At 42.2% G+C, this 57,671-nt stretch carries 55 protein-coding genes, 1 pseudogene and 1 other annotated feature (2 of these 57 cut by a window edge); of the genes and pseudogenes, 7 read left to right on the forward strand and 49 right to left on the reverse strand.

What is annotated here, in order from left to right; all coding sequences use genetic code 11:
* The 4 genes from OCV47_RS07330 to OCV47_RS07345 form a co-directional block, all read right to left on the reverse strand.
* On the reverse strand, positions 1-450 hold the 5' portion of the coding sequence (locus OCV47_RS07330; protein WP_262654531.1) for a zinc-dependent alcohol dehydrogenase family protein. The gene continues 573 nt to the left of window position 1, outside the view; only the first 450 of its 1,023 coding nucleotides appear in the window; it begins with the start codon at positions 448-450; the stop codon falls past the left edge of the window.
* Positions 451-481: 31 nt separating this feature from the next.
* Positions 482-1,420, reverse strand: a complete 939-nt coding sequence (locus OCV47_RS07335; RefSeq protein ID WP_117448173.1) for an ABC transporter permease — start codon at positions 1,418-1,420, stop codon at positions 482-484.
* A gap of 4 nt (positions 1,421-1,424) precedes the next feature.
* Positions 1,425-2,921 carry a sugar ABC transporter ATP-binding protein gene (locus OCV47_RS07340; protein ID WP_262654532.1) on the reverse strand — a complete coding sequence of 499 codons (1,497 nt, stop codon included), beginning with the start codon at positions 2,919-2,921 and terminating at the stop codon, positions 1,425-1,427.
* A gap of 127 nt (positions 2,922-3,048) precedes the next feature.
* Positions 3,049-4,110: a substrate-binding domain-containing protein gene (locus tag OCV47_RS07345; RefSeq protein WP_262654533.1), complete on the reverse strand. Its 1,062-nt coding sequence runs from the start codon at positions 4,108-4,110 to the stop codon at positions 3,049-3,051.
* Positions 4,111-4,799: 689 nt separating this feature from the next.
* Here OCV47_RS07345 and OCV47_RS07350 point away from each other — a divergent pair.
* Complete coding sequence (locus OCV47_RS07350) at positions 4,800-5,597, forward strand: DeoR/GlpR family DNA-binding transcription regulator (protein WP_262654534.1); 798 nt, start codon at positions 4,800-4,802, stop codon at positions 5,595-5,597.
* 99 nt (positions 5,598-5,696) lie between these two features.
* On the opposite strand, the gene OCV47_RS07355 is transcribed toward OCV47_RS07350, so the two are convergent.
* From OCV47_RS07355 to OCV47_RS07385, 7 genes are all read right to left on the reverse strand, one after another.
* A complete protein-coding gene (locus OCV47_RS07355; RefSeq protein WP_262654535.1) occupies positions 5,697-6,422 on the reverse strand; it encodes a nitroreductase family protein in 726 nt (241 codons plus the stop codon).
* Between the two features lie 13 nt (positions 6,423-6,435).
* Positions 6,436-7,581, reverse strand: a complete 1,146-nt coding sequence (locus OCV47_RS07360) for an aldo/keto reductase (RefSeq protein ID WP_262654536.1) — start codon at positions 7,579-7,581, stop codon at positions 6,436-6,438.
* A gap of 156 nt (positions 7,582-7,737) precedes the next feature.
* Positions 7,738-8,628: a PfkB family carbohydrate kinase gene (locus OCV47_RS07365; protein WP_262654537.1), complete on the reverse strand. Its 891-nt coding sequence runs from the start codon at positions 8,626-8,628 to the stop codon at positions 7,738-7,740.
* 3 nt (positions 8,629-8,631) lie between these two features.
* The gene (locus tag OCV47_RS07370; RefSeq protein WP_262654538.1) at positions 8,632-9,192 is read right to left on the reverse strand and encodes a transcription repressor NadR; all 561 of its coding nucleotides are present in this window, start codon (positions 9,190-9,192) and stop codon (positions 8,632-8,634) included.
* On the reverse strand, positions 9,189-10,844 hold the full coding sequence (locus tag OCV47_RS07375; RefSeq protein ID WP_262654539.1) for an ABC transporter ATP-binding protein: 1,656 nt from the start codon (positions 10,842-10,844) through the stop codon (positions 9,189-9,191). Before OCV47_RS07375 ends, OCV47_RS07370 begins: the two co-directional genes overlap by 4 nt.
* Positions 10,844-11,608, reverse strand: coding sequence for an energy-coupling factor transporter transmembrane component T family protein (locus OCV47_RS07380; RefSeq protein ID WP_262654540.1), 765 nt, complete (start codon positions 11,606-11,608; stop codon positions 10,844-10,846). Before OCV47_RS07380 ends, OCV47_RS07375 begins: the two co-directional genes overlap by 1 nt.
* Positions 11,608-12,210, reverse strand: a complete 603-nt coding sequence (locus OCV47_RS07385) for an ECF transporter S component (RefSeq protein WP_117448163.1) — start codon at positions 12,208-12,210, stop codon at positions 11,608-11,610. The genes OCV47_RS07380 and OCV47_RS07385 overlap by 1 nt, the downstream gene beginning before the upstream one ends.
* Positions 12,211-12,440: 230 nt before the next feature.
* Between OCV47_RS07385 and OCV47_RS07390 the strand changes: the two genes are divergently transcribed.
* Positions 12,441-13,802 carry an MATE family efflux transporter gene (locus OCV47_RS07390; RefSeq protein WP_262654541.1) on the forward strand — a complete coding sequence of 454 codons (1,362 nt, stop codon included), beginning with the start codon at positions 12,441-12,443 and terminating at the stop codon, positions 13,800-13,802.
* A gap of 48 nt (positions 13,803-13,850) precedes the next feature.
* Here the strand turns inward: OCV47_RS07390 and OCV47_RS07395 are convergent, their stop codons facing one another.
* The 4 genes from OCV47_RS07395 to OCV47_RS07410 form a co-directional block, all read right to left on the reverse strand.
* Positions 13,851-14,225, reverse strand: coding sequence for a nitroreductase family protein (locus tag OCV47_RS07395; protein ID WP_262654542.1), 375 nt, complete (start codon positions 14,223-14,225; stop codon positions 13,851-13,853).
* 36 nt (positions 14,226-14,261) lie between these two features.
* The gene (locus OCV47_RS07400) at positions 14,262-14,717 is read right to left on the reverse strand and encodes a GNAT family N-acetyltransferase (protein WP_262654543.1); all 456 of its coding nucleotides are present in this window, start codon (positions 14,715-14,717) and stop codon (positions 14,262-14,264) included.
* Positions 14,718-15,026: 309 nt separating this feature from the next.
* A complete protein-coding gene (locus OCV47_RS07405) occupies positions 15,027-15,539 on the reverse strand; it encodes a nitroreductase family protein (protein WP_262654544.1) in 513 nt (170 codons plus the stop codon).
* A 22-nt stretch (positions 15,540-15,561) separates the two neighbouring features.
* A complete protein-coding gene (locus OCV47_RS07410; protein WP_331481268.1) occupies positions 15,562-16,473 on the reverse strand; it encodes a hypothetical protein in 912 nt (303 codons plus the stop codon).
* Positions 16,474-16,565: 92 nt separating this feature from the next.
* Between OCV47_RS07410 and OCV47_RS07415 the strand changes: the two genes are divergently transcribed.
* Positions 16,566-18,041: a GGDEF domain-containing protein gene (locus OCV47_RS07415; protein WP_262654545.1), complete on the forward strand. Its 1,476-nt coding sequence runs from the start codon at positions 16,566-16,568 to the stop codon at positions 18,039-18,041.
* Between the two features lie 101 nt (positions 18,042-18,142).
* Here OCV47_RS07415 and OCV47_RS07420 read toward each other — a convergent pair whose 3' ends face one another.
* From OCV47_RS07420 to yedE, 3 genes are read right to left on the reverse strand one after another with little or no spacing between them, the layout of a single operon-like run.
* Positions 18,143-18,385: a putative Se/S carrier protein gene (locus tag OCV47_RS07420; RefSeq protein ID WP_262654546.1), complete on the reverse strand. Its 243-nt coding sequence runs from the start codon at positions 18,383-18,385 to the stop codon at positions 18,143-18,145.
* Positions 18,385-18,591 (reverse strand): sulfurtransferase TusA family protein, encoded by a 207-nt coding sequence (locus tag OCV47_RS07425; RefSeq protein ID WP_117448154.1) that lies wholly within the window; start codon positions 18,589-18,591, stop codon positions 18,385-18,387. Before OCV47_RS07425 ends, OCV47_RS07420 begins: the two co-directional genes overlap by 1 nt.
* A gap of 21 nt (positions 18,592-18,612) precedes the next feature.
* Positions 18,613-19,692, reverse strand: coding sequence for a YedE family putative selenium transporter (gene yedE, locus OCV47_RS07430; RefSeq protein ID WP_262654547.1), 1,080 nt, complete (start codon positions 19,690-19,692; stop codon positions 18,613-18,615).
* A 160-nt stretch (positions 19,693-19,852) separates the two neighbouring features.
* Here yedE and OCV47_RS07435 point away from each other — a divergent pair, with 160 nt between their 5' ends.
* Positions 19,853-21,034, forward strand: a complete 1,182-nt coding sequence (locus OCV47_RS07435) for an aminotransferase class V-fold PLP-dependent enzyme (protein WP_262654548.1) — start codon at positions 19,853-19,855, stop codon at positions 21,032-21,034.
* 10 nt (positions 21,035-21,044) lie between these two features.
* On the opposite strand, the pseudogene OCV47_RS16040 reads toward OCV47_RS07435, so the two are convergent.
* The 8 genes and pseudogenes from OCV47_RS16040 to pyrH form a co-directional block, all read right to left on the reverse strand.
* Positions 21,045-21,539 (reverse strand): annotated as a pseudogene (locus OCV47_RS16040) (methylated-DNA--[protein]-cysteine S-methyltransferase); the annotation flags it as partial.
* Positions 21,540-21,602: 63 nt separating this feature from the next.
* Complete coding sequence (cyaB, locus tag OCV47_RS07445; protein WP_262654549.1) at positions 21,603-22,220, reverse strand: class IV adenylate cyclase; 618 nt, start codon at positions 22,218-22,220, stop codon at positions 21,603-21,605.
* Between the two features lie 70 nt (positions 22,221-22,290).
* Positions 22,291-23,319, reverse strand: a complete 1,029-nt coding sequence (gene rseP / locus OCV47_RS07450; RefSeq protein WP_262654550.1) for an RIP metalloprotease RseP — start codon at positions 23,317-23,319, stop codon at positions 22,291-22,293.
* Position 23,320: 1 nt separating this feature from the next.
* Entirely contained in the window at positions 23,321-24,463 is a 1,143-nt protein-coding gene (locus tag OCV47_RS07455) for a 1-deoxy-D-xylulose-5-phosphate reductoisomerase (RefSeq protein ID WP_262654551.1), read from the reverse strand.
* A gap of 36 nt (positions 24,464-24,499) precedes the next feature.
* A complete protein-coding gene (locus OCV47_RS07460; RefSeq protein WP_117448149.1) occupies positions 24,500-25,309 on the reverse strand; it encodes a phosphatidate cytidylyltransferase in 810 nt (269 codons plus the stop codon).
* Between the two features lies 1 nt (position 25,310).
* Complete coding sequence (locus tag OCV47_RS07465; RefSeq protein ID WP_117448225.1) at positions 25,311-26,042, reverse strand: isoprenyl transferase; 732 nt, start codon at positions 26,040-26,042, stop codon at positions 25,311-25,313.
* Positions 26,043-26,143: 101 nt separating this feature from the next.
* The gene (gene frr / locus OCV47_RS07470; protein WP_256300679.1) at positions 26,144-26,695 is read right to left on the reverse strand and encodes a ribosome recycling factor; all 552 of its coding nucleotides are present in this window, start codon (positions 26,693-26,695) and stop codon (positions 26,144-26,146) included.
* A 24-nt stretch (positions 26,696-26,719) separates the two neighbouring features.
* Positions 26,720-27,415: a UMP kinase gene (pyrH, locus tag OCV47_RS07475; protein WP_117448147.1), complete on the reverse strand. Its 696-nt coding sequence runs from the start codon at positions 27,413-27,415 to the stop codon at positions 26,720-26,722.
* 146 nt (positions 27,416-27,561) lie between these two features.
* On the opposite strand from pyrH, the gene OCV47_RS07480 reads away from it, so the two are divergent.
* Positions 27,562-28,332, forward strand: a complete 771-nt coding sequence (locus OCV47_RS07480; RefSeq protein WP_262654552.1) for a hypothetical protein — start codon at positions 27,562-27,564, stop codon at positions 28,330-28,332.
* Here OCV47_RS07480 and OCV47_RS07485 read toward each other — a convergent pair.
* Complete coding sequence (locus OCV47_RS07485) at positions 28,277-29,176, reverse strand: DMT family transporter (protein WP_262654569.1); 900 nt, start codon at positions 29,174-29,176, stop codon at positions 28,277-28,279. The genes OCV47_RS07480 and OCV47_RS07485 overlap by 56 nt on opposite strands.
* 160 nt (positions 29,177-29,336) lie before the next feature.
* Between OCV47_RS07485 and OCV47_RS07490 the strand changes: the two genes are divergently transcribed.
* Positions 29,337-29,702 (forward strand): metal-dependent transcriptional regulator, encoded by a 366-nt coding sequence (locus OCV47_RS07490; protein ID WP_117448144.1) that lies wholly within the window; start codon positions 29,337-29,339, stop codon positions 29,700-29,702.
* A 62-nt stretch (positions 29,703-29,764) separates the two neighbouring features.
* Here the strand turns inward: OCV47_RS07490 and OCV47_RS07495 are convergent, their stop codons facing one another.
* The 12 genes from OCV47_RS07495 to ftsH all read right to left on the reverse strand — a co-directional run bounded on the left by OCV47_RS07495 (position 29,765) and on the right by ftsH (position 43,960).
* Positions 29,765-30,952, reverse strand: coding sequence for an Ig-like domain-containing protein (locus OCV47_RS07495; protein WP_262654553.1), 1,188 nt, complete (start codon positions 30,950-30,952; stop codon positions 29,765-29,767).
* Positions 30,953-31,131: 179 nt separating this feature from the next.
* Positions 31,132-32,307 carry an ATP-grasp domain-containing protein gene (locus OCV47_RS07500; protein WP_262654554.1) on the reverse strand — a complete coding sequence of 392 codons (1,176 nt, stop codon included), beginning with the start codon at positions 32,305-32,307 and terminating at the stop codon, positions 31,132-31,134.
* Positions 32,307-33,263, reverse strand: coding sequence for a glycosyltransferase (locus OCV47_RS07505; RefSeq protein ID WP_256300689.1), 957 nt, complete (start codon positions 33,261-33,263; stop codon positions 32,307-32,309). Before OCV47_RS07505 ends, OCV47_RS07500 begins: the two co-directional genes overlap by 1 nt.
* A gap of 39 nt (positions 33,264-33,302) precedes the next feature.
* Positions 33,303-34,616, reverse strand: coding sequence for a phenylacetate--CoA ligase family protein (locus OCV47_RS07510; protein WP_262654555.1), 1,314 nt, complete (start codon positions 34,614-34,616; stop codon positions 33,303-33,305).
* 24 nt (positions 34,617-34,640) lie between these two features.
* Positions 34,641-35,222, reverse strand: coding sequence for a xanthine phosphoribosyltransferase (locus tag OCV47_RS07515; protein WP_256300693.1), 582 nt, complete (start codon positions 35,220-35,222; stop codon positions 34,641-34,643).
* Positions 35,223-35,311: 89 nt separating this feature from the next.
* A complete protein-coding gene (locus tag OCV47_RS07520) occupies positions 35,312-36,754 on the reverse strand; it encodes a lipopolysaccharide biosynthesis protein (protein ID WP_262654556.1) in 1,443 nt (480 codons plus the stop codon).
* 113 nt (positions 36,755-36,867) lie between these two features.
* A complete protein-coding gene (locus tag OCV47_RS07525; RefSeq protein WP_117448136.1) occupies positions 36,868-37,017 on the reverse strand; it encodes a FeoB-associated Cys-rich membrane protein in 150 nt (49 codons plus the stop codon).
* A gap of 94 nt (positions 37,018-37,111) precedes the next feature.
* On the reverse strand, positions 37,112-39,262 hold the full coding sequence (gene feoB / locus OCV47_RS07530; protein ID WP_256300699.1) for a ferrous iron transport protein B: 2,151 nt from the start codon (positions 39,260-39,262) through the stop codon (positions 37,112-37,114).
* A 110-nt stretch (positions 39,263-39,372) separates the two neighbouring features.
* Positions 39,373-39,594, reverse strand: a complete 222-nt coding sequence (locus OCV47_RS07535) for a FeoA family protein (RefSeq protein ID WP_256300701.1) — start codon at positions 39,592-39,594, stop codon at positions 39,373-39,375.
* A 15-nt stretch (positions 39,595-39,609) separates the two neighbouring features.
* Positions 39,610-39,819: a FeoA family protein gene (locus OCV47_RS07540; protein ID WP_256300758.1), complete on the reverse strand. Its 210-nt coding sequence runs from the start codon at positions 39,817-39,819 to the stop codon at positions 39,610-39,612.
* Positions 39,820-40,034: 215 nt separating this feature from the next.
* Positions 40,035-42,110: an efflux RND transporter permease subunit gene (locus tag OCV47_RS07545; protein ID WP_117448132.1), complete on the reverse strand. Its 2,076-nt coding sequence runs from the start codon at positions 42,108-42,110 to the stop codon at positions 40,035-40,037.
* A 38-nt stretch (positions 42,111-42,148) separates the two neighbouring features.
* Positions 42,149-43,960: an ATP-dependent zinc metalloprotease FtsH gene (gene ftsH, locus OCV47_RS07550; RefSeq protein WP_256300704.1), complete on the reverse strand. Its 1,812-nt coding sequence runs from the start codon at positions 43,958-43,960 to the stop codon at positions 42,149-42,151.
* A gap of 238 nt (positions 43,961-44,198) precedes the next feature.
* Here ftsH and OCV47_RS07555 point away from each other — a divergent pair, with 238 nt between their 5' ends.
* Positions 44,199-44,723, forward strand: coding sequence for a TetR/AcrR family transcriptional regulator (locus tag OCV47_RS07555; RefSeq protein ID WP_262654557.1), 525 nt, complete (start codon positions 44,199-44,201; stop codon positions 44,721-44,723).
* On the opposite strand, the gene ilvC is transcribed toward OCV47_RS07555, so the two are convergent.
* The 10 genes from ilvC to OCV47_RS07605 all read right to left on the reverse strand — a co-directional run.
* Positions 44,720-45,778, reverse strand: coding sequence for a ketol-acid reductoisomerase (ilvC, locus tag OCV47_RS07560; protein WP_262654570.1), 1,059 nt, complete (start codon positions 45,776-45,778; stop codon positions 44,720-44,722). The two genes, OCV47_RS07555 and ilvC, sit on opposite strands and share 4 nt — an antisense overlap.
* 38 nt (positions 45,779-45,816) lie before the next feature.
* Complete coding sequence (locus OCV47_RS07565) at positions 45,817-46,842, reverse strand: bile acid:sodium symporter family protein (protein WP_117448128.1); 1,026 nt, start codon at positions 46,840-46,842, stop codon at positions 45,817-45,819.
* Between the two features lie 136 nt (positions 46,843-46,978).
* Positions 46,979-47,222: a binding site (T-box leader), on the reverse strand.
* A gap of 190 nt (positions 47,223-47,412) precedes the next feature.
* Positions 47,413-48,291, reverse strand: a complete 879-nt coding sequence (locus OCV47_RS07570) for a YARHG domain-containing protein (RefSeq protein WP_262654558.1) — start codon at positions 48,289-48,291, stop codon at positions 47,413-47,415.
* Positions 48,292-48,381: 90 nt separating this feature from the next.
* Positions 48,382-48,657 (reverse strand): AAA family ATPase, encoded by a 276-nt coding sequence (locus OCV47_RS07575; protein ID WP_331481270.1) that lies wholly within the window; start codon positions 48,655-48,657, stop codon positions 48,382-48,384.
* 144 nt (positions 48,658-48,801) lie between these two features.
* Complete coding sequence (locus OCV47_RS07580) at positions 48,802-49,458, reverse strand: HD domain-containing protein (protein WP_262654559.1); 657 nt, start codon at positions 49,456-49,458, stop codon at positions 48,802-48,804.
* A gap of 38 nt (positions 49,459-49,496) precedes the next feature.
* Entirely contained in the window at positions 49,497-51,575 is a 2,079-nt protein-coding gene (ppk1, locus tag OCV47_RS07585) for a polyphosphate kinase 1 (RefSeq protein ID WP_262654560.1), read from the reverse strand.
* A gap of 377 nt (positions 51,576-51,952) precedes the next feature.
* A complete protein-coding gene (gene tsf / locus OCV47_RS07590; protein ID WP_117448124.1) occupies positions 51,953-52,891 on the reverse strand; it encodes a translation elongation factor Ts in 939 nt (312 codons plus the stop codon).
* 4 nt (positions 52,892-52,895) lie between these two features.
* Positions 52,896-53,651 carry a 30S ribosomal protein S2 gene (gene rpsB, locus OCV47_RS07595; RefSeq protein WP_117448123.1) on the reverse strand — a complete coding sequence of 252 codons (756 nt, stop codon included), beginning with the start codon at positions 53,649-53,651 and terminating at the stop codon, positions 52,896-52,898.
* 187 nt (positions 53,652-53,838) lie between these two features.
* Positions 53,839-55,104: an ABC transporter permease gene (locus OCV47_RS07600; protein ID WP_262654561.1), complete on the reverse strand. Its 1,266-nt coding sequence runs from the start codon at positions 55,102-55,104 to the stop codon at positions 53,839-53,841.
* Positions 55,105-55,135: 31 nt separating this feature from the next.
* On the reverse strand, positions 55,136-57,671 hold the 3' portion of the coding sequence (locus tag OCV47_RS07605) for a hypothetical protein (protein WP_262654562.1). It continues 701 nt past the right edge of the window; 2,536 of the gene's 3,237 nt are visible here — the last part of the coding sequence; its start codon lies off the right edge, out of view — the gene reads right to left on this strand; its stop codon occupies positions 55,136-55,138.

Here is a 57,671-nt window from a genome sequence, read left to right on the forward strand (position 1 = left end):
ACATGAAATTGGTTCTGTCATTGCCGCCTCTTCATAACTAACATTTTCCGCAATAGGATATACGCTCTCTTCCGGTACAGTGATATATTCTGCAAATGCACCATCTACCGCAGTCCCAAGTCCCTTCATATCTGTGCACAGATGTTTCTTTCCATTTGCACAGAAGTAACATTTTCCGCAATATGTATTTGGATCTACTGATACACGATCTCCTGGTTTTATTCCTGATACTTTACTTCCCACCTTTTCTACATCCCCTGATAATTCATGTCCTAAAATCACAGGAGGATTCACCTTTGCAGACCCTTTTTCTCCATTAAATATATGTACATCCGTCCCACAAACACCACAATATCGTATTTTAATCAGCACCTCATACTCTTCAGGTTCTTTAACACTAATCTCATCGATAACAATTTTTCCTCTTTCATAGAATCTTGCCGCTTTCATATCTCTACCATTTCCTTTCATCTTCTTATTTTTATTCTTTATCTGTTAATACCTGTAATAATACAGCTGCGATAATAATAAAACCTTTAATAATTCTCTGTGGATATGCTGGTACTGCCAAAAGATTCATAATATTACCAATCAATGCCAACGTCAAAGCTCCTACAACCGCTTTGGTTACTGAACCTTTTCCACCAGCGAGACTTGCGCCTCCAATTACACAAGCTGCTATTGCATCTAATTCCTGGCCTTCCCCGATAGTTGAATTACCCACGTTTGATCTGGCTGCTACAAAAATTCCTGCTAAGGTTGATAAACATGCACTTAACATATATACAGACATTAAATATCTTTTTACACGAATTCCAGATAATTTTACAGCTTCACTATTACTTCCAATTGCTATAACAAGTCTTCCATATGCTGTATATTTCTCAATAACTACAAAAATAATTACAACAATAAGCATAATCCAGATAATTGGATACCCTAATGATTTCGATGTCAACGTATTCAATGTTTCTGACGGTAAATTAACCGGAGTTGCATTAGTAATTGTATAAGCAACTCCTCTTGCTATCGTCATAACTGCCAATGAAGCAACAAATCCCTGAAAATTCAAGTATGCTACTAAAATACCTGTAAAGGTTCCCATAAGTAGTCCAAATATCAAAGCAACCATAATTGCAGCTCCCCATGGAATCTGAAATTTAGTGCATAAAATTGCAGTCAAAGAAGAACCTACCGCCATCACGGACCCTACAGATAGATCAATTCCTCCTGTTAAAATAACCATCAGCATACCTACTGCCACTAATATAGATGCTGACTGCTGTAATACAATATTTCTTAAATTTAAAACTGAAAAAAACTTATCAGAAATGACACAGCAAATAAAAAACAGTGCCAAAAATATTACATAAGTATTATTATCTAAGATAAATTTACCAATTTTGTTTTTATTGTTCATAATTCTATCCTTCCTTCATTGCCATTTTTATAATGGCCGCTTCATTTAATTCTTCTTTTCCAAGTTCACCTGTCACTCTTCCCTGAGCCATAATCATTGTCCGATCGCATATTCCAATAATCTCTGTCATTTCTGATGAAACAATTATAACTGCAACACCCTGTTCTGCCAGTTTATTAATAATCTCATATATTTCCACTTTTGCTCCGACATCCACTCCTCTGGTCGGTTCATCAAAAATAATACATTGGCAGTCCGCTGATATCCATTTTGCAAAACTTATTTTTTGCTGATTTCCACCACTTAAACTATTGACATTATCCTCAATTGATCCATATTTTGTTGAAATTTTCGCCAAAAGATCTGTTACATATTTTTTTTCTTTTTTATGATTCAGAAAACCTCTCTTTGTATTTTTTTTCATCGACGCAATTGTCGTATTAACTCGTATGCTCTGATTTACTAACAATCCCAATGTTTTTCGATTCTCAGATAAGTATCCTATGCCTGCATCTACAGCTTCTTTGGGTTCTCTAAAATGTACCTCTTTTCCCATAAAAAATATATTTCCGCTTTCCATTTTATCAGCGCCCATGATTGCACGCATGGTTTCTGTTCTCCCTGAACCTACTAGCCCTGAAAATCCCAATACTTCCCCTGCTCTTACCATGAAACTAACATTTTTCACTTTGTTTCCAGCGTTAAGATTTTTTACTTCCAGTACACAATCTCCAATCTCTGCTTTTCTTTGCGGAAACATTTGTGTCAATTCCCGACCAATCATCATCTGAATCAGCTGGGTATTTGTAACCTCTTTTACCACTCCACTATTTACATATTGTCCATCTTTTAGCACTGTGAAAGTATCACACAATTCAAATATTTCATTCATGTGATGTGAAACAAAAATGATACTTACATTTTTCTCTTTTAACAAACGAATCAGTTTGAAAAATCGTTGTATTTCTGCGACTGTCAACACAGCTGTTGGTTCATCCAGCACCAAGATTTGAGCGTTTCGATTTAAACATTTACATATCTCGACAATCTGCTGATGTGCTACACTCAGCTTTCCTACTTTATCTTCAGGATTAATATTATCAAAGCCTAATTCTTTTAATATATGTTCAGCGTCACTGCGCATTTTTTTCCAATTAATAAATCTTCCATTTTCTGCCAGTCTATCAATAAATATATTTTCCGCCACGCTCAGATCTGGTGCCAGCATAAATTCCTGATATATAACTGCTACCCCAAGTTTTTTTGCAGCCAACGGCGTTGTTATATCGACTGGATCTCCATTAATAAAAATTTCTCCTTCGTCTTTTATATATGCCCCTGATAATATTTTAATCAATGTTGATTTTCCTGCCCCATTTTCCCCAATCAATGCATGGATTTCTCCTGGTTTCACTTTTATGCTTACGTTATTTAATGCACAGGTTCCACCAAATCTCTTACTTATTCCTTGCATCTCCAAACGATATGATCTTTTCTCCATCTAACCACCCCTTTGATTCACTAAAACACTAAAAATTATGGCAAGTTTTGACATCACCCATATTTTATGACACCAAAACTTGCCTTCTTTATCACAATCTCATTACAGATTGCTTATTCCTTTATACTTAGAAGCCATATTCGTAATGTTCTTCTACATTTTCTTTCGTAACTGCTGCTGCCGGTGTCATCGTAATATCCTCATAGCTTTCCGGATCTGTTCCATCAACGAGAATATCCTGTGCAATTTCCATTCCCAACTCAGCAATTTTAGCCGGGCTGTTTTCTCCAATTGCCATAATTTTTCCTTCTTTAATAGCATCGTATCCATCTTTGCTTCCATCTGCTGCGCTAATTAATTTTACAGTTCCTTCTTCTCCATATGTAATACCAGCATTATCTAATGCTGTCAAAGCACCAATCAGCATAGGATCGTTCTCAGCTAATACAAGATTAACATCTGGATTTGCCGTTATCAAATCTTCAGCAGCAACCAGCCCCTCATCAATTGTCCAGTTACCCCAACCCTGTCCTGTAATTGTAAATTTTGCATCTTCATTTTCTGCCTTACCTGAACTTACAATAGAGTTTTCCATCTCTTCTGCCGCTGCCCAGGCCTCTTCTTCAGTACATCCTGTACGCTGCATAATAATACCTGCCATCAGACCATCTCTTCTTTGTTTTCCAGCAATAGAACCAGTATTTCCACTTAACAGAATAGCGCTTATTTCATAATCAGGATCTAATGTTTCTGCATAATATTTTCCGACAACCAGACCATTCTGTTCATTGTCTGAATAAACAGTCGTAACCTGCATACTCATATCATCTACACCTGAGTCAAGATTAATTACCGGGATACCTGCATCATATGCTGCCCTCTGACTGGCTGTAGCCGCGCTTGGATCTACGCAATCAAGAAAGATCAAATCAACACCTGACGCTACTAAAGTTTCCATATTTTCCAATTCCTTTGTTGTATCATTATTAGCATCAAGTACCGTACATTCCCATCCCAGTTCATCGCAAGTAGATTTTACAATATCTCCGATAGATGCATAATAAGAACCATTTGCTGTTCTAAGAGCAAAACCAATCGACTTTGCATCTTCCGCCTGAACAGATACTCCGCCAAGCATTCCTGCAACTAATAACCCTGTTCCCATAATTAACATAACCTTCTTGTTCATTTTTTGTTCCTCCTTTTCCTATTCCCCAATTACACGAAAGATGGTTGATTGTTTTTGATTGTTTGTTGTTTTTTCTTTCGTTAAATGTATATTAACATATGTTTTTTGTTTTTTCAACACATTTTTATTCTTTTTTGAGTATTTTTAATCACATTTTCGATCATTTTCAATCATTTATATTGACATTTTAAAGATTATTACATATAATCATCTTATAAACACAATATCAGAAGATTTTTATGACACATTCTGAATTTTATCTAACATAGATCACACTCTTCTGGCACAAATTTCTACATGGGAACAAATTCACTCACTTATCGATGCTGTTCTCATTTATCATAACTGCATCGATATACATTCCGTCTTGTTATGTAAGACACGCTAAAGATTATCTGGGTGATCGTCTGGAAATCTGTATTGTATTGGGTAATTGGTTTTCTGAACAGAAATAATCTTAGTGCAACTAAAATTTTTGAAACAAAAGATGTTATTGAAGATGATTCAGATGAAATTGACATGGTACTCAACATTGGCACTTTATAAGCCCTAAGCTATAACTATGTACTGAAATAAAAGCACTCAAACAAGTTTCACGCTTCAGCACTAGCGGACTTGTTAAAATCGAAAAGTCTTCTCAATATTCAATATAATTAATGAATAAAACATAGAAATGAGGATAACCGTATATGTTAGCAATAGAACGAGAACAAAAAATATTAGATTATCTTACTGAACATCATGTAGCTTCAACACAGTATTTATGTGATCTCACTAATTCTTCCCTGGCAACAGTAAGAAGAGATTTGAAATCTTTAGCGGACCGAAAACTGCTTATAAGGACACACGGCGGTGCGCAGGGAATAGAGCTTTCTGATGTGACAAATGAATCTTACAATCAAAGTACCATATTTTCCTGTTACGCTAAGGATCCACAGTATATGTATAAAAACTCAATTGCACAAAAGGCTGTTGAATTTATACAATCTAATGATACTATATTTATTGGTGCAGGTGTTACCTGCAATCTTCTCTGTCAACATTTAAGTAATAGCAATCTTGAAAACGTTATGGTAGTTACCACTAATGTCACTGCTGTTTCTGAACTTGTCAGATCGCCTCATATTACAACTTTCCTGCTCGGCGGAACGGTGCATTTAGGTACGAATCACATAGAAACACTAGACGATTACACCATACAAAGTCTAAATAAACTATTTTTTGATAAAGCTTTTTTTACTGTCGATGGAATTGATTTAAATAATGGTTATTCCATTATCAATCATGCACAACTTCCTCTTTATAATTATTTACTTTCTAATACAAAAGAAATATATTTATTAGCAAATCAGGGAAAATATGATAAACGTACTTTTACTCACCTTTGCTCTCTTGACACAATTTCAAATGTTATTACAAATTCTGATTGTAACTCTAATTATATGAAGTATTATCAAGAACATCACGTAACTGTCTACACTGCTTAATGTGTTACAGAATTGCTAATTTATCGGTAATCCATATATTTTTCACAATCATTTATGCATCAAGATCACCACTTTAATTGGTGATCTTGATGCATATTTTTACTCAAACTGTTTCAGATATTCTCTTACTGATCTTGTCATTTCTTTTGAAAACTCGGAATTGTATTTTCTGTTACAAAATGCCTGGCACCACTCTCCAAAAGAATGATTCTGATATTTATGTGCGAACATCTGGCGCACTTCTTCACCTTTCATACTGTGATATGCATTTTCATGAACAATGTAGTTCATTTCGCAGCGTTCCGGTTTCTTCCTTTCTTTCTGCTGTGGCGTCGGCCAGCCAAATACCAGCATGGCAGCTGGAAATACATATTTCGGTAACTTAAGAATTTTCCTTTGTTCTTCGCAGTTCTCCATAATATCTCCAATATAGCAGGAGCCAAGTCCCAGACTTTCTGCCGCTACCACTGCATTCTGCGCCGCAATCACCGCATCCGTCACCGCCAGCATCAGATCTCCTGCTCCCGGCAATCTTGGCTCGCAGTCTGCTTCCAGATAAGTATCATACCATTTCTTGCAATCTGCACAAAATACCAGTACCATCGGTGCCTTTGCGATAAATGGCTGATGATCGCAAGTCTCTGCCAGTGCATCTTTCAGATTCTGATCCGTAATATCTAAAATTGTATACAATTGCTGACATCCTGCTGACGGAGCCTGCATGGCTGCATCTAAAATCTCATTTTTAAGTTCATCAGACACAGGTCTATCCTCATAGACTCTCACAGATTTTCTATGATATAAACTTTCCATAATTGAATTCATATTATCTCCCCTATCAGCATCCAAATAATTTTGCCGTCTTCTCCATTCGTTCTGCAATCGGCACACCAAATGGACAGCGTGTTTCACAGGACTGGCATACGATACATTCAGATGCTTTATGTTCCAGTGCTTCATAATGTGCCTGAATCGTTGCCGGCACTTCCGGCTGCATGGTTGCCAGATCATAGAATTTATTAATCATGGCTATATCCAGATTTTCCACACACGGCTTGCAGTGTCCACAGTAGGTACACTCACCTCTGCAGGAATGAAGCGGTGCACTGGTCAGTACAGATGCATAATCTTTCTCTGCTTCTGATGCTCTCTCATAGGCCACTGCCGCATCTACCTGCTCTTTCGTGTCATATCCGCACATAATGGAACAGACTGCAGGGGTAGTCAATGCATAATGAATACATTGTACCGGAGTCAGGCTAACTCCAAATGGGGATCTCTTTTCATCAAATAATCTTCCTCCGGCAAATCCCTTCATCACGGTAATTCCCACCTGATTTTCTTCACAGGTGCGGTATAGTAACGCACGATCCGCATCGATTCCCTTCAGTCCGCTGTCAAACTCATCTGCAAACATGATATCAATATTTTCACTGGCCGGAAGCATATCAAATGCCGGATTGATACTGAATAGAATCATCTCTACGTAGCCGGATTCTGCCGCCTTTTTTGCCACCTTGGGATTATGAGAGCTCATGCCGATGTGATGAATGATTCCTTTTTCTTTTAACTCCATCACATAGTCCAGATACTCAGAATGCTGAATCTGTTCCCACTCTTCCTCAGAATCCACATAATGAATCATGCCAAGATCTATGTAATCTGTCTGCATTCTTTTTAACAGATCTTCGAATGCCGGACGTACATACTCCATCTCTCTTGTCCGGTAATACTGTCCATCCTTCCATGTAGAACCAATGTGCCCCTGAATAAACCACTGACTGCGGTTATCTTTGATCCCTTTTCCAATAATATCTCTGGATTTCGGATCCGGCATCCAACAGTCCAGAATGTTGATTCCTTTTGATGATGCATAGTGAATCAGTTCTACTCCTTCCTCTTCTGGATGACGTTCCAGCCATTCACCACCGAAGCCAATTTCACTTACCTCCAGTCCTGTTTTTCCTAATGTACGATACTTCATTAACCGTCCCTCCTATACCCATATTGTCTATTATAACATCCATTGAAAATCGCCTACGGCGATGGGATTTTGCCTTGCCTGTCTCGGGATTTTGGCATTTTCATGCCAAAACGCCTCGCGGGACAATTGGTTCTGAATAGTTACATCACTTCTTTTTTACTCGTTCTGAATTCCGACCATTTCTTTTACCTGGTCTGCTTCCACATCGTATCCAACGCCGATGCTTCCTTCCACCTGGATCACGGATGCTGCATGCTCCACGGCCTGTTTTAATGCATAGGAGATGCGTTCTTCTTCTGTCCATTCATCGTACTGCAGATAGTTCACCAGAAAGGCGCCGATAAAAGAATCTCCTGCTCCCAGAGCATCTTTTACTTCTTCCACCTTACAGGCTTCCTGTTCATAGTACCGTTTTCCGTCATAGGCGAAGACAGACAGAGGTCCTCTGGTTCCTATGGCAATTCCCGCTCCCTGTTCTACCGCAACCTTCAGATTATGTCGGATTTCTTCTTCTGTCAGATGACTGCAGGAAAAGAATGCATAGCGAAGGAATGGTGCAATCTCTCTGATATCTTCTTCGGTATAGATTTCATGGAAATCATAGCACACATTAATTCCATGCTCTTTCATTTTTCGAATCTTTTCCACTGCCACCGAAGCACATCTTCCCACGCTGACTGCCTGATAACTTTGAATATAATCTAATTCCTCTTTGGTAAATTCAATCGGATAACGTTCTGTCACCCCGTCCTGATTCCAGTCCAGAAAGACGCGATCCCCATCTTCCTTCAGTTCCACCAGACTGTATCCGCTGGATCCTTCTTCATGGCGGCACATGGTAAGACAGATATTCCTTTCTTTCAACGTCTGCTCCAGAAGCTCACCTGCCGGATTCTTTGCAAAAACACCAAGGAATCCTGCTTCAGCACCCAGGCTTGCAGCATTACACGCTACATTATATTCATTTCCGCCCGGATACATCCGCCCCTGATTGACATAAATATCCAGTGTAGCCACACCGATTCCTAAAATACTTACTTTTTTCATTCGTTATCCTTTTCCCTTTGTCTCTTTCTCCCAGAAGTTGATCGGCTCATAGTCTTTTAATTCTGCCAGAAATCCTCTTTCCTCCAGGCGCTCCTGAATCAGATCCAGAAGTTTTTCAGACGGCGCATTTACCGTATGATAATGATAGTCCGACGTAATATTTTTTAATAATGCAGAGTGCCCCTTCTGAATATCTGCCAAAAATTCTCTGATGTCATTTCGACTTGCAATATGAAGATCTGCCCGAACAATCCCATAAATCTTGTGGTACACAAACACATCTTCTACATGTCCACCATAATCTACAATAAGATTCAGTTCCTCTTCTACTTCTTTGTCACTGTGAACGACTTTGAATACCCGGCTGATCTTTTTCTCACCTGTAAGCAAATATCCCTGATTGGTCGAAAGAATTTCATGATCCTGTGCCCGCAAAAGTGCAATATCCTGTACAATTATCTGTCTGCTTACATCTAATATTCCTGCCAGTTCTTTTCCAGAAAGCGCCTCACTGCTCTCCGACAGCATCTGAATGATTTTATTTCTTCTTTCTCGTCCATTCATTTTCCGATAAACCTCTCCATTAACTGTGTCATATATGGTTTCTGTAATCTGGCTTCTTTCAGTATTGCATCCTGAGCGAATACTTCCTTAGAAGTTCCGTCTGCCAAGATCGTTCCATGTGCCATAACAATCACCCGTTCAAAGTTCTCCGCTACAAAATCCATATCATGAAGAATCGCAATCACCAGTTTTCCATTTTCAGCCAGGCTGGCAATCATATCTCCGATTCTCTTTTTTCCCGAATAGTCCTGTGCGATCGTCGGCTCGTCCAGAATCACCACATCAGTATCCATGGCCACTACCGATGCAATGGCTACCATTTTTCGCTCATACATCTCCAGATCATAAGGATTCTCTTTTTCTTTTCCGTACAGTCCCATCATCTCCAGAGCTTTCTCGGCCTTCTCTTTCGCCTCTTCCTGCGACATTCCAATATTCAGAGGGCCAAACATGACTTCATCCAGCACATTGTATTTGAAGATCTGATCATCCGGATTCTGGAATACATATCCCACTTTTCCTGCCAGCATAGCTACTGTCTTTTTCGAAATATCTTTTCCCCCAAAATACACGGTTCCGGAAACCGGCTTCAGCAAACCTTTTAATAATCGGACTAATGTGGTTTTTCCTGCACCGTTTTGTCCGATGATAGCTGTCGTTCTCTGATCGAAAGACAGGTTCAAATGCTCCAGCACCGGGACATGCTTCTGATAGGAAAAAGAAATATCTTCCATCTGGAACAACTCTTTTGAACTTTGTGTTCGGACTGTCTGTTTCACTTCAGGCTTTAACTTTTGTGTCAGATTTTCCTTATCGCTTTTCTGCTCAAATAATACGATCGTTGACTCAAGAGTAACCGGATAGGTACCATCCTGATTAGATAAGCCACATTGTTTGCTGATACGTACAAAGGCCGGCGGCTGAATCCCCATCTCGTTTAAGTCGTCCCTTGCAAAGATCCTTTCCGGTGTATCAAAATCCACTACTTTTCCATCCTGCATCAAAATCAATCTGTCACAGTATTTTGCCATCTTTTCCAGCTTCTGTTCCACCATAATGATCGTCTTTCCAGTCCTGGAAAGATGATCTACCACACGAAATACCTCTTCCGTTCCTTCCGGATCCAGCTGGGAAGTTGGTTCATCTAAGATCATGACATCAGGCTGCATCACAAGAATACTGGCAATTGCCACTCTCTGCATCTGTCCTCCAGACAAGTCAAAAGGATTGCGGTCACGATACTGCCAGATATCCAACTGCTTTAACACTCTTTCGATACGGCTCTTCATCTCTTCCCGTTCGATTCCCAGATTCTGAAGTCCATATGCCACTTCTCCATAGACCGTATCTCTTGCACCGGAGAGCTGGTTAAATGGATTCTGAAAGATCAGTCCTACATCTTCACACAATTCCTGTACTGGTACCTGCTCTGCCAGCCGTTCCTTTACCCTCACAGCACCGCCGTAAGCTCCATGGTAAAACTGTGGAACCAGCCCTACCATTGCCTGACACAGTGTACTTTTCCCGGCGCCATTCTGTCCGATAATTCCAATAAACTCTCCCTTTTCAATGGAAAGACTGATCCCATCAAGTGCCAGTCGGTCTGTGCCTGGATATTTATATTTCAGATTTTTAATCGTTATCATCGCCATTACAGTACCCTCCAGACAATGGTGATTATCATAAGCCCTATAAGAATCACTCGGGCCACCGGATCCCATTTGCATTTTGGCCGGTCATACAGCCAGGTCTTCTTCTGCTTTCTTCCAAATCCCCGCACATCCAGTGCAATGGCACGTTCTCTTGTATTGATCAGCGAGCTCATCACTACCGGAGAAATCAGTGGCAGAAATGCCTTCATCCTGGCCAGAAGATTGCCTTCCGTCTCCAACCCACGGCTTCTCTGAGCATCTGTGATCGTATCTTTTGTTGCCATCATTTGCGGCAGAATTTGAAAAACAGAATCGATCACATATCCAAATTTCGGCGAAAATCCACTTTTTTCCATTTCATCCACCAGATCCTGTGGAGAAGTGGTCAGGACAAACACGCTGAAAGCCAAAAGCATATTCAGAATATTGCAGCCGATTCTGGTTGCAAAAAGCGTTCCCTCTTTATAAAAAGTGATCCATCCGATGGAAAATAAAACTGTTTCATTGTTATGATTAAAAAGTCCCTGAATCAAAAATATGACAACAATTAAGGTAAAAGAGAACCCTACCAGCGGCAGTGCTCTCTTTATAATTCTTCCATTGAGCAGTAAGATCAAACTGCTTACAATCATAACAGGGAAAAGCCAAAGCTTTCCCCCTGTCAATGGAATCATAATTGCTGTCAGAATATATAATAACTTGGTATACGGATGCAGCTTATTTAGCCATGACCCTTTCTCTACATATAAACTGATACTCTTCATTAATCTAATCTCTCTGTCTCTGCATTTACATCATATAACGCTGTCAGTTTCTTCGGCAGTCCCTTTACAATAAGGTATACAATAATAATGGTAATGATCTTATCCGGCACATCTACCACGATCTCATCTAAGAAAGATCCAAGTCCTACTGCCATTCCAGATGCCTGTGTTGCTGCAAATAAAGCATCTCCCCATACATTACCGGTTGTGCCACCCCAGAACAGAATGTTCAGTGGTGTGGAGATACATACGGCTGCCAGACCACCGCCCAGTGCACATATAAAGGACTTCGGAAATGTCTTCATAAATCCCATTCTTGCAAGAATACCTACCACCAGACCAATGCCTAAGCTGGTAATCGCATAGATTAATGTAATGTTATCCCCTGTGGTCAGTCCATAGATCAGGTTATTGGCTGCTCCACAAATAGCCCCGATCACCGGTCCTCCAAGACATGCTCCGATACAGGTTCCGATACTGTCCAGCCAGAGTGGCAGCTTTAAGAGGGATGCAAATAACTTTCCCAGATAGTTAATTCCGATACATGCCGGAATTAAGACGATAGTAGCTGTCGTCAGTTTTGTTTTAAAAATTTTTCCCATGTTACTTTCCCTTTCCGTTTGTACAACTTGCACTTTCACACGGTCTTTATTTATTTGGCATCTGTCATTTTGGTTGACAAGACACCAGACCTAACAGGTACTTTACACCTGATTGTAAGAAAAGTCAACTATTATTCCTTTTATTGAATCACTGTATATAATCAGTAATTTACATCTAGCATAACACTTGCTATACTAACAGCGCAAGAAAAGAAAAAGGAATGATTTATATGAAACGAATTGATTTTGAAAATGGAACCATAACTGGAAATATTTTGGGGGCTGGTCTTCCCATGCTGGTGGCCCAGCTTTTAAATCTCTTGTATAACGTGGTGGATCGTATCTACATTGCACGTATCCCTGGCGAGGGAACGGCTGCCCTTGGTGCTGTCGGTCTGTGTTTTCCACTGATCGTCATTATCACCGCCTTTGCCAATCTGTTTGGAAGCGGCGGTGCTCCATTGTTTTCTATTTACAGAGGAAAAAAGAAAGAACCGGAAGCAGTCTGCATTATGAATACTTCCTTCACCATGTTGTCTGCCAGTGCTCTGATCCTGATGCTGACTGGTCTGTGTTTTGCCCGCCCGCTTTTGATCTTGTTCGGTGCATCTTCAGAAGCCCTGACTTATGCTCTGCCATATCTGATGGTTTACCTGATCGGCACACTTCCATCCATGTTGTCCGTAGGTATGAATCCTTTTATTAATGCGCAGGGCTATTCTGTCATCGGTATGATCTCTGTGGCTATCGGTGCCGTAGCAAATCTGCTTCTGGACCCGCTGTTTATTTTCGTTCTGGGATTTGGCATTCGCGGTGCGGCTATTGCTACTGTGATCTCGCAGGTTCTGTCCGCCGTCTTTGTCCTTTATTTCCTTACGAAAAAATCAGAACTTAAAGTACGGTTGCTTCACAAGGATGAGATTCCCAAGTGTATCAACTATGCTAAAAATATCACCAGTCTGGGAACTGCCGGATTTATCATGCAGATTACCAACAGCCTGGTAACGATCTGCTGTAATAACGTGCTTTCCGTTACCGGTGGTGATATCTACATTTCTGTCATGACAATTGTATCCAGTGTACGCCAGCTGGTCGAGACACCAATCTATGCTATGAATGAAGGAACTTCCCCTATCTTAAGTTACAACTACGGTGCTGTCCGTCCAGCCCGGGTGCGGAAGGCCATCTTGGTTCTCGGCATGATGATCCTTGCTTATACAGCTGTGATGTGGAGTCTGATCATCCTGGTTCCGGGTACTCTGATTCGCATCTTTACTTCAGATACTTCTCTGGTTCAGGACACTATTCCAGCACTGAATCAGTATTTTGCAGCCTTTATTTTTATGGATCTGCAGTATATCGGCCAGACTGTATTCAAATCTCTGAACAAAAAAAAGCAGGCGATCTTCTTCTCCCTGCTTCGTAAAGTCTTTATTGTGGTACCGCTCACCTATCTGATGCCATATGCACTGCACATGGGAACCAGAGGTGTATTCCTGGCTGAACCAGTATCCAACGTCATCGGAGGAAGCCTCTGCTTTATCACCATGCTGTGCACTGTACTGCCGGAACTGAAACGTATGGAGAAGTAATCTTCTCCATACGGCCAGCCAGTGTTCGACTACTGATATCGTTTTCGATTAACAAAATTCCACCACTTCTGTGAAATCTTTTCTTGATCTCTGCATCGGTGCTTCAGCCGCGGCTCCAAGAGAAATTGCTCCCACCAGCTGCCCTTTCATCCCGGTAAGCTCAACCAGTTCATTGTATGCAAAGCAGGTATTGGCAATCCAAAGAGTACCATAGCCCAGTTCTGTTGCTGTCAATAAGATATTTTGAACAGAAGCACCAATGGATAATGTATCACAGATCTCGGATACTCTGCGGTCTGTATCGATTCCCAGATATGGGGATGGCGCATAGATTCCTGCTTTCAGAATGGCTTCTATGTCTTTTCTGTCAGTCACATCTTTTTTATATTTTCGTATACTTCTTCTCTCAATGATTTCTTTCATATCTTTCTATTCTCCACCACCCATTTTTCCATTATCTTAAGATGTTTCTCTCTTCAATTCTATCACATATTCTGTGGTGCCTTCCTCAAATTGCCTTTGACCTGTAAAGCAAAATCCATGTCTGTTGTAAAATGCAATTGCTTTTACATTCTTTTCCAATGTCCACAGATGATCTGCCCCAAATTCTTTTATAGCAAATTCTATCAGTTCATGACCTATTCTTTCCCTCTGAAAACATGGTTCTATATACAACTTATAGATTTCTGTTTCCTTCATTTGCAGGAATCCTTTGATTAGTCCGTCATCATATACATAAAGGTTCTGGTATACTTCTTTCCTTTTCAGATACTGCTCTATGAACGATACTACCTGCAATTCTCCGAAGGAATAGGATTCATCTTTGAATATTGGCAGATAATTGATTCTGTTATTGAATACAAAAATTTCAGCAATTCTTGATAAATCTTTAGTCTGTGCGCTTCTTATATTCATAGCTGCTCTCCTCAAGTTTTTTACATATACAGCAGCGGATATGGATTCCCTGCCCTCTGTTTTCATTAGAAATAAATAGCATTTTGCATATCCGGTACGGGCATTTGCTTTTAGTAAACTTCATGCTTTTCTCTATTTTTTAAATCATATAGAACAGTATATCACAAAATAAAAACTACTGATAAAATATCGGCGTTATTGCTGACAAGAACCACCTAGGCTCGAAATAGCCTTTACAGCCACTTTCGAATATAAAATCACCTTCAGGCTGTTCTTTTGGTAGATCATTGCCTGAAGGTGAACTTTTTATTACATATAGGTTACTGTTTCTGTCAGCTCTTTTCTGCTGTTATGATTTGGAAGTACTTTTGTTCCTTCTACTGCAATTCCAAGATCCAGCAACATCAGGACTTCTTCGTCTTCTGGAAGATTAAGTGCCTGTGCCAGTTCATCTGGATTAAAGAAATTAATCCAGCAGCTGTCAACGCCTTCATTATAGGCTGCCAGCAGCATATGTGTTGCTACAATGCTGGCATCCTCGATTCCTGAATCTCTTTTTTCACCCGGATAAGTAAATACATTGTTTTTATTATAAGATACCACTAAAACCACCGGTGCACCGTATCGACAAGGTGTCACTTTATCAATGGCAGCTAATCCGTTCTCGGACTGTACCACATAAATATGCTGTTCCTGAAGATTTTTTGCTGTGGGAGCAACACGTCCTGCTTCCAAAATCTTATCCAGTTTTTCCTTTTCTACTTTCCTGTCACTGAATTTTTTACAGGAATATCTGTTTTTTATTACTTCTGAAAAATCCATATTCAGTTCTCCTCCCATTGCTTTAAAAAAGATCCAGCATATTATCCAGGTAGATTTTTTCCCTGACGTGTATCTGATATTCCGGTCTGGTCATATAATATAACAGGAATTCCAGAATCAGTGCGCTTCCAAGTCCCCGGCCTTCGATCTTAAAATTAGAAAATCCCATTGGCTGATACACATCTTTGATGTCTGTCGCACTGATAAATCCCGGATTCGTCAGTGCTTTGGAAAACAGATATCCGCCTTCTGCCCCAGGTGCATGGCAATCATGTTCCTGGCAGCTTTCTCCCAGATTTTTCCGGCTGACAGATTCATAACAGGCTTTTCTGTCTTTGCATCCAAACCAGCAGCATTCATTACACAGAAATTCCACTTTTTCTTTCTGACTGTCACTCATCGGATTCAATTTGTCAAACATTTTGTTCAGGCGAAAATCCGGTACAACATAGCGAAATTCTTCCCGATTCACTTCCTCCAGAAGCCGTTGGAAATCAGTCAGAACTTTTGTTGTCGAAGAGACAAAATAAAAGTTCGGATAGGTATTCTGCAAATAATTCAACAGCAACTCAGAATGAAGAATCACTCCATTTTCTACTTCCATTTGTTTTTCAAACAATTCACATAATGCATTGCATTTCCGATCCTGCAGATGTTCCTTCCTCAAAAGTGAATTGCTGAATGTCAGGCTGGCAGATATCTTATATTCCTGCATTAATGCCAGCACTTTTTGTGGATCTGCATCTCCAAACGAGGTACGTCCTCCACCCCAGATACAGTCAGATGGTGCTCCGTATATCGACCCAATCTCGCACCAGTCATAAAAATATTCCCTGTGCTCTCGGAATACTGGCAGAAAGACTCGATAAAGTTCATAAAATTCAAATAATCCTGGAAGATGATAGTATACCTTTTTATCTGTTATTTTACTCACCCCATCCTTTGCACAATTCAATCTAATTACACTGAATGTAACATAGAAACAGCACCTGTGCAAATATAATTTTTTACAAAAGCAGTTGTTTTATGTATTTAAGTCTGGCAGTTGTGCCAGAGACTTGGTATAATAGATATATGAAAAAGAAAAAACTTACTTTTCTGGCTTTTGTAATCATTGCCATAGCATTACTACTTGAAGTCGGAATTTTAAAATTTGTAAATGACAACAACACATATCAGATGTCAAAAGTACTTCTTGACCGTGTAGTCACCGTGCTCAATAAAAATAATGAGAATGAAAACGGACTCATTGAATCGCTAAAGGACGATTATATAATAAGAGCAAAAGCTGCATCATATATCATAGATGCAAAACCAACGGCAGAACATGATGTAGAAGAATTGCAGAAAATAGCAAATTTGATATCCGTAGATGAGATACATCTGATTGATAAAAATGGATATATCTATAGTGGGTCTATGCCAAAATACTATGGCTACAACTTCGACTCAGGAGAACAGATGTCCTATTTTAAGCCAATGCTTACTGACAAGGATCTTACCATGTGTCAGGATGTCACGCCTAATACCGCTGAAAAGAAAGAGATGATGTATGCCATCACCTGGAATGAAGCCGGCACAAGGATGATTCAGATAGGTATCGCACCAAAACGTCTGCTGGAAGAATTGAAACAGAACGAAATTTCTAATGTCGTAAGTGACATGCCTCTTTATAAGGGAATCGAAATTTTTGTAGCCGATGCTAAGACAAAAATTATAAAAGGAGCTACAGACCGCATTTGGATCGGAAAAACGCTTGATGCTTCTGGCATCGCAACGGATAAAATAAATAACAGCAAAACAGTCAGTTTCCACACAAAGGTTAATGGAAAACTTTTCCAATGTTTCCTGTGTCATGATGATACCTATATGATTGCTATAGCTGTGGATAATTCATTTTATCTAAAGAACAGTATATTCGCCATACTCATAGTTGGTATATATCTTGTATTTGCATCCTGCTGTATGGTGTATATGCTCTCACGGGTTCTGAAAGAAAAATATGAAAAAGAAAAACTTCTCTATACATCGAACACCGATGAACTTACAAAATGTTTTAACAGACATGCTTACGAAACGGCAATACACGGTCTTGATCTTCATAAAGAATGGATCTACATTTCCATGGATATCAACGGTCTAAAATGCGTAAATGATTCTCTTGGACATGCTGCCGGCGATGAACTTATATGTGCAGCAGCCGATTGTATGAAAGAATGTTTTCAGAATTATGGAAATGTCTACCGAATCGGTGGAGATGAGTTTGTTATCATTATGACCGAGAAAACGGAGGAACTTCAAAAGATAATCAAAGACTTTGAGCAAAAATCTGCCCTATGGCACGGTGAACTGGTAGATTCTATCAGTGTTTCATACGGATACGTTTTTAGTTCAGAGAAAGCATGGAATGGGATTTACGATATTGCAAAAGCAGCAGATGAGAGAATGTACAAAAGTAAATCATGCTATTACCGCGAAAGCGGTCTGGACAGAAGAAGATAACTGCTCCAGACAGACTCCGCTTTCTTATAAAGAAAAAAAGAGAACCGGCTTTATCATTGTGCGCAAATCTCGCAATAACTTTACCAGTTCTCTTTCGCATTCTAACTATGCCATATCACCCGAAAGTTCCCGTCTTCGAGTATTTCTGCCAGCTGCTCCAGTTCATCAGAGTGCCAGTCTTCTGCTGTTTCCGCAGAACCGGTGAATTTTACGCAGGTTCCGCAGGAAGAGCTTAAAGACCTTGGCACCGGCATGATAACAGCCGGATAACCTTCCCCATCACATTTTTTCTTAAACACCATTGCCCCGAAATGGGAAAAAAATGTGGCTATGTAGTTACCCATTATTTCTCCAGAGTGAGGATGAAATCTTCGCCGTCCTCTTTCACAGATACCTGATATCCCTGATGCAGGGCAAAACGGGAAACATTCTCCCTGGCAGTTACGTTATCTACCATTACAGTATAAGCTTTCTCGCCGGATGCCAGCGCATTCTTGGTACGGATCACCGGTTCCGGACAGGAAAGTCCTCTTGCATCGATTGTTTTCATAAGGTTAAATCTCCTTTCTCTTTACGCTTCGCTCTTCCTCACAGAATTCACAGTTGCAATCACAATCAGCACTACAAATCCAATGATTACTGCAATTTTTCCATTTGCAGTAGGGCCCTCGCCTGAGGAAGCAAGTCCGAAGTTGTGTGCCACAGCCGCACCTGCCATCAGACCAAATACGGTAATTGCAGAGTCTGTATTTCCCTCACCTGCCAGTACAAGCTGACGAAGAGGACAGCCCCCAAGAAGAACGCAGCCAAATCCGGCAAGCGCCATTCCAAGTGCATTCCAGAGACCATCTGTGTGTGCAATCGGCTGACCTGCAAATCCAGGGTTGAAATATCCAAGAATCATATTTCCAATAAATGCACTTACCAGGATTGCAATAAATCCAAGAAGCAGCTTCCACTCTCCGAAAAGAACTACATCACGAATTCCGCCGACCATGCAAAGGCGGGTTCTCTGTGCCAGTGCCCCTACCAGAAGTCCTGCGATCAGGGAGATAGCAATTGCAGCGTGTTTTGCACCAGGACCACCGTCAACTTCTGTGAAGTGGATAAATGCAGGTGCAGCAATAAGAAGCACAAGGATTCCGATTTCCACTATCGGGAAAATGCCGCCCTCGACTGGCTGCATTTTGTAAGAACGTTTCAGAGTGTATCCTTTTTTCAGGAAAAATACACCTGCAAGAATTCCTGCAATGAATCCAATCAGACCAAAGATAGCGTTGAAATCACCGCCTGCCAGACGAAGAATCATACGGAACGGGCAGCCAAGGAACATCAGGCAGCCGATCATAACGAACATCCCGATCACGAAACGGCTGACAGGTGCGGAGCCGCCTCTTGGCTTGAACTCCTTAGTTGCAAGTGCCAGAATGCAGGAGCCAAGTACCAGACCTACGATTTCCGGACGGATATACTGTACCGCTGCTGCGCTGTGGAATCCCAGTGCACCAGTGGTATCACGCAGGAAACAGGCAATGCAAAATCCCATATTTGCAGGGTTTCCGAAGTATACCAGTGCTGCTGCAATGACTCCGATGATGATGCCTGCCCCAATGATTACAGGTGTTTCTTTCTTTGACAATGTTTCTTTCATACTCTTTCCTCCTTCAGTAACTGTCAAATCTTTTTATATCTTAACATTTTTTGTCAGAAAACACTAATTGATTATCCGGGACTATTTTCAGGATTTATAGATATTTTCTATAGATTGTGGTATGATTTTCATATTACGAAACCTAAGAAAGGATCTGACTATGAATCGAATTTACCTCGACCAGGCCAGCACCTCTTTTCCAAAAGCTCCAGGTGTGGCACAGGCTATGATGGATTATCTGACTATGAATGGAGTGAATGTGAATCGCGGTGTCTATTCCAGTGCTTACTCTGCTGAGGAAGTAATCTATGAGACACGACAGCTCCTGGCAGAGCTTTTCCACTTTTCAAAGTGCAAAAATGTGATTTTTACACCGAATGTTACCACCAGTCTCAATTTCATTTTGAAGGGATTTCTGAGACCAGGAGATCACATTCTAGTATCATCAATGGAGCATAATGCCGTTATGCGGCCAGTGGTGCAGCTGGCTTCTAAGGGGATTTCATTTGACCGGATTCCCTGCCGGAAGGATGGCTCTATGATTCTGGAGGAAGTCGAAGGCATGATCCGGCCACAGACCAGGGCAATTGTTACTTTGCATGCTTCTAATGTCTGCGGAACCAGAATGCCACTTGACGCACTCGGTGAAATCTGCCAGCGGCATCATCTTTATTTTATTGTGGATTCCGCACAGACGGCTGGAATTGTACCTGTTGATATGGAAAGAATGCATATTGATGCACTGGCTTTTACCGGTCATAAAGGACTTCGCGGACCGCAGGGGACGGGCGGTTTTCTGGTATCCCAGGAACTGGCAGAGCAGATGGAGCCGTTGATTTCGGGTGGCACTGGAAGTGTGTCCCATACAGAGGCGATTCCGGATTTTCTGCCGGATCGATTTGAATCTGGAACACCCAATCTGCCGGGAATTTACGGACTGCATGAGGCGCTGTTATTTCTGAATGCGAAGCCACAGGTGGCTGAATCGCCAATGCAGTCCCTCTATGAAAGAGAACTGTCTCTTACCGGTTATTTTCTTGAGCAGCTGCTGGCATTGGATGATACCGGCAGACACATCCGTATCATTGGAAAAAAAGATCTCACTGACCGGAATGCCGTAGTTTCTATCCAGACACCGGAGATCGATATGTCCCAGGTGGCATGGCAGCTGGATAGTGAATACGGGGTCATGACCAGGGTGGGACTGCACTGCGCACCGAATGCGCATAAGACACTTGGTACTTATCCTGCCGGAACAATCCGCTTCTCCTTTGGGCCTGAAAATACGGAGAATGAATTAGATTTCGCGATCCAGGGTCTGAAAGAGATTCTGAGTTTATAAATAAGTTCCTCATATCCGCATGTTCCAGTTCAAGCAGTGAAATTTTTTTATCAATTCCTCCTGCATATCCTGTCAGATTCCCATTTGCGCCTACTACGCGATGACAGGGAATAATAATGGATATTTTATTATGGCCAACTGCACCGCCAACTGCCTGTGCAGACATATGGCTGATTTTTTTCATCTCAGCCATTTTTCGGGCAATTGCTCCGTAGGAAATCGTCTGACCGTAGGGTATCTGTAATAAGATTTTCCACACTGTCTGTCTGAATTCTGATCCTGCAGGATGAAGATGCGGAGTAAATTTCGGTTCTTCCCCGGCAAAATACATATCCAGCCATTTTTTTGTCTCTGTGAGAATCTCTGTCTCCTGTTGGATGTGCTCATTCGGAAGTGTGTCTGCAAAATAGTTCTGTCCTTCAAACCACAAACCGGTCAGCCCAATTTCATCTGCAGCCAATAGAATATCCCCTAATGGTGACTTATATTTGCATATAGATACCATAGTTCTCCTTTCCACTTCATTGAATACTATCCCGGTATTTCAAATATTCGGTAAATTTTTCTGCTATGCTTCATCAAATACCTCGTCTCGTGTAATATTCTGCGCCCACTTGCCCTGACGGTAATGATGATTATGTTTCATTAACATGCTCAAATAGGAAGTTCGTGTGGTGTCTTCCATCGAATAACCCAATCTTTGCAATACTTCTTCCAGTTCTTGCAAAGCTTCTGTTTTTTCTTCTTCCACATCCACCATCTTTTCCAGTTCCAGGTAATCACCCAGATTTTTCACCCTGTCCACACAAGCTGTGATGTTTTGCATATAAAAATGCTGACGTTCCTTTTCCACCGACGGAACCGGAGTGAATCCAATGCTTTCCAGAACCTCTCTGGCAATCTTTGGATCTCCTACTTCCGTCTCCAGTTCTTTCCTGGTCATAGAGCGTTTGTCTGTCTTAGCCCCCTTGAACGTAAGCACAGAAGACTTTTCTCCTGTGGACAGATTCTGGATACTGCGAATGCGAAGTGCCTCATCCAGCTTTTCAAAATCATGATGCCTGGATGTATAGTAAATATCTGATTCCGATACCAGATCTCCCTGTTGAAATCCAACATCACGCAAACTTTCTATCAGCCTGTTCTTGTCACGGATCTTCAATTTGATCTCTACTTCAATACTCATATCTGTTCTCTTTCCCCATAATTATTCAAAAAACGCCTGTGTGTTTTCACACAGACGCTTTGTTGGTGTCTTACATTAATTTCATCACATCGCTGAACAGGATCACTACCATAAGCGCCATCAGTGCCATCAGTCCAATAAAATGTACCATACCTTCTTTTTCCGGATTGATACGTTTGCCACGGATCAATTCCAGTATCAGGAACACCAGACGACCTCCATCCAGTGCCGGCAATGGCAGAAGATTCATGACACCCAGATTGGCTGACAGAAGGATTGCAATGTTCAGCATATTTACAAACACTGCGAACCAGCTGATCTGAACACTCTCTGTGTAAGTTTCTCCGATCATATCTACCACACCAACCGGACCAGACATGTCTTTGACACCGACCTGGCCTTTCACCAGCATCTTCAGACTCTGCAGGGTAATGTCAATCCAATATTTCACCTCATAAGCGCCATAGAATAATGTTTTTCCCACACTGCCTTTGACATATCCACTATTCATAGACAGCCCCAGCAGATATCTGCCGTCCTCTGTCTCCTTCGGATCCAGTGTAACTACATGAGCTTCCCCGTCTCGCTCATAAGTGACTGTGACAGTCTCTCCCTGATGAAAAGATACATAATTGCTTACTTCTCTGGCAAGCTGAATGTGTTTTCCATTCATTTCAGTAATCACATCTCCGGTCTGAATGCCGGCTTCCTGCGCCGGAAAACCATCTGAAGCCCTGTAAACAACTGCCGGATCATATCCGACGCATCCCGTAATGATCACTGCTGCTACGAATGCCATAATAAAATTGAAAATCGGTCCGGCTGCAATCACAGAAATCCTGGCCAGCGCTGACTTGCTGCCAAAAGATCCCTCTTCCCCTGCTGCCTCATCTTCTCCCAGCATCATGCAGGAACCGCCAAAAGGCAGCAATTTCCAGGAATATCTGGTTCCATGCCATTCCCTGCTTAAAAGTCTTGGTCCCATGCCAAGGGAAAATTCTACCACTGTAATACCATTTGCCTTCGCCAGCAAAAAATGTCCCAGCTCATGAAAAATAATAATCAGACTGAATATGATCAGTGCTATCAGAATGCTCAATCTACCACCTGCTCTCAATAAATTCATATGTTGCTTTCTCGGTATCGAGAATTTCCTCTATCGTAGGCTGCTGAATGCTCTTATGCTGTTCCATGCTTTCGATAATAATCTGATAAATATCCGTGAATCCAATCTCTCTGTGAAGGAACTTACTGACCGCCCGTTCGTTTGCCGCATTGAACACCGTTGGCATAGAACCGCCCTCTCTGGATGCTTTTAGTGCCAGCGGCAAGCCGAGAAATGTCTCCATATCCGGTTTTTCAAATGTAATCTGTCTCAGCTTCGCAAAATCCAGTCTTTCTCCTGCCAGATAACGCCGGTCTGGATAGTACAGGGCATACTGTATCGGCAACTTCATATCCGGTGTTCCCAGCTGCGCAATCACTGCTCCATCCACGAACTGTACCATGGAATGAATCACACTCTGTGGCTGTACCACCACTTCGATCTGATCCAGATCTACCTGAAACAGCCACTTAGCTTCCATCACTTCCAGTCCCTTATTCACCAACGTAGCAGAATCAATGGTGATCTTCTGCCCCATAGCCCAGTTTGGATGCTTCAAGGCATCTTCCACTTTTACCTGTTCCAGATCTGCTCTTTTTCTTCCACGAAACGGGCCTCCAGATGCGGTAATCAGCAGTTTGTCAATCTGACCATGCTGTTCCCCGTTCAGAGACTGGAAAATAGCACTGTGTTCGCTGTCCACTGGAAGGATCTTTACCCCATGCTTTTTTGCCAGCGGCATAATGATATGACCTGCCGTAACAAGAGTCTCCTTATTGGCAAGGGCAATATCCTTTCCTGCTTTAATTGCTTCTACTGTCGGACGAATACCGATCATCCCCACAATAGCCGTTACCAGTACTTCCACCTCCGGCAGTGTGGAGATCTCAATCAGGCCATCCATACCTGTGACGATCTTCACATCCAGATCGCTGATGGCTGTCTTTAATTCTCTGGCCGCCTCTTCTTCCCATACTGCAACTACCCGCGGTGAGAACTCACGGATCTGCCTCTCCAGAAGCTTTACATTACGTCCTGCCGCCAATGCGGCTATCTTTAAATCTCCATTGGCTCCGGCCACTTCCAGAGTCTGTGTTCCTATCGACCCGGTCGAGCCGAGTACTGCGATTGTCTTCATCTCTTTTACCTCTGTCATTTTCTCATAACTTTGTGTTTATTTAATGAACGTACTTGCCAGGAAATAAATAATCGGTGCTGTAAAGATTACACTGTCGAAACGATCCAGTATGCCACCGTGTCCTGGAATCAGGGTTCCATAATCTTTGATCTCATGATTTCTCTTAATCGCTGATGCTGCCAGGTCACCTACCATAGAAATCAATGCTCCCACAGCACAGATTACCGCATACATCACTACCTGATTCTCTGCCTGCAGATATTTTCCAACTACAGCCGCATAGATTGCACCCAGCAGAGCAGCTCCAACTACTCCTCCGACAGCTCCTTCCACTGATTTTTTCGGACTCAGAATCGGCGACATCTTATGCTTTCCAATCAGCATACCTACACAGTAAGCACAGGTATCACAACCCCAGGAGCACAGGAAAATCAGCCACACCAGATACGCTCCGTCTGGCAGATTCCTTGTCTGATAAATGTAGGACAACATCACACTGACGTAAACTACTCCAAAAAATGCTCCCATGACCTGCTCGCTGTGATATTTTGGAAATGTAAATACATACACAAATAAAAATGCAATCAGAATAAAAATCAACAACATGGTGCTATAACTTTCCAGTTTCAAAAGAAGCATTCCATAGTAAAAAAACGTTGCCAGATAACCGACTAGCGCCAGTCCCTTTGTCTCTTTTTTCTGGATCTTCGCAGCACGGTACAGTTCTCCTAATCCGATCAGAGAAATCGCAAGCAATGTGCCAAATAACACATAGCCTCCGGAAATGATCGTCAGTAATGCCAGGGCAACCAGAATAATTCCACTTCGAAGTCTTACTCCAAACATATTATTTCTCCTCTATGACGCCGCCATACCGACGTTCTCTTTTATTGTATTTTTCAATGGCCTGCCAAAGATTCTCTTTCGTGAATGCCGGCCATGGAATATCGGTAAAATAGAATTCTGTATAAGCCAGCTGCCACATCAGATAATTGGACAAACGCAGTTCTCCGCTGGTACGAATCAGCAGATCCGGATCGGGTACTTCTCTGGTATCCAGATAACCGGAAAACATCTCTTCTGTGATCTCCTCCGGCTGCACCTTTCCATCCAGACAGTCTCTGGTAAGATGGCGAATCGCACGGACAATCTCATCACGGCTTCCATAGTTAATGGCAATCTGAAAGTTCAATCCGGTATTATCTTTTGAACTCTCTACCAGTTTTTTCAGACTTTCCTGCAGATCCGCATCCAATGCAGCTGGATCTCCCAGGACACGTACCTTCATATTATTCTTCTGTGCCGTTTTGATACAGGTCTTTGTGTAACTGCGAAACAGACGCATCAGACCATCTACCTCTTCTTTGGAACGTTTCCAGTTCTCCGTAGAGAACAGGTATACTGTCAGATATTTGATTCCAATATTATATGCATCTTCACAAATGACTTCCAGATTTTTTGCTCCTCTGGAATGTCCGTAATTTCTTGGCATTCCTTTACTTTTTGCCCATCGACCATTTCCATCCAGAATGATCGCCACATGCTGTGGAATGCGTAAGCTTTCTCTTCCTTCTTCCATAGATCCTCCAACTCCTGTACAAATACCAATATCTTGTATCATATAGATAAAGGCTGCCACAGACTTCCATCTGCAGCAGCCGCATATCTTTGTATCCTCTGTTATACTGTCATGATTTCTTTTGACTTTTCTTCAATTGCCTTGTCAACTTCTTTGATATACTTATCAGTCAGCTTCTGGGTCTGCTCTTCCAGTTCTTTGATAGTATCTTCTGATACATCAGAACCTTTCAGTTTCTTAAATGCATCATTGGCATCACGGCGGATATTTCTCACTGCAACTTTGGCAGCTTCTCCTTTTTTCTTAACCTCTTTTGCCAGATCCTTTCTGCGTTCCTCTGTCAGTTCCGGGAAAATCAGACGGATGACTTTACCGTCATTGGTTGGATTAATGCCCAGATCAGAAGTCATGATTGCTTTCTCGATTGCCTTCAGCAAACTGCTGTCCCAAGGCTGAATCTGAATCATACGTGGTTCCGGTACATTTACATTTCCTACCTGCTGAATTGGTGTCTGTGTTCCATAGTAATCTACCATGATACGATCCAGAACGTGTGGATTCGCACGGCCTGCACGGATAGATCCGAATTCGGAAAGCAGGTTATTAAATGTCTTTGTCATCTTCTCATCATATACTTTAATTCTTTCGTCCATATTCTGTCCTCCTGATTCTCTCTTTTATACGGTTACTTTTGTTCCACTGAATACACCGTTCACGGTATTCACAATACTATTCTCTTCATTCAGTCCAAATACCAGCAACGGCATCTTATTCTCCATACATAAAATAGATGCTGCCAGATCCACCACACCCAGTCGTTTGTCGATCACTTCCTGAATGCTGATCTCATCATACTTCCTGGCATTCGGATTGGTCTTCGGATCGCTGTCATAAACACCATCAATAGACTTGGCCAGAAGGATCACATCTGCCTCAATCTCAATAGCACGGAGCACAGTAGCCGTATCTGTTGAGAAATACGGATGTCCGGTTCCTCCGGCAAAGAATGTCACGATTCCTCTGGAGAAATACTTATTCGCTCTGTCCTTGGAAAACAGCTTGGTAAAGGATCCACATTCAAATGGTGTCAGTACCTGTGTCATCATTCCCACGGAACGGAATATCTCAGATACATAAATACAGTTCATCACAGTCGCCAGCATTCCGATCTGGTCTGCTTTGGTACGATCAATATTCTCGCTGGATCTTCCTCTCCAGAAGTTGCCTCCGCCAATCACGATTCCGATCTCAATTCCGGCATCAGACAGCTGTTTCACCTGCTCTGCAACCTTGAGAACCGTCGGTTCATCAAAGCCCGTTTTTTTATCGCCAGCCAGAGCTTCTCCGCTTAATTTCAGTAATACTCGTTTCATTTTTTACCCCTTTGTCGCTAACTTTCTGAGTTCTGCGCAAGCAGCCCTCACTTAATCTTAAGTATAGCATACTTCATAAAGATTTAATACACTTTTTTTTCATTCCGTGTTAGACTTTACCTAAACAAATGAAAGAGGATTTTCTTATGGACATCAATCAGAAAAAAACAGCCCTTGACGATGATTCTATCCTGTATCAGAAACGGGATGATTCTATTGGAAAGAAGGATATTTCCGGACTTTCCGGTCGTCAGAGACTGCAATATTTCAGGGACTATTATCTGAAGTTCTGTATTCTGGCCATCGTGCTTCTCGTAGTTGCTGTCAGTCTGATCTATACCATCTTCTTCCGTCATCAGGAGACGGTGCTGAGCATTGCTGTGATCAATGATACGGCTATTTCGAACTATGAAGATCTGACAGATTATCTGCAGGATTACTATCAGGCTGATGGCAGGCATCAGCTGGTAACAGTCAGCAACTATTATCTGGAGGATCCGAATCAGCAGATGGCATTCACCACGAAGCTGGTGACCGGAGATATTGACATTGTCATTTGTGATGAGGAGACATTTGCCTCTGAAAGTGCTTCTGGCTTCTATCAGGATCTTACAGGCCTGCTTTCCCCGGATGTATCAGATGCCTTTTCTTCTCATCTGGTTCCTGGTCATACAGAAGAACGGGATAATGAAGATCAGATCATCAGTACTGGTCCTGAGCTTCCTTACGGTGTGGATATTGCAGACACACCCCTCTACACTTTCTTTGGCGGAACAGCTAAAGAAGCTATCCTCTGTGTGACTTCCCATAGCGAACATACAGAAGCAGCTATCTCCTTCCTGGATCTAGCTGCCAAAGGTACTACTGCCGACTTTTCTTCGACGGAATCGGAAGCTGCGCCAGCAGAATCGCAATAAACATCAGAATACAACCCAGAACTTCCCGTGATGTCGGTGTCTGATGCAGGATCAGAATTCCTGCCAGCACCGAAATTACGGATTCCAGACTGAGAATCAAGGAAGCCACCGTTGGATTCATTCCCTTCTGTCCAATGATCTGCAGGGTGTAAGCCACACCGCAGGAAAGTACGCCGGCATACAGAATTGGCTGCCATGCTGCCAGCAGCTCTACCATATGTGGATGCTCCAGCAACACTGTTGGCACCAGACACAGGATTCCACTGACGAAGAACTGGATACAGGACATTCTGACTCCATCTACTTTTGGTGAAAAATGGTCAATTACCAGAATATGTATGGCAAAGACAATCGCACACAAAAAGACCGTCAGATCTCCTCTTCCAATCGTCAGGTTCTCATCGATACAGAGAAAATACAGACCTGCCACAGCCAGAACCACTCCGATCCACACCAGAATTCCACATTTTTTATGAAAAAAGAGTCCGAAGACAGGCACCAGAAGAATATAGCAGGCTGTGATAAATCCAGCTTTTCCCACTGTAGTATGCATAATTCCAATCTGCTGCAGACAGCTCGCTGCAGCCAGTGCAACTCCACAACAGATGCCACCGATCCACTCAGTTCTTGAATCTGTCTCTTTCTTCTGCCCCTCTGCTCCGTTATATTTTTTCAGAATGGCTATGCAGGGAATCAGCACCACACCTCCAATAAAAAATCGTACACAGTTAAAAGTAAATGGTCCCACATAGTCCATTCCCACGCTCTGTGCCACAAAAGCAAATCCCCATATAATCGCTGTCAGTAATAAAATCCCGACATTTTTTATCTGTCCTGTTTTCATCATTACTCCTCATTTCTTTTTTGCATTTATTGTTGCGCATGGATTCATTTTATTATACATTTCCGTGAAATGCAATAAATATGTGTTTGCGTAACTAACTAAATTGTGCTATACTGAACAAGGAAATGAATTGTTTTTAACAAAGTTAGGGGAAATTAAAATGGTAGTAAATGAGTCTGCAGAAAACTATTTGGAAACAATACTGATCTTAAGCAAGCGCCTTCCAGTGGTTCGATCCGTTGACATTGCAAATGAACTTGGATTTAAAAAATCCAGTGTCAGTATTGCTATGAAGAACCTCAGAGAGAAAGAGCATATTACAGTTACCGATGCTGGTTTTATATATCTTACTGAAAGCGGACGCGCAATTGCGGAGATGATCTATGAGCGTCATCAGTTGATTTCATCCTGGCTGATTAGTCTTGGTGTAGATCCGACTGTAGCCACAGAGGATGCATGCAAGATGGAACATGTCATCAGTGCGGAAAGCTTTGACGCAATTAAAAAATATGTATTGCACAAATAACATTTGTATGTTTTTAAATATTTTAAAGAGGTCCCGTTCCCGAGACCTCTTTTTATTTATATTTATTTTATCAAACGAATGATATATCCTACCGTTGTACCAGACATATTGACCGTTGCTGCCGGTCCAAATGTTTTAAAATAGAACGTACCACTCTTGTAACCACCCAGATTTCCATTTCTTCCTGCATCATACCAGAGTCCATCTCCGGCATAAACATTTGTATGTCCATACTCTACCCAGGTACAGATATCACCTGGAAGCAGATTACCTTCCTTCAGCAGCTGATTCGGTGTCTTATATACACGGATAATCTGACAATGCTGCTGTAACAGGGTCTTAGAATCTCCACGGAAATTGATCTCTCCACCTGGTTCTCCCCAGAAATCTCTTTTGCCAATCACTCCAAGATCTCTCAATCCCCAGCGTGCCAGCAAAGCACAGTTGCAACAGCTTTTCCCTTTCTCCTGTGCATTTTTTATAGCGGTACTCCAATAAGCCGGTGCACCAGAATTCGAATAAAACCATTTTGTAGTTCCACTGGCCGCATCACTCTGTATCTGCCGGGAATACTTTTCCAGCAACGCCAGAAATTTTCTGGCCAGAGCAGATTCTCCATTCTGTGAAGCAGCTCCTGTTGTACTCTCTATTTTGCTCTCTGTGGTGCTTCCAGTCGTCGTATTGGATGTGTTACCGCCCTTCAGCACATAAACGGTACAGCTTGCTTTTCTCTTACTTCCATCCTTTGTTATTGCGGTAATCACAGCCGTTCCATTTGCTACTGCCGTAATCTTTCCCTTGCTGTTCACCTTTGCAACAGCCTTATTGCTGCTGCTCCACCGAATACGCTTGTCATTCGTATTGGACGGCTGCACCGTCACCTGCGGTGTCCAGGTCTTTCCAGGAACCATAAAGTAAGAATCCTTATTCAAAGAAACACTTGTTGCTCTCTGCTTTACTGTTACTTTACACTGATAAGTCTTCTTTCCAATCTTCGCTCTGATCACTGCACTGCCCTTTTTCACTGCTGTGATCTTTCCCTTCTGATTCACTTTGACCACTGACTTCCTGCTGCTGCTCCATGCCGCTTTCTTTGAGGTACCAGTCACCTTCAGCTGAAGTGTCTTACCAGTATACATCGTAGCACTCTTCTTATTCATTTTTGCTGCGGATGCAGACACTGGCATGACAAATACGCATATCAGCATCACCATCAGTATCATAAACGTCGACTTTCTTCGTATTCTCATGAAATTCTCCTTTTATTTTTCCATTTCTTTTCTTTTTTGTAACATTTTTGTAATTATTATAGCGTATTTTCTTAACATTTGCAAGTAAAAGGTTGCCTCCTGACATAGATAAAGCCTCGATTTCACAAAATCTCTTCTGTAAAATCAAGGCTCTTGTTTTTCCTAACGTCAGCGTCTTATTACGAAACTACAATCTCTATCTTATCCAGCGCTTCATGCAGCTTCTTTACTGCTGCATCCAGCGTCTCTCCCTTGGTCACTACATGACCGATACGGTGCGGTCCCACATGGAACTTCTTTACCGCATCTCCGACCTTGTAATCAAACTGAATCTCACAGATATCCGGGTCTTCTACATTCCGGTTCGTAATGGACTGAATGATGCCATCCCGGTCACTGCGCAGAAGCATACTGGCATTCGGTACCGCCTGATTCTGCGGAAACTCCAGATCCTCTCCAAGAGCCGCGCGAATCAGCTTCTCATAATAATCATATCCGTAATAAATGGACACCAGTTCTGCCAGACAGGTAGCACCAGAACGACCTCCAAGCTCCAGCACATAAGTCTTATCATCTTTTAAGATAAAGTCTGCATTAATAGCACAATTATTCAATCCCATAGCCTGAATCGCCTTCTCCAGCTGTTCTTCTGCATCTGCGATCACTTCTTCACTCAGATCATATGGTGCAAAATGACCGATCGGCACTCCGGTATCTCCCTGAAATACATAATCGCCATGAGGCAGTGCAAACTTCAGCTTACCATTCTGCACAAATGCCTGTGCTCCAAACTCTTTTCCTTCGATGAATTCTTCTACAATGAAATGATCGGTTCTGGTAACGGACTTCACCGCATTCACAGCATCTTCCAGCCCTGCTTCAGAATTCACTCTTGTGATACCACGACTTCCCGAACTGTCCACTGCCTTCACAATCAGTGGATAATTCAGATCCTGGATCTTCTCTCCAACCTCTTCATCCAGGCCAACCTCACGGAAACGTGCGGTACGAACACCATATTCTTCATATTTTCTCTTCATCAGAATCTTGTTCGATGCAACCTTCGCTGCTTCAAAACTGATTCCTGACAGTCCCAGCTCGTCACATACTTTACCGATGGTAATCACAGCAACATCTGTTCCTGCGGTCACGATTCCGTCAATCTTTTCAGCCTTAGCCACTTCCAGTATTTTTTCATAATCCACGGTATTTTCATAGATTACTTTATCTGCAAGGGCAAATCCCGGATAATTGCCCGGTATGCTGACTGCAATGGTATAGATTCCCATCTCTTTTGCTTTTTTTATCAATGGTACCTGATAGATTCCGGCACCCATAATCATCAGCTTTTTCATTACCTCTCCTTTTCTTCCTCATCAGATGCGTCCCTGTGATGTACCTGGCGCACCACATACTGAGGATTTTTACTCATTCCCAAGAATATTCTTCCCACATATTCTCCAATGATCCCCATGAACATTAGATTCAGTCCTGAGAAGAAACAGATAGTTGCCATCATAGACGGCCAGCCAATATAGGTTGCCGGCCGGACAAACTTCAAAATAATGACTCCAATTGCCGCCAGAATTCCTATCAGAGAAAAGAAAAATCCGGTATAGGTAGCCATCTGCAGCGGTACAATGGAAAATCCAAGAATATTAGACCAGAGCTTAATCAGCTTTTTCAAAGTATAGTTCGAAGTACCAACTTCTCGCTTAAAGTGCTGGATCGGTACAGAACTGATGTTACGTGTTGTACGCAGAAATAGTCCCTGCAAATGCGTATAAGCGCTTTTGTACTCCACTGCATAATCACGCACAAACTTCCGGATCACCCAGAAACTGGACGTCTTCAGATCCTTTGGCTTCTTCAGCAGAATCCGGACTGTCATATAATTCACATAACTGCCAAAGTTACGGAACTTGCTGTGCTCCTTATGTTCATAATATCCATATACAATATCATATCCCTTATCAAATTCATCCAGTAATTTCCCCAGCTGGGACGGATGTGTCTGCATATCATCATCCATGGCGATAAATACATCTCCACTTCCCTCATTCAGACCGGCCATTACCGCATTATGCTGTCCGGCATTCTTAGCCAGTTCCACTACCTTCACACAGGCATAATCTCTTACCAGTCCCATAAGAGCTGCCATGGTCTCTCCATCATCCGGTGAACAGTCATCTACCAGCACGAATTCATATTCTCTGCGATCCAGCCTGTCCATCTCCTGCATGGTCATCTCCACAACTTTACGGATGGTCTTTGAAGATTTATAACAGGGAATCACAATCGAATATAACACCCTGGTCACCTCCTAATTCACGACTTATCTCTTACTGTTTCACTGCATCTTGCAGGCAAAACAACGCATTTTTCCATTCTCATCTGGTGGAATGATGTCCATCCAGTCAAAGTGCAGCTGGAACTCATCACCCAAAAGTGCTTCCATCTTTTCCCGGAAAAATGCCTCGATCTCTTCCTTCGTATGTGCATCATTTCCCGGATCCTTCACCAGCTGAATCCGCATATCATGATAAGATTCCTGGATATAACGGAACTGTGCAATCCCTACGATTCCATTCGGTATCTTCATCAGTTCCAGTGCCGAAGTCTCATCTCCATGCTCATGTCTGACTAGGTCATTCACTCTTCCCTTGATCGTCTTAATATAACGTACTCCATCCAGTGTCACAGAAGATGCACGATCACCGATCTCATAATTGATAATCGGGAAATCCTTTTTAAATAAGGTTGTAATGACCACCTTTCCTTCATCAGCCAGCTGCATATCCTCATCATAGATATTCACTACATGAGTATCACTGTTGATATAATACAGGTCTGCTCCTGGCACCTGAATGATACAGCTCCCTGTCTCTGAACTGCCATATGCGTCCATCAGACCATCTCCAAAGGTCTCTGCCAGCACCTTTCGCGTCATGTCATCCACCATCTCACTGACCGGCACATAGATCTTGGGTTTATGTACCTTCATATTGTGGCGCTGTGCATATAACGCCATACGGACCAGACAGTTTCTTCTGAAGCAAAGTACATCTGGCTCATAGGCATTGACTTCATTCAGAATATCACGGATACCTTCGCCTACGCAGTTCTTCTCTGAAACAACACGGCGTCTCATCAATCCAAACTTCTGAATAATGGAATCTCCTTTTTTGGCATCCACATGCTTATGACTGGTTTCAAAAGAAAACAGCTTTCCCCGAAGTGGATGATACCCTGCATACATCAGCACTCGAATCCAGTTTGCATCCACACATGCTGACTCTCTCTGTGTCTGAAGAAACTTCAGTGGTGTTCCTGAAGATCCACTGGTACTGAGTACATTCCATCTCTCATGCATCTCTGGATGGGCATCATATTCCTTCTGCATCCAGGCTCTTAAGTCTGCACGGGTAAGTACCGGGAACTTCTGCAGATCTTCAGCACTGTGAAAATCATCTGGCGTCAGATGGCACTGATCGAACCGTTCTCTGTAAAACGGGATCTTGTAGGCACTTACCATCAGCTCATGGACCTTTTTCCCCTGACGTTTTCGAATAAACTCATGATCTGTTGGAATCTTCTTATCCAGCTTCATGAGATAATATAAGGTCATTACATTTTTCAGTTTTTTCTCTATTACAAATGACATATATTTCTTCCTATCTTTACTTCTTTACTGCTCACGGAACACAATCGTTCCGGTTTTATCATCCATACTTTCCACAATCGCAAGTGACTCCAGATGAATGCCTTTGTCACGAATGATCTGTCCGCCTACCTGGAAGCCTTTCTCGATCACTACCCCGGCTCCCACCAGCTCTGCTCCAGAATCCTGTACCAGTGTGCTTAATCCCTCCAGAGCTTTACCATTCGCCAGGAAATCATCAATCAGAAGTACTTTGTCTTCTTTTCCAAGGAATTCCCTGGAAACAATAATATCGTATACTCTTCCATGGGTGAAGGATTCTACCTGAGTACGGTATACTTCTCCTGCAATATTCTTTGTCTGTGTCTTCTTGGCAAATACAACCGGCACATCAAACACTTCTGCCACTACGCAGGCAATTCCAATCCCGGATGCTTCAATCGTCAGAATCTTATTAATCTCCTGCCCTTCAAATCTGCGTTTGAATTCCAGTCCGATCTCATGAAACAGTTTCACATCCATCTGATGATTCAAAAAGCTGTCAACTTTCAGCACATTTCCTTCTTTTATTTTTCCATCCTTACGGATACGGTCTTCCAAAAGCTTCATTTATTACTTCCTCCTGCGTCTGTGTAATATATCGTTATCAATCAATTAATAAGGTTATAACATAATTTTACGCTTCTTTCAACTTATGCTTACTTACTTTTTTTCGTACGGATATTTTTCAGAATTCCAAGGAACTGTGGTGCAATTTTTTTCACTGAAAAAGCACATCCAGCCAGAATCAGTACATAGCGCGCATACCATGGCATCCTATATGCAGCCATGGAAAGCAGATTCAAAATGAAAAATACAGCTGCATATTTCAGGGTCGTACACAGTGGAATAATCCGCTGTCCTGTAATCTTCATCTCCTGCCATCCCTGAAGGATCAGCAGAAATGCATAACTAACCGCAGTCGTATAAGCTGCTGCCTGATATCCAAACTGTAAAATACAGACATAATTCAATATGACGTTCACTACCATTGCAAGCATGGTACCAAGTGCCACCTGCGCTGTTTTTTTATAATAATTCTGAATCGCAGTATAACTGTAACTGTAAAATCGAAACAGAGTGCCCGTTACCATAGGCGCGATCACCCAGATCGCTGCCATATTTTTTCTTCCTCCCAGTATCCATACAATCTCCGGTGCCAGCATAACCACAAACCAGGAAATCATACCAAATCCCTGCATCACTGTTTCCCATGGTTTTTCTACATCTGCTTCTTCTCCTCTTGATATTTTCTCAAAGAACCATGGTAGCCAGGCACTCCATACTGAATCCTCCAGGATCCAGATAATAAACGATACGGTAGTTCCCACAGCGAAGATTCCTGTTTCCCATTCCCCTACCATATTCTGGATCATAATCTTATCCGCCTGATTCATAATCTGAATAGATAAGACTTCCGGTATCAGAGGGATGCTGTACAGCAAGCCATACTTCCAATACTTCAGTGAAAACAGCTTCTTTCCCTGCACAGCCATAATCAGCGCAATGATCAGTCCGCCAATGATCTGTGGAATATAAAATCCAAGGATCCGATAATGTACCAGCTGATCAAATTCTCCACGGACATTTCCGATATACAGCCATCCAATAGAGATCACAGTGGCTGGTACTACCAGAAGCACCGAGGCAACTGTTGCAAACTTATAGCGCATACTCTGCTTTTCTCTTCGATTCATATACAGCACACTGGTATAGGAAAAGATATATCCAAATGCTGTATACAGCATCACATCGTCCATTCCACAGAACTTCTGAATCTGTGGTTTAAATAACAGACAAATCCCTGTCATCAATGCAATCGAGATATAAGAAAGATTCTGCACCGCAGAAGTATAAGAGTCAAACTTCTCCCTCATATCATATTTGGCGCGCTCTACGCTTCTCCAAAGACATAGTGACATGATCGGAACAGCAATCTGGAGCCAGGATTCATATACCCGGATCTGTCCAAACTGCTCTGTTGATAATAGTCTGGTATAAATCGGTGTGGTAGCAAAACTGATTCCACGAATCAGCATCTGACAGACCACAAAAAAAATGCCTGACTTAACTGCCAGTTTATTTAAAGAATCATCTTTCATTGTGTTCTCCTAATTTTTCGTTGCTGTATAAAAAAAGAGGCCCAGCCCGTGGTTTATTATACCCCAAACCTGACCTCTTTGGCAACCGCTAAAAGCCTTTTCAACGGCAGCTTTCAATGACAGTTATGATTACAGTGGCCTCCACAGTGTTCGCATCCCACACCACACTGAATGGATTTTCCAGCTTTTTTGTCTTTTATCATACTGCGAATAATCGCTGCAACAATCAGAACTACGATTGCTCCTACGAAAAGTGTTCCCATATATCACACATCCTTTCTATCCAACTGAACTTACTATAGTATACATCAGAAAACAAATCGGTGCACGAAAGTTTGTGCACCGATTTCAATTTCTTTATTTTGCTGTTACTTTTACATTTTCTGTTAATGTGGTACTTTCTTTGTATGGACGGCACAGCAGGTAGATCATTCCGATGATCAGAAGAATTGCAACTACTGTGAAGATTCCAAATCCGCCGCCTGTTACCAGCATGCCAATCTGATAGATGCAAAGAGAAACTACATAAGCAAATATACACTGATATCCGATTGCGAACCAGAACCATTTTGTATTATTCATCTCTCTCTTAATCGCACCCATAGCTGCGAAGCAAGGAGCACACAGCAGGTTGAATACCAGATAGGAATAAGCCGCCAGCTGAGTCATGCTGCTTGCCAGCTGTCCCCATATCTCAGTACCATCTTCTGCCACTTCAGCAAATCCATAAAGCATACCGAATGTACCAACTACATTTTCTTTCGCAATCAGACCAGTGACTGCTGCCACTGCCATTCTCCAGTTACCCCATCCAAGAGGAGCAAAGATCCATGCAATTGCATTACCAATCTTAGAAAGAATACTTGCATCCAGCTGTTCTGCTTCCAGCATAGTGAAGGATCCGTCAATCCATCCAAAGCTCATCAGGAACCACAGAATAATTGTGGAAAGAAGAATGATGGTACCAGCTTTTTTGATGAAAGACCATCCACGTTCCCACATACTTCTTAATACGTTGCTGACAGTTGGCCAGTGATATGCCGGAAGTTCCATAACGAATGGTGCAGGATCGCCGGCAAACATCTTCGTTTTCTTTAAGATGATACCAGAAATAATGATTGCTGCAACTCCAACGAAGTAAGCACTTGGTGCTACCCAGGAAGCTCCGTCAAACAGTGCACCTGCGATGAGGGCAATGATTGGAAGTTTCGCACCACAAGGAATGAAGGTTGTGGTCATGATAGTCATACGTCTGTCACGTTCGTTCTCGATGGTTCTGGATGCCATAATACCAGGAACACCACACCCTGTACCGATCAGCATCGGGATAAATGATTTTCCGGAAAGTCCGAACTTGCGGAAGATACGGTCCATGATGAATGCAACACGTGCCATGTAACCGCAGGATTCCAGGAATGCCAGGAAAATAAACAGTACCAGCATCTGAGGTACGAAACCAAGTACCGCACCCACACCGGCTACGATACCATCAAGGATCAGTCCCTGTAACCAGCCAGCACAGTGAACGGCTGTCAGAAAGCTCTCAATTGCCGGAGGAATGATTTCACCAAACAGTACATCATTGGTCCAGTCTGTCAGGAATCCACCTACAGTTGTAATAGAAACATAATATACAATGTACATCACTACTGCAAAGATCGGCAGTGCCAGGAAACGGTTCGTTACTACACGGTCAATCTTATCAGAGATAGTAAGCTTTTCACCAGTCTTGTTCTTGGTATAGCAGCTCTTGATGATAGAAGAAATATACACATATCTTTCATTTGTGATAATACTTTCAGTATCATCGTCCATCTTATTTTCCAGTTCACTGATCTCAGCAGATACATCCGGTGCAGATGTCATCTGAGCCTTGATCTTGTCATCTCTCTCCAGAAGCTTAATTGCGAAAAATCTCTTCTGTTCTTCCGGAACGCTGTTACCCAATCTGTTTTCTACTTCTGTGATAACAGCTTCTACATCGGACTGGAATTCGTGAACCGGTGTAGAGATCTTCTTATTCTGAGCAACCTTTACAGCCTTTTCTGCTGCTTCTTTGATTCCTGTTCCTTTCAGAGCGGAAATCTTAACAACTTCACATCCAAGAGCTTTGCTCAACTTGTCGATATGTATTTTATCGCCATTCTTTTCCACGATATCCATCATGTTGACAGCCATAATAACCGGGATACCCAGTTCCATCAGCTGTGTGGACAGATACAGGTTTCTTTCCAGGTTGGTACCATCAATGATATTCAGAATGGCATCTGGTCTTTCAGCGATCAGATAGTTTCTGGCAACTACTTCCTCCAGTGTATATGGAGATAATGAATAGATACCAGGAAGGTCCATGATGGTAACATCTTTATGACCTTTTAATTTACCCTCTTTCTTTTCTACTGTAACACCCGGCCAGTTACCAACAAACTGATTGGAACCTGTCAGTGCATTAAACAGTGTCGTTTTACCGCAGTTTGGGTTACCTGCGAGCGCAATCTTGACTGACATAAATTTTTACTCCTTCTTGTTTTATAAGACTATGTTTTTATATCATTTGCTCACTTTTGTTCTTATATGCTACAAATCATTAGTGCAAGCAAACCTATGGTCAAAAAAAATTATTCCACTTCGATCATTTCCGCATCTGCTTTACGAAGAGATAATTCATAATCTCTTACAGTTACTTCAATCGGATCTCCAAGAGGTGCTACTTTTCTCACATAGACCTGTACGCCTTTTGTGATACCCATATCCATAATACGTCTCTTAATCGGACCTTCCCCATGCAGTCTTTTTACTGTCACAGTCTTTCCAACAGAAACATTCTTTAATGTGTTCATAAATTCTCCTTCCCGTTAAACCATGATCTTATTAGCCATCGTCTTGTCAATGGCAACTCTTGATTCTTTGATATTCACAATAAGATTGCCGGCGTTCTCGGAGACTACTGTCACGATTGCGCCAACCACAAAACCAAGGCTTTCCAGGAAACGTCTTGTTTCGGATTTGCCTCCCACTTTTTTAATTGTGCATTCTTCGCCAGTTTTGGCCATCGTTAATGGCATGTGTTCATCCTCTCCCTTTCTTAACATTTCAATGACTACTTTGTAAGTATATGCTAACGTTGATTAGTTGTCAAGGATATTTCATGAGGAAAATTTTCGTTTTTTCCTGTTTTTTTTAGAAAAAAAGGCGGCAACCAATGGGGACGGAGTTTTCTGGCTCATAAGAGCCAGAAAACTCCGTCCCCATTGGTTGTACGTCCCCATTGGTTGCTAGTTTATTTTCTTTTTGCGCAGCCGCGCATTCCAATTGTCGTATAACAAATCACTTTATCAAACAGTGTCAGCATTGCAGGTAAAAGTACCAGTACAATGATCATACTGATAATCGCACCACGGCACAGCAGAATTACAATAGAACGAATCATATCAATATTTGAATACAGTGCCACACCAATCGTCGCTGCAAACAGACTCAATCCACTGGTCAGAATCGACTTGAAGGAAGTCTTATGGGCAATGGAAATTGCCTCATGTTTTTCTTTTCCAGCCATACGTTCCGTCTTATAACGGTTCGTCATCAGAATCGCATAGTCTACCGTTGCACCCAGCTGAATGGTTCCTACTACAATCGGTGCCACGAATGGCTGGGAAATACCTCCGTAGTAAGAGAACGCCATGTTTACAAAGATTGCAAATTCAATTACCGTTACCAGAATGGCAGGCAGTGAAATTGATTTAAATACAATCATAACGATTACAAATATCGCCAGTATGGATACGGTATTTACCGTTACCAAGTCTACACTGGTGGTATCTTCCAGGTCTTTCATCAGCGGTGCTTCTCCGATTACCATTCCTGTCGGGTCATAGGATTTTACAATGTCATTGATAGAGGCAATCTGTGCGTTGACTTCATCTGTTGCTGCTGAATAATCAGAGCACACAAACATGATCTCATAGTTATCTGATTTCAGTTTGGAAGTCAGCTTCTTCGGAATCATACTGTCCGGAATCATCTCCCCAGTTACAGAGTTTAGGCCAAGTGCCCATTTCACACCATCCACATCTTCCACTTTATTCAGGATCTCTTTTTTTGATTTTGCATCCAGGCTGCTGTCTACCATGATCAGATGCACATTACTCATATGGAACTCGTCTGACAGCTTCTTATTGGCAATTGCACTGTCCAGAGTATCCGGAAGTCCACTGTCAATGTTGTAGTACAGCTCTACACCATTGTTTCCATTCAGTGCCGGCACAAAAGCGACAACGAACAGAATCAGCCAGATCCAGGAATGTTTGATGATAAAATCAGAGATCTTATCCATGGATGGCAGTAATGGCTTGTGTCTGGTCTTATCAATCGCTTTTTCAAAAATTAAAATCATAGAAGGTAATACCGTAACACAGCAAATCACACCGATCACTACACCTTTAATCATAACGATACCCAGGTCACGTCCCAGTTCAAAAGTCATGAAAATTAATGCTGCAAAACCAGCTACCGTGGTAACTGAGCTACCTGCTACAGAAATAAATGTATTGGAAATAGCTTCTGCCATAGCATCATTACGGTTCTCATAATTCGGTTTAGCTTCCTCGTAACTGTGAAGAAGGAAAATGGAATAGTCCATGGTAACACCCAGCTGCAATACTGCAACCAGTGCCTGTGTAATATAGGAAATCTGCCCCAGGAAAATATTCGTACCCATATTGTATACGACAGCAAATCCTATACTTGACAGGAAAATAAATGGAAGTACAAAGGAATCAGTGGTCAGCAACAGCACCAGTAATGACAGTAACGATGCAATCACAACATAAACCGGCATTTCCTGAAGTGCCAGGTTCTTAATGTCTGTAACAACTCCACTCATACCACTGATGAAGCATTCTTTTCCCACCATCTTACGCATAGCTGTGATAGCCTCCATCGTCTCGTCAGCAGATGTGGTGTTATCAAAGAGCGCAATCATCATGGTTGCATCCCCCTGGAAGAATGCATCTCGGATGCTGTCCGGAATCATAGATACCGGAACACTTAAATCCAGCATATCATCATACCATAACACTTCTTTTACATGATTGATAGTCTCCAGATCCGCTTCCAGTGCAGCCGCATCCTTATTATCCATGCCTTCTACAATGACCATGGAAAAAGCTCCCATGCCAAATTCGTCTACCATGATATCCTGTCCAGATACCGTTTCCAGAGAATCCGGCAGATAACTTAAAATATCATAATTTACTCTTGTATTTAAGTATCCGATCGCAGACGGTACCAAAAGTGCCAGTGCCAGAATAAAGATCAGGTAACGTCCTTTTGCAATCGCCTTGCCTATTTTTTTCATAATTCCTTACACCTCTTATTTCACATTTTTTCAGGCTTCTATGAATTCAGAATCTTCATAAACTCTTCGCCTGTAATTGTCTCTTTCTCATACAGATACGTGGCCAGTTCATCCAGCTTTTCTCTGTTTTCCAGCAGAATCTGGCCAGCCTTTTCATGCTGCTTCTTTACCAGCTCCACAACTTTTTTATCAATCAATGTCTGTGTCTCCGCTGAACAGCTTAACGATGTGTCTCCACCCAGATACTGATTAGTTACCGCTTCCATGGCAACCATATCAAATTCCTGGCTCATACCGTAACGGGTAATCATGGCTCTGGCCAGTTTGGTTGCCTGTTCAATATCATTCGAAGCACCAGTTGTTACAGATCCAAATACCACTTCTTCTGCAGCACGTCCCGCTGTATAGGTGGCAATTTTATTCTCCATCTCCTCTTTGGTCATCAGATAATGGTTGCCATCTTCCACCTGCATGGTATAGCCAAGTGCACCGGAAGTTCTCGGCACAATGGTGATCTTCTGAACAGGCGCTGAATTCGTCTGCTTTGCAGCTACCAGTGCATGGCCGATCTCATGATAAGATACTACACGTTTCTCATGATCTGTCAGAATTGCATTCTTCTTCTGATATCCTGCAATTACTACTTCTATACTTTCTTCCAGATCTGCCTGCGTGGCAAATTTTCTGCCATCCCGCACAGCACGAAGAGCCGCTTCATTTGTGATATTTGCAAGCTCTGCTCCGGATGCACCGGATGCCATTCTGGCAATCTTCGTGAAATCTACATTATCTGCCAGTTTGATCTTCTTCGCATGCACCTTCAGGATCTCTTCACGTCCTTTTAAATCTGGCAGTTCAACCGGTACGCGGCGGTCAAAACGTCCCGGGCGAAGAAGCGCTGGATCCAGGGATTCCGGCCGGTTGGTTGCTGCCAGGATAATGACTCCATTATTTCCTTCAAATCCATCCATTTCCGTCAGCAGCTGATTCAGAGTCTGTTCTCTTTCATCATTGCCGCCCATCTGTCCGTCACGTTTTTTTCCAATGGCATCAATCTCATCAATAAACACAATGCATGGTGCCTTTTCCTTTGCCTGACTGAACAGATCACGTACTTTCGATGCTCCCATACCTACGAACATCTCAACAAATTCTGAACCGGACATAGAGAAAAACGGGACATTGGCTTCGCCGGCAACTGCTTTGGCCAGCATGGTTTTACCGGTTCCCGGAGGGCCTACCAGCAAGATTCCCTTTGGCATGGACGCTCCAATTTCCTTATATTTTTCTGGATTATGCAGATATTCCACGATCTCTGTCAGATTCTCTTTTGCCTCATCTTCGCCTGCCACATCAGCGAACTTGATACCTTCCGAAGACTTTACATAGATCTTGGCATTGCTCTTTCCCATACCAAACATCATGGAGTTGCTGCCACCCATTTTCTTCATCATCTTCTTTGACATCCACTGACCAAGTACATAGAAAATCAGAATCGGCAGAATCCATGAAATAACAAAGCTAAGCAGCGGAGACATCTGCTCGACAATCTCACTGGAAAATTTCGCTCCACTGTCATACAATCTCTGTGTCAGATCCGGGTCATTCATCACCCCGGTCTTATATATTGTCTTGTCATCTTTTGAAGTAAAAATAATCTGATTATCCTGAACTTCTACTTCATCGATCTGCTTATCCAGCGTCATCTTCATAAATGTGTCGTAGTCCACCTGTTTTATCATACGTCCGGCCATTCTGGGAACCAGAAGAGCATTGATCAGAAACAAGGCCAGCAGAACAATCGCATAGTACACATAAAACGGTTTCTTTGGTGTCTTTACTTCATTCATCCTTTTTCCTCCATTCTTTTTTGAGTACTTCCCATCTGATATACATTTGTATCATAAATTTGAAATCAGGAAAATATGCAAGTTCCATGATCTGTTCAAGTTCTTTACACTTTTTGAAATCTGTCAAGTTTTATTCTTTTCTATTTTGCCGGCATTTGTTATACTATTCTATATTCTATGCCTGTTCTTTCTATATAAGAGATGAAAGATACCGGCATTTTCCGGAGGAAATGACAGTATGCCAGTTAATATGAAACGAATGATTGCAAAAGAATTGTTCTCATTAATAGAAGAAAAAGGATTGGATAAACTCAATGTACAGATGCTTGCCACACAATGCGGCATTTCACGCCAGGCATTCTATTATCATTTTAAAGATATCGGAGATGTCATTGACTGGTCCTGTCAGGAGGCAATGACTGATCTGGGCAAAAAAGCGGAGCGCTGTTCTGACCCTGCAAAAGCGCTGCAACTTTATCTGGATATGGCTCGTTCCCACCGACATCTGATGAACCGATTCTGTGAATCCATCCATTACCGCGCATTCGAGCATCTGATATGCCACTATACTTCTCTGTTTCTGGGACAGACACTGGAAGGACGCTGGCCAGAACATCTGAATGACAAAGATCGGCAAGAGCAATTTCTGGATTTTTATGGTCCTGCACTTTTTCTCCATACCCTGAAAGTCAGCCAGCAGCCTCATTTTGACACAAAAAAAGATGCGCAGTCTCTTGCGCACCTTTTTCTAAAATTAAATTAATTATTGATCAGCTTGTCTTCTCCATTCCAGCTGTACAGCTTACGGATTTCTGCACCGACTTTTTCTGATGGATGTTCGGAAGCCAGTTTTCTCATTGCTTTGAAGTGAACCTGTGCTCCCGCATCAGACATATCTAATAAGAAGTCTTTTGCAAAGGTACCATCCTGGATATCAGACAGAATCTTCTTCATAGCTTTCTTGGTATCTTCAGTAATGATCTTTGGTCCGGTTACATAATCGCCGTATTCTGCGGTGTTGGAAATGGAATATCTCATTCCGGCAAATCCTGACTGATAGATCAGGTCAACGATCAGCTTCATCTCATGGATACATTCAAAGTAAGCATTTCTTGGATCATATCCGGCTTCTACCAGAGTTTCAAATCCAGCCTGCATCAGGGCACATACACCACCGCAAAGGACTGCCTGCTCACCGAACAGGTCTGTTTCTGTCTCTACACGGAAGGTTGTTTCCAAAAGGCCTGCTCTTGCTCCGCCGATTGCAAGGCCATAGGCCAGAGCCAGTTCTTTTGCTTTTCCTGTAGCATCCTGTTCTACAGCTATCAGACAAGGAGTTCCTTTGCCAGCCTGATATTCACTTCTTACGGTATGTCCCGGAGCCTTTGGTGCAATCATGGTAACATCCACATATTTTGGTGGTTTGATGCATCCAAAGTGGATATTGAAACCATGGGCAAACATCAGCATATTTCCTTCTTCCAGGTTTGGTTCGATGGATTCTTTGTAAAGCTTTGCCTGTTTTTCATCATTGATCAGGATCATAATGATATCTGCTTTTTTAGCAGCCTCTGCTGCGGTATATACCTTAAATCCCTGTGCTTCTGCTTTTGCCCAGGATTTGCTTCCTTCGTACAGACCGATGATGACATTGCATCCGGAATCTCTCAGGTTCAGTGCATGTGCATGTCCCTGGCTGCCGTAACCGATGATGGCAATGGTCTTTCCTTCCAGTAAGGATAAGTTACAATCTTCCTGATAAAAAATTCTTGCTGTTTCTGACATTTTTTCATTCCTCCATTGATGTCTTTTTCTTATATATAGTAAAAGGTTTGAAATTCCTTTACTTTCTCTGTTTATTCTTCAACCAGATTTTTTCTGGCTGCTTTATTTTCCTGCATTTTATCTCTCATGGCAAACATTCCTGCCAGTAAAGTTCCTGAGATAGAATGCCATACACAGGAGACGGCACAGATAACTGCGGATTCTGGCGTGTTTGCGAACTGTGCGGTAGTAGTTGCCAGGTTGGTGGCAAGTCCCGCATTCTGCATACCTACCTCTATGGAAATCGTTCTCTTCTTTGCTTTATTCATTCCGGTGAGTTTTCCGGCTCCATATCCCAGCAGATACCCAAGTCCATTATGAAGCAGCACTGCCACAAAGATCACCAGTCCTGACTGGAAGAATCTGGATCCCTGAGAAGAGATCACGCCTCCAACCACACATGCAAGGCCAAGTACTGCGATTCCTGGCATGACTTTCTGCGCTTCCTGAAATGCTTTTTTCTTTCCAAGCAGGAAATTCAGCACAAATCCAAATGCAACCGGAACAATGACGGTTTCCAGAATGGATACCAGCATCGGCAATCCATGAATGGTGATCTTCGTTCCTCTTGCAAGGAGGGAAACCATCAGCGGTGTCATCACTGGTGACAGGATCGTTGATACTGTTGTCATTCCTACAGAAAACGCTACATCACCACCGCACAGATAAGACATGATGTTGGATGATACACCGCCCGGACAACAGCCTACCAGAATCAGTCCCAGTGCAATGCCATCCGGAAGACGTAATACCTTGGATAAAGTAAATGCCAGGAACGGCATGATGAAATACTGTGCCACCGCTCCGATACAGATATCAAAAGGTCTCTGCGCCAGAATCTGAAAATCTTTCGTTGTTAAGGTCAGGCCCATACTGAACATGATCACGCCAATGATAATGGACTGACTGGTAAATTTATTGGCCACTGGATCAGTGAAAAGCTGATAGTTCACCCATCCCATCATACCAGGTATAAAAAATGTGACGACTGCGATCAGTATCACGACAACCGATGTATAATCGGATAAAAATTTGCTTGCTTTCTGTAAAGACTTCATAGAATCTTCCTCCTGAAAATATTCTTGAATCGAAAGAAGGTGCTTTTTTCGTTGAGGAACCCGGACATTGTTTTCCATTTCCTAAGGCCTTATTGTGAAATGAAAAAATCCCTGTCAGTGTATCTTTTCCTACACTGACAGGGACGAAATTCTATTCCGCGTTACCACCCTGATTCTGTGATCGTCATCACAGCACTCTGAACGTACTAACATACGCTTTCTTTTTAACGGTAGAAAACCGGCGAACCCTACTGCATTATTCCTGATTCAGGCTGCTTCTTAGAGATGATATTTATTTCTTCCAGTATCCCTGCTCTCACCAAATACAGGTTCTCTGTAGATCCTTGCGGAAATAACTTTGTTCTCTTCAACGAATTTAAGTAACTCTCTTTGATTTGTTGTCTTTTATTATAGTCCGATTATCTTGAAATTCAAGGGACAATCTGCCTATATTTTTAATCAATATCCTTCCATTCTTTCAAAAGTGCACAAAAGTCTTTGATACGCGGACACGCAAAATCTTCTTTTCATTTACATCTGGATCCTGACTCCTCTTTTGCATTATATTTTTTACAGATATTTTGCAAGGAAATCTACATTTGCTTTTTCATAGCTGTTAAATTCTGCCACAATTTGGTCGTCTGTCTTCTCCTGAATCGGATAATACCAGCTTTTGGATGCAAAATACGCTGCCACATCGGACTTCTGAAATACCCGTCCATGTCTTGCATAGATCTCATTGATCGCCTGCTGGATCGTTTCTTTGCTCTTGCCTATAATATCCTGTTCGTTTAAATATTCATGATCCGACTGGGCAAAAATATATTCGTCTTCCCTGTCTTCACCTTCCTGATTCTCATAGCCGACGAATCCATCCTGCGTTGCAGCATTGCAAATAGCATAGCAGGTCAGATAATCCGTCTCCTGACTTCCACTTGAGCTTCTGACCCACCAGGCAAAATCTTCCGACACCATTTCATATGGCTGCCCCGGTGTATACAATGTAAATTGTGTTCCACCGGAGATACCATATGGTTCCGAATACACATAACGTACACCATTTTCAATATAAGATTCTCCTTCGGTGCCCTCTGTCTCCAGTTCTTCCAGATCCATTTCATACATACATTTATCAAATCTCAGTGGCTCCGTGAATTTGCCCGAAAAATTACAAAAATACACCGTACCGTTGGGATAACCATCACCGGTATCTCCCATCTCCGAATCATGATAAACTCCGGTAAACGAGCCGTCATCTTCCACCTGAAGTTCTGTTGCCCAGGCGCCCACGCCGCTGGAAAATACAAAATACTCCGGAATTTCCTTCCACATGGAATCCTCCGCAGCTACAACTAATTCTCCCTGTTTCCACGATCCTGCTCCCATCTCATTTACTGATAACAACATAGCTGTCATACAAAAAACTGCTACACATCTTCTACCTTTCATAGTGCCTTTTCCTTTCTTCAGACATATTAACTGTCTTATAATCTCAGTTATTTTCTCTGTGTTTCTATCATGCATTCATGTGTTTTTTTATTATAATTGATTCCTACTAATATGATAAGTGGTGTTTTTTGCTATTTTGAAATTTTGAAAAAGATTTTCCGAACTACATCCCCTGCTATAATAAGCAGCAAGCATATTTGCTGTCATAGACTTTCCAAACCTGCGAGGTCTGCTAACGCAAACATATTCTTGTAATGTATTGATTACCCCATTGGTATATGCAATCAATTCTGTTTTATCGACATAGATTTCTGAATGAATCATTCGATCAAACTTTTCATTTCCAGGATTGAAATAATTACCCATCTACAGCCTCCGTTTCGCTTTGAACAAATTGCTTTATAACGTTCTCTTTATAACTATTATAATCGAATCCTGTTCATTTCGCAATTTATAAAACAAAGGACTCATGAGTAACAATCTTCTCACAAGCCCTCTATCTCTTCATTTTTATAATACTTTACTTCCATTTGCCAACAGTTTAAACTTGGCGCCCAGCATCTCTGCCGCTTGTCGGCACATCATCATCCGTCCCAGAAAAATTTCGAAATATTCATACATGGTACAGATGCTTTCATCAATCTCCAGGTCCAGGGTGATCACATGCTTTTCCGAATTTAATTTTACGGTTGCATTGGTGACTGCATAATTCACCCGGTCATGTTTATCAAAACTGGCTTTCTCTTTTGTGCGGACACGGTTCCTCCGGACATCGGTCTTATCTGCCAGAATCAATGCTGCTGATACCTGGTCTACTGCTCCACCGGTGGACTCATCATGATGTCCGATGGCAGATACAATGATCATCCGGTCTTCCAACGACATTCCCATTTTCTGAAGCAGTTCATTGGCCAGCAAAGCTCCATATTCACCGTGATTTTTCCGGTTTATGGCATTGCCAATGTCATGCAGAGCACCTGCAGTCTGTGCCAGTTCGATCTCATGCTTGGAATAACCGAATTTTTCCAGTATTTCTCCTGCCCTTTTTGCTACAATTGCACAGTGTTTTTCAGAGTGATCCGTGTATCCCAGAATCCCGAGATTTTCATTTCCTTTTTTCAGAAATGCTTTTACTTCTTTATTTTCCAATACTTTTTTGTAATCCACTTTTTTCTAACCTTTTTCTCCTTTTTCTGTTGAACGGTTCACTTTTTCACTGTATTTTTTTCTGCCTGGCTATAGGCCATTGCATAAAATAACTCCTGGGAATCCATCTTGACATCACTTAAGTTTCTGCTGACATAAAGGCCCTTACTGGTCAGTTCTTTTCCCTTTTCATCATCGCTCATCATCATTTCAAACATATGTTCTAGGCGATCGCGTACCTGCTGATCCAGAATCGGAACAGCCACTTCCACACGACGTATGGTATTTCTGGTCATAAAATCAGCCGATCCGACATAGACTTTTTCCCGTTCTTTCGTTCCAAATCGATAGATTCTGGAATGCTCCAGGAAACGACCGACAATGCTGATCACTTTGATGTTTTCCGTATAACCTTTTACACCAGGAATCAGACAGCAGATCCCGCGCACGATCATCTCAATCTTCACCCCAGCCTGAGAAGCCTCGACCAGTTTATCTATAATGGTTTTATCTGTCAGTGAATTAATCTTAATTCCGACATAACCTGCTTCTCCCCGATGCACTCTTTCGATCTCTTCGTCAATCATGTCAAGTATTTTATTCTGGAGACATTTTGGAGCTACCAGAAGATACTTTGTTTCTTCCACGAATTCCCCTTTTAACAGTGCTGCAAATACCCCTGCTGCCTCTTTTCCGATCTCATGATTCGCTGTAATCAATGACAGATCCGTATACAATGCTGCTGTTTTTTCATTATAGTTACCGGTTCCGATTTGCGTAATATAGGAGACACCTTTTTCCGTTTTTCTGGAAATCAGACAAAGTTTGGAATGCACTTTATACCCATTTAGACCGTAAATAACACGGCATCCCGCCTCTTCCAGCTTTCTGGAATATTCAATATTGCTTTCTTCATCAAACCTGGCTCTCAATTCCACCAAAACCACCACTTCTTTGCCATTTTCAGCAGCTTCGATCAATGCGTCAATGATCTGACTCTTATTTGCCAGACGGTATAACGTCATTTTGATAGATACCACAGTATCATCTTTTGCAGCTTCATAAAGAAGGTTGATAAAAGACTTAATATTCTCAAAAGGATAAGACAATAGTACATCTTGCTTCTCAATCTGTGCAATCAGACTCTTCTTGATATCCAGTGCCGGTGACATCCGCGGAGAACGTCTCTGATAAAACAGTTCTTCATTTCCTTTACTCCTGAGATAATTCTGAATGCCAAAGACAAACGAAAGATCCAGTGGCACATCGGATAAAAATACATGTGTTATATCTACCTGAATGGTCTTGCACAGAGATTGTACCATCTTTTTACTAATCTCTCTGGACAGTTCCATGCGCACCGGCTTCATGCGCTTTCTCTGACGGATCAAATTCTCCATCGCATCCCTGTAATCCAGATCTTCATCATAAATAGTTTCGGTGTCAATATCTGCATTTCTGGTTACACGAACCAGTGTTTTTTCTTTTACCGTATAATTTCGGAACATCTTCGGGAAGAAGTGTAAAATCAGTTCTTCCGACAGCATAAAATTCCCTGGTCTGGTGGGAATATCAATCAGACGGCGAAATACATTGTTACTGCATGGTATGATCGCAGTTTTGGTCTTCCCACCTTTACTTTCCAGCCGGGCTGCCGCATAAATCTCCTTATTTTTCAAAAATGGAAATGGCTGCTGCTTGCTGATGATGTTCGCTGACAGATATGGTGCAATCTCTGTATCAAAATAAGTTTCTAAGAGTTTTCCTTCTTCATCAGATAATTTGTTGAAATTCACAATCCGAATGCCCTTTGGCTCCAGTTCACCCATAAGCTGCTCACAGATACGTGCTTTTTTCAGGTCCAGTTCCCGCGTTTCCTTTACAATTGCTTTCACCTGTTCCTCACTGGTCATATTGGTTTTGTTTTCTCTGACTTCTTCTGATGCTTCCATCTGATCCATCAGCGTTCCCACCCGGACCATATAGAATTCATCCAGATTTGACTGATAGATAGACGCAAAGGTCAGTCTCTCTGCCAGCGGTACTCTTGAGTTGCCTGCCTCATCCAATACCCGGTCATTAAACTTCAGCCATGACAATTCTCGGTTCATCAAATATTTATCTTCTGTTTTTTTCATTTACATTCCTTTCACTCCATTGGATTTACCAACTGACTTTTTCGCATACTTAATTTGCAATCTTTTACATTATAGTTACTCCATGTAAAATTCGTATGCTTTTTTATGTAAAATGAATGTAAATTTGTTCTGATCTGTTACAGAATGTCGATATATTCTCCCGCAAGTACCTTATTCATGCTCAAGTCCGGATTCTCCACATAAAGTTACTGTTTCTACCATTTATGCATTTTTTTGCAATTTATGTTTGACAAATGTTTTCCATGTTCTCTTTCGCTTTTTTATAACCGTTTTTGCGCAAAAAATGCCCCCTACAAATGGTATTATGCCATTCGTAAGGGTCATTCATCATTTCAACAATTTCATACAATATGGAATTATGCGTTCATCTGTGCAGCTACTTCTGCAGCAAAGTCTTCATTTTTCTTTTCCATTCCTTCGCCTGTTTCAAAACGAACGAACTTCTTGATCGCGATCTTTGCGCCGTTAGCTTTTGCTACGGAATCAACATAAGCCTGTACAGACTGTTTTCCATCTTCTGCTTTTACATATACCTGATCCAGCAGACAGATTTCTTTCAGCTCTTTGTTGATACGTCCGTTGATCATTCCCTGGATTACCTTTTCTGGCTTCTGGGATTCCTTCGGATCGTTCTTGATCTGAGCTAACAGAATCTCTTTTTCGTGAGCGATATGTTCTTCGCTTACTTCGCTTCTGTTTGTGAACTGAGGCTTCATAGCCGCAACCTGCATACCCAGGTTTCTGGCCATGTCTTTGATCTCATCGTTTACAACATCTGTCACAACGTCGATCAGAACTCCGATCTTTCCGCCTGCATGTGTGTAAGAAGATACAAATCCTTCTGGTTCAACTACTTTTTCAAATCTTCTGATGTTCATGTTTTCGCCGATAACAGCAACCTGTCCTGCCAGTGCTTCCTGAACAGTCTTAGTTGTATCTGGCAGCCATTTTTCTGCCATGAATGCTTCCATGTCTGCTGCATCTGAAGCCATTGCCTGAGCTGCTACTTCGCTTACATATGCCTGGAACTTTTCGTTCTTAGCAACGAAGTCTGTCTCAGCATTTACTTCTACAACAACTGCAGTCTTGTCATCATCAGATACCATAACTTTGCAGATACCTTCTGCTGCAATTCTGCTAGCTTTCTTCTGAGCAGTAGCCAGTCCTTTTTCTCTCAGGAACTCAACTGCCTTGTCCATATCGCCTTCTGTAGCTGTAAGAGCTTTCTTACAATCCATCATACCAGCGCCGGTCATCTCTCTTAACTCTTTTACCATTCCTGCTGTGATAGCCATCTAATTATTCCTCCGTCTCTGCAACAACTTCTTCGATATCAGTTGCTTCTCCACCTTCGAATTCGATTGCTGGTTCTGCTCCCTGATTTGCTTCGATAACAGCATCTGCCATCTTGGAAACGATCAGTTTTACAGCTCTGATAGCATCGTCATTACCTGGGATTACGTAATCCAGTTCTTCTGGGTCACAGTTTGTATCACAGATACCGATCAGTGGAATACCAAGTGTATGTGCTTCCTGTACACAGATTCTTTCTTTCTTAGGGTCAACTACAAAGATAGCATCTGGGATCTTCTTCATTTCTTTGATACCGCCAAGGTTCTTTGTCAGTTTTTCCATTTCTTTCTTTAATGCAATAACTTCTTTCTTTGGCAGAACATCGAATGTTCCGTCAGCTTCCATAGTTTCGATCTCTTTCAGACGTGCGATTCTGCTCTGGATTGTCTTGAAGTTTGTCAGCATACCACCAAGCCATCTTTCGTTTACATAGAACATTCCACATCTCTCAGCTTCTGTCTTAACAGCATCCTGAGCCTGTTTCTTTGTTCCAACGAAGAGGATTGTTCCACCGTTAGCAACAATATCACCTACTGCATTGTAAGCATCGTCAACCATTCCTACAGACTTCTGCAGGTCGATGATGTAGATACCATTTCTTTCTGTGTAGATGTATGGAGCCATCTTAGGGTTCCATCTTCTTGTCTGATGTCCAAAGTGAACACCTGCTTCCAGTAACTGTTTCATTGAAATAACGCTCATTTTACTTCTCCTTTAATATTGGTTTTTCTGCCATATACAATTCATCAGCAGGAACCTTGCGGCACCACCTGCAGACATATGCATATGTGATTTTTGCGACTTGCTAAGTTTAACACAAAAAGGACTTGCATGCAAGTCCTTTTGGTTGTATTTACGCCATTTTATGCAGTTTTGTACATAATGCACATCACTCATGCCGTAATGCATCAATCGGATTCAGGTTGGACGCCTTAATAGACGGTACGAATCCGAAAATGACCCCGATTACCGTTGAGAAAATGACAGATCCAATAATGGCCGGGATACTGATTCCCACCGGAACCTGCGCGATTTTGGAAATCGCCTGTGCCATGGCAATCCCCGCAACAACTCCGATAATTCCGCCCATACTGGTCAGTACAGCCGCTTCCGTCAGAAACTGGGTCAGAATGACCCGTTTTCTTGCTCCAATCGCCTTCTTCAGACCAATTTCACTGGTTCGTTCTGTCACAGATACCAGCATAATATTCATCACACCGATACCACCTACCAGCAGGGAAATGCTGGCGATCCAGATCAACTGCTGATTGGTTGACTGATTAATCTGCTGCTGCTTTTCTACATTTTCCAACGTGTTTTTTGCACGGTATTTGATCTCGGAGCTGGATGTATTCAGGTATCCGTTCAGGATCTCCGCACAAGGCTTTCCAACAGTTGTCATGGCTTTTACATCTGCTGCTCGAACAGATACATTCTGCGGTTCATCGTACTGATAGATGATCGGCCAGGACTCATACGGAATAAATACCTTTCCGGTAGAGGAATCATCCCCCATGTAAGTATAATATTCATCGATGCTGTTGATCACCGGTTCAAACTCAGACTGCAGCTGTGCCACTCCGACTACGGTAAATGGCTCTCCGCTGATCTCGATGGTTTTCCCCAGTGCACTTTCCTCCTGAAACAGAGTGCTGGCCGCATCCTGATCCAGAATAGCTACTTTATGGAAGTTCTTATAATCACTGTCTATGAATTCCCGCCCGGTGCGTACTACATACCCATTGACATTAAAATAGCGGTTGTCAATACCATAGATATCTGCTCCCTGCAGGGACTGGTTCAGATAATAAATCCCGTCTGCATAGGTTCTGGAAACGTAAAAAGTAGCATCCTCCACACCATCTACATTCAGCAATTCTTCACGAATATTCTCTGTCAGAACCGGAATACCATACGGTACGCTGTTCCAGGAAAAATCCAGTGGATTATCCGCACTTCCCTGACTCAGGTTAATGTCTACTGCGTTCGTGCCAGATCCCACCACATTCTGCATCAGCTGTTCATTAGTTCCCTGAATCGTAGATACAATTGCAATAATCGATGCAATACCAATGATAATACCCAGCATAGTCAGAAAGGATCTCATCTTATGTGACCAGATTCCCTGAAAAGATAGTCTTATATTCTCAAGCAAGACTGCTTCCTCCTCTCATTTTGCGTTTTTATCATTCCTCATCTGCCAGCTTCACAGCCGCACCTTCTTTGACAGCTTTGCCATAAGGAAACGCAATCTGATCATCTGTACTTAATCCCTGTTTCACTTCTACATATCCCCATACTGTACCACCTGTTCGAATATACTGTTTCTTCAGTTTCTCATTCTCATCGGCAATATAGACATAGCTTTGTCCGTTTTCCGCACGGATATAGGCTTTCTCCAGATAAATGGCTCCGGTATCTGTTACCGTTGTAGACGGGAATGTCACACTGACTGATTCATACTCAGAAAGATTCTCTGCAGTATCTTCATCTACGACTGCCAATACCGGATAGCTGGAAGAATTCACATTTACGGAAGACCCGTAATTATTATCCGACCCATCTTCCGAGCTTGGAAACGCATCGATCTCTGTAATCTTTGCCGTAAACTGAGCACCAGTATCCCATGAACTGCAGTTGACCACCTGATCTACCGCTACATCAGCCAGGTCCAGCTCACTGACTGTTGTCTTGACATACAGACCATTTTCACTGTCTACCACCATATAGGCATCTTCTTCACTGCCATTGATAGACTTCACATATCCATCTACCGCACTGACTACCGTGGATTCTTCCATCTCTTTATTATAATTCTTCAGTTTCAGCTTTGCCTGACGTTCATCCAGCTTCAGCTTCTGGATTTCCAGCTTTTTATCTTCAATTGCCTGCGCCAGTTCCTCTGCTGTATAAGTAGAACCATCATTGTCATTGCCCCAGCCTGGATCCATACCTCCACCGCCATCATCCGGTACCTCTTCCTCGTACTTTGTGATACCGGTATCACTGTTAAATACCCAATACGTACCAGGTCCATAGCCATGATCTGTCAACACCGTGCCATCCAGATCAATACTTCTGATAAAGGCTCCGGTAATGGTATCACTTTCACGAATCTCCAGACGTACGTAATATCCATCACTGACACGTTCTGTTCCCTCTTCGTTAAATCCCAGCACCCAGTTTACAAAGGTATTGGTGATCTTCACCCCATCGGTGACAAAGAACACATACGGATCCTCAGCCGTTCCACTTCCTTTGTAGGCGCGCATACCAGTCTCATTCAGTGTATTTACCCCATGCTGCCAGGTCAGTTCAGAAATTGGGTTCAGCTTAATCAATGGTGACTCTTCTGGCTGGTTATAAGTCATCGTGATCTGCACCGTAGCAGAAGCATCACTGGCATCCAGCTTCAGGCCAGTTACTTTCATGGAATAATTTGGTGCATAACCTGACCAGAGTTCATTCCAGGTCTGCTCGCTTTCTCCCAGCTCTGAGGAATTGAGTTTTATCGTATCTGGTAATTTCAGATCAATCGGCTTCCAGTCTTCTATCGCAGATGTAGTATCTGTTTCATCTTTGATCTCTTCTGCCGGTGCAGTCTCTTCCTCTGTCATGCTTTCTGTAAACGCTTCTGTCCCTGTTCCGGTCTCTGCATTTTCTGAAGCCGATTCCGTCTGTGCTTCTGTCTGAGCAACTGTTTCTGTGGTCATCTCTTCTGCCACTGTTTCACTGGTTCCATCTACTCCGTTATCGACTCCCACTGCCGCACTGCTGCCGGGTGTCAGTGTGAACGTGCAATCTGGATCTTCCTGCTGCATAACACCTTTTTGATAAAAATATACTTTCATAGAGGCAGGTCTGCTCTGCACACTATTCGTTCCATGGTTCCAGTGAATCTGAAAATGAATATTCTGTACCTCAAACGCCGGCTCCGTAATCAGATCCTCATCTGGCTGTTCCGTTCCCGGCTCTACACTGTTCTCAGCATCCTGATCCAATACCGCGACGTCACCTGCCTGCTCTGTCTCTGGTGCCTCTGTCATCTCACTGTCCGTCTCTGCCGTGCTTTCTGTTTCAGATTCTGCCTCTGACTGTGCGCCCTTCACCGTAAAGATAATATCTTTTTCTTCACCGGCTGTACGCACTGTCAACTGATCCCCACTTACTTCTTCTGAATCCAGCGTCAGTTCCAGATACATATCTTCCAGTTCTGGTAAAATTTCATGCTGTTGATCCAGTCCATCATGAAAGGCTATTGTTAACTGTACCACATCTTCACTGTCACTTTTCTGAGCCAGTGTAAATCCTCCAATCTCCGGATAATCTTCTCCGTTGATCTGCGCTGTTCCATATACTTTACCTTCGATCTGCTTTTTCAGCTTCACGCCTCTGATCAACATCGTATAGGTATCTTTACTGCAAAAATGATGCTCTGTATCTTCTGCAAAATGAGGAATCAGTTTGATCTTTCCATCCAGAGAGAATTCTGCCTGTTCCCCCTGCTTTACATCTGCCAGCAAAGGTTCTTCTCCGTCATCTGCCAGCTTTACTCTGATATTTGTAAAAAACTTCTCCAGGCTCTGGTTATGCTTTGCTTTCTCATTCTTATCACTGTCACTATCCTGTTGCTGATCATTACTTTGGTCTGTACCATTTTCTGATCCATCCAGATCTCCTGGAGTCAGTACTTCCCCTGAATTATCTGCATTACTGTCAGAC

This window comes from Muricoprocola aceti, assembly GCF_025567005.1.
GTDB classification, from domain to species: domain Bacteria; phylum Bacillota; class Clostridia; order Lachnospirales; family Lachnospiraceae; genus Marvinbryantia; species Marvinbryantia aceti.

What these genes read in the sequence shown, in the direction of transcription:
- OCV47_RS07335 (WP_117448173.1), bottom strand. Translation starts at nt 1,420, where the DNA reads ATGAACAATAAAAACAAAATTGGTAAATTTATCTTAGATAATAATACT.
- OCV47_RS07340 (WP_262654532.1), bottom strand. Translation starts at nt 2,921, where the DNA reads ATGGAGAAAAGATCATATCGTTTGGAGATGCAAGGAATAAGTAAGAGA.
- OCV47_RS07345 (WP_262654533.1), bottom strand. Translation starts at nt 4,110, where the DNA reads ATGAACAAGAAGGTTATGTTAATTATGGGAACAGGGTTATTAGTTGCA.
- OCV47_RS07350 (WP_262654534.1), top strand. Translation starts at nt 4,800, where the DNA reads ATGTTAGCAATAGAACGAGAACAAAAAATATTAGATTATCTTACTGAA.
- OCV47_RS07355 (WP_262654535.1), bottom strand. Translation starts at nt 6,422, where the DNA reads ATGAATTCAATTATGGAAAGTTTATATCATAGAAAATCTGTGAGAGTC.
- OCV47_RS07360 (WP_262654536.1), bottom strand. Translation starts at nt 7,581, where the DNA reads ATGAAGTATCGTACATTAGGAAAAACAGGACTGGAGGTAAGTGAAATT.
- OCV47_RS07365 (WP_262654537.1), bottom strand. Translation starts at nt 8,628, where the DNA reads ATGAAAAAAGTAAGTATTTTAGGAATCGGTGTGGCTACACTGGATATT.
- OCV47_RS07370 (WP_262654538.1), bottom strand. Translation starts at nt 9,192, where the DNA reads ATGAATGGACGAGAAAGAAGAAATAAAATCATTCAGATGCTGTCGGAG.
- OCV47_RS07375 (WP_262654539.1), bottom strand. Translation starts at nt 10,844, where the DNA reads ATGGCGATGATAACGATTAAAAATCTGAAATATAAATATCCAGGCACA.
- OCV47_RS07380 (WP_262654540.1), bottom strand. Translation starts at nt 11,608, where the DNA reads ATGAAGAGTATCAGTTTATATGTAGAGAAAGGGTCATGGCTAAATAAG.
- OCV47_RS07385 (WP_117448163.1), bottom strand. Translation starts at nt 12,210, where the DNA reads ATGGGAAAAATTTTTAAAACAAAACTGACGACAGCTACTATCGTCTTA.
- OCV47_RS07390 (WP_262654541.1), top strand. Translation starts at nt 12,441, where the DNA reads ATGAAACGAATTGATTTTGAAAATGGAACCATAACTGGAAATATTTTG.
- OCV47_RS07395 (WP_262654542.1), bottom strand. Translation starts at nt 14,225, where the DNA reads ATGAAAGAAATCATTGAGAGAAGAAGTATACGAAAATATAAAAAAGAT.
- OCV47_RS07400 (WP_262654543.1), bottom strand. Translation starts at nt 14,717, where the DNA reads ATGAATATAAGAAGCGCACAGACTAAAGATTTATCAAGAATTGCTGAA.
- OCV47_RS07405 (WP_262654544.1), bottom strand. Translation starts at nt 15,539, where the DNA reads ATGGATTTTTCAGAAGTAATAAAAAACAGATATTCCTGTAAAAAATTC.
- OCV47_RS07415 (WP_262654545.1), top strand. Translation starts at nt 16,566, where the DNA reads ATGTATTTAAGTCTGGCAGTTGTGCCAGAGACTTGGTATAATAGATAT.
- OCV47_RS07420 (WP_262654546.1), bottom strand. Translation starts at nt 18,385, where the DNA reads ATGGGTAACTACATAGCCACATTTTTTTCCCATTTCGGGGCAATGGTG.
- OCV47_RS07425 (WP_117448154.1), bottom strand. Translation starts at nt 18,591, where the DNA reads ATGAAAACAATCGATGCAAGAGGACTTTCCTGTCCGGAACCGGTGATC.
- yedE (WP_262654547.1), bottom strand. Translation starts at nt 19,692, where the DNA reads ATGAAAGAAACATTGTCAAAGAAAGAAACACCTGTAATCATTGGGGCA.
- OCV47_RS07435 (WP_262654548.1), top strand. Translation starts at nt 19,853, where the DNA reads ATGAATCGAATTTACCTCGACCAGGCCAGCACCTCTTTTCCAAAAGCT.
- cyaB (WP_262654549.1), bottom strand. Translation starts at nt 22,220, where the DNA reads ATGAGTATTGAAGTAGAGATCAAATTGAAGATCCGTGACAAGAACAGG.
- OCV47_RS07455 (WP_262654551.1), bottom strand. Translation starts at nt 24,463, where the DNA reads ATGAAGACAATCGCAGTACTCGGCTCGACCGGGTCGATAGGAACACAG.
- OCV47_RS07460 (WP_117448149.1), bottom strand. Translation starts at nt 25,309, where the DNA reads ATGTTTGGAGTAAGACTTCGAAGTGGAATTATTCTGGTTGCCCTGGCA.
- OCV47_RS07465 (WP_117448225.1), bottom strand. Translation starts at nt 26,042, where the DNA reads ATGGAAGAAGGAAGAGAAAGCTTACGCATTCCACAGCATGTGGCGATC.
- frr (WP_256300679.1), bottom strand. Translation starts at nt 26,695, where the DNA reads ATGGACGAAAGAATTAAAGTATATGATGAGAAGATGACAAAGACATTT.
- pyrH (WP_117448147.1), bottom strand. Translation starts at nt 27,415, where the DNA reads ATGAAACGAGTATTACTGAAATTAAGCGGAGAAGCTCTGGCTGGCGAT.
- OCV47_RS07480 (WP_262654552.1), top strand. Translation starts at nt 27,562, where the DNA reads ATGGACATCAATCAGAAAAAAACAGCCCTTGACGATGATTCTATCCTG.
- OCV47_RS07485 (WP_262654569.1), bottom strand. Translation starts at nt 29,176, where the DNA reads ATGAAAACAGGACAGATAAAAAATGTCGGGATTTTATTACTGACAGCG.
- OCV47_RS07490 (WP_117448144.1), top strand. Translation starts at nt 29,337, where the DNA reads ATGGTAGTAAATGAGTCTGCAGAAAACTATTTGGAAACAATACTGATC.
- OCV47_RS07495 (WP_262654553.1), bottom strand. Translation starts at nt 30,952, where the DNA reads ATGAGAATACGAAGAAAGTCGACGTTTATGATACTGATGGTGATGCTG.
- OCV47_RS07500 (WP_262654554.1), bottom strand. Translation starts at nt 32,307, where the DNA reads ATGAAAAAGCTGATGATTATGGGTGCCGGAATCTATCAGGTACCATTG.
- OCV47_RS07510 (WP_262654555.1), bottom strand. Translation starts at nt 34,616, where the DNA reads ATGTCATTTGTAATAGAGAAAAAACTGAAAAATGTAATGACCTTATAT.
- OCV47_RS07515 (WP_256300693.1), bottom strand. Translation starts at nt 35,222, where the DNA reads ATGAAGCTTTTGGAAGACCGTATCCGTAAGGATGGAAAAATAAAAGAA.
- OCV47_RS07520 (WP_262654556.1), bottom strand. Translation starts at nt 36,754, where the DNA reads ATGAAAGATGATTCTTTAAATAAACTGGCAGTTAAGTCAGGCATTTTT.
- OCV47_RS07525 (WP_117448136.1), bottom strand. Translation starts at nt 37,017, where the DNA reads ATGGGAACACTTTTCGTAGGAGCAATCGTAGTTCTGATTGTTGCAGCG.
- feoB (WP_256300699.1), bottom strand. Translation starts at nt 39,262, where the DNA reads ATGTCAGTCAAGATTGCGCTCGCAGGTAACCCAAACTGCGGTAAAACG.
- OCV47_RS07535 (WP_256300701.1), bottom strand. Translation starts at nt 39,594, where the DNA reads ATGAACACATTAAAGAATGTTTCTGTTGGAAAGACTGTGACAGTAAAA.
- OCV47_RS07540 (WP_256300758.1), bottom strand. Translation starts at nt 39,819, where the DNA reads ATGCCATTAACGATGGCCAAAACTGGCGAAGAATGCACAATTAAAAAA.
- OCV47_RS07545 (WP_117448132.1), bottom strand. Translation starts at nt 42,110, where the DNA reads ATGAAAAAAATAGGCAAGGCGATTGCAAAAGGACGTTACCTGATCTTT.
- ftsH (WP_256300704.1), bottom strand. Translation starts at nt 43,960, where the DNA reads ATGAATGAAGTAAAGACACCAAAGAAACCGTTTTATGTGTACTATGCG.
- OCV47_RS07555 (WP_262654557.1), top strand. Translation starts at nt 44,199, where the DNA reads ATGCCAGTTAATATGAAACGAATGATTGCAAAAGAATTGTTCTCATTA.
- OCV47_RS07565 (WP_117448128.1), bottom strand. Translation starts at nt 46,842, where the DNA reads ATGAAGTCTTTACAGAAAGCAAGCAAATTTTTATCCGATTATACATCG.
- OCV47_RS07570 (WP_262654558.1), bottom strand. Translation starts at nt 48,291, where the DNA reads ATGAAAGGTAGAAGATGTGTAGCAGTTTTTTGTATGACAGCTATGTTG.
- OCV47_RS07575 (WP_331481270.1), bottom strand. Translation starts at nt 48,657, where the DNA reads ATGGGTAATTATTTCAATCCTGGAAATGAAAAGTTTGATCGAATGATT.
- ppk1 (WP_262654560.1), bottom strand. Translation starts at nt 51,575, where the DNA reads ATGAAAAAAACAGAAGATAAATATTTGATGAACCGAGAATTGTCATGG.
- tsf (WP_117448124.1), bottom strand. Translation starts at nt 52,891, where the DNA reads ATGGCTATCACAGCAGGAATGGTAAAAGAGTTAAGAGAGATGACCGGC.
- rpsB (WP_117448123.1), bottom strand. Translation starts at nt 53,651, where the DNA reads ATGAGCGTTATTTCAATGAAACAGTTACTGGAAGCAGGTGTTCACTTT.